The sequence below is a fragment of the Streptomyces sp. NPDC048612 genome (genome assembly GCF_043199295.1).
In the GTDB taxonomy this organism is placed as follows: Bacteria; Actinomycetota; Actinomycetes; order Streptomycetales; family Streptomycetaceae; genus Streptomyces.
In genome coordinates this window covers 1-55070 of record NZ_JBICVV010000034.1, presented here as the reverse complement: position 1 = coordinate 55070, position 55070 = coordinate 1, and the positions used below count along the sequence as shown (strand labels likewise).

General features: G+C 71.8%; 58 protein-coding genes and 1 riboswitch (1 of these 59 running past the window's edge). Of the genes, 37 read left to right on the top strand and 21 right to left on the bottom strand.

What is annotated here, in order from left to right; genetic code table 11:
- A protein-coding gene (locus tag ACGFN2_RS33480) for an ABC transporter ATP-binding protein (protein ID WP_393366544.1) crosses the window boundary here: on the bottom strand, positions 1–1315 show its 5' portion. Its footprint begins 692 nt before the window's first position; only the first 1315 of its 2007 coding nucleotides appear in the window; it begins with the start codon at positions 1313–1315; its stop codon lies beyond the left edge, outside the window.
- Entirely contained in the window at positions 1312–3045 is a 1734-nt protein-coding gene (locus ACGFN2_RS33475) for an ABC transporter ATP-binding protein (protein ID WP_393366542.1), read from the bottom strand. Before ACGFN2_RS33475 ends, ACGFN2_RS33480 begins: the two co-directional genes overlap by 4 nt.
- Positions 3046–3251: 206 nt before the next feature.
- Here ACGFN2_RS33475 and ACGFN2_RS33470 point away from each other — a divergent pair, with 206 nt between their 5' ends.
- The 7 genes from ACGFN2_RS33470 (at position 3252) to ACGFN2_RS33440 (ending at position 7958) form a co-directional block, all read left to right on the top strand.
- A complete protein-coding gene (locus ACGFN2_RS33470) occupies positions 3252–3497 on the top strand; it encodes a MoaD/ThiS family protein (RefSeq protein WP_362613651.1) in 246 nt (81 codons plus the stop codon).
- A 10-nt stretch (positions 3498–3507) separates the two neighbouring features.
- Entirely contained in the window at positions 3508–4851 is a 1344-nt protein-coding gene (locus ACGFN2_RS33465) for a hypothetical protein (protein WP_393366540.1), read from the top strand.
- A 235-nt stretch (positions 4852–5086) separates the two neighbouring features.
- Entirely contained in the window at positions 5087–5788 is a 702-nt protein-coding gene (locus tag ACGFN2_RS33460; protein ID WP_393366538.1) for a DUF2993 domain-containing protein, read from the top strand.
- Positions 5789–6015: 227 nt separating this feature from the next.
- On the top strand, positions 6016–6123 hold the full coding sequence (locus tag ACGFN2_RS33455) for a putative leader peptide (RefSeq protein WP_350252853.1): 108 nt from the start codon (positions 6016–6018) through the stop codon (positions 6121–6123).
- A gap of 191 nt (positions 6124–6314) precedes the next feature.
- Positions 6315–7160: a sulfurtransferase gene (locus ACGFN2_RS33450; protein ID WP_393366536.1), complete on the top strand. Its 846-nt coding sequence runs from the start codon at positions 6315–6317 to the stop codon at positions 7158–7160.
- A gap of 44 nt (positions 7161–7204) precedes the next feature.
- Complete coding sequence (locus tag ACGFN2_RS33445) at positions 7205–7492, top strand: DUF1416 domain-containing protein (RefSeq protein WP_030085405.1); 288 nt, start codon at positions 7205–7207, stop codon at positions 7490–7492.
- Positions 7493–7670: 178 nt separating this feature from the next.
- Positions 7671–7958: a DUF3099 domain-containing protein gene (locus ACGFN2_RS33440; RefSeq protein ID WP_362613638.1), complete on the top strand. Its 288-nt coding sequence runs from the start codon at positions 7671–7673 to the stop codon at positions 7956–7958.
- Positions 7959–7985: 27 nt separating this feature from the next.
- Here the strand turns inward: ACGFN2_RS33440 and ACGFN2_RS33435 are convergent, their stop codons facing one another.
- A complete protein-coding gene (locus ACGFN2_RS33435; protein WP_033266312.1) occupies positions 7986–8351 on the bottom strand; it encodes a DsrE family protein in 366 nt (121 codons plus the stop codon).
- Positions 8352–8633: 282 nt separating this feature from the next.
- On the opposite strand from ACGFN2_RS33435, the gene ACGFN2_RS33430 reads away from it, so the two are divergent.
- The 6 genes from ACGFN2_RS33430 (at position 8634) to ACGFN2_RS33405 (ending at position 13856) form a co-directional block, all read left to right on the top strand.
- On the top strand, positions 8634–9221 hold the full coding sequence (locus tag ACGFN2_RS33430) for an FABP family protein (RefSeq protein WP_362613635.1): 588 nt from the start codon (positions 8634–8636) through the stop codon (positions 9219–9221).
- A gap of 42 nt (positions 9222–9263) precedes the next feature.
- A riboswitch (cobalamin riboswitch) is annotated at positions 9264–9336 on the top strand.
- A gap of 121 nt (positions 9337–9457) precedes the next feature.
- Positions 9458–10552, top strand: a complete 1095-nt coding sequence (locus ACGFN2_RS33425) for a FecCD family ABC transporter permease (protein WP_393366533.1) — start codon at positions 9458–9460, stop codon at positions 10550–10552.
- A complete protein-coding gene (locus ACGFN2_RS33420) occupies positions 10552–11328 on the top strand; it encodes an ABC transporter ATP-binding protein (RefSeq protein ID WP_393366531.1) in 777 nt (258 codons plus the stop codon). Before ACGFN2_RS33425 ends, ACGFN2_RS33420 begins: the two co-directional genes overlap by 1 nt.
- A 10-nt stretch (positions 11329–11338) precedes the next feature.
- Positions 11339–12355, top strand: coding sequence for an ABC transporter substrate-binding protein (locus ACGFN2_RS33415; RefSeq protein WP_393366529.1), 1017 nt, complete (start codon positions 11339–11341; stop codon positions 12353–12355).
- A gap of 51 nt (positions 12356–12406) precedes the next feature.
- Complete coding sequence (locus ACGFN2_RS33410) at positions 12407–12844, top strand: Fur family transcriptional regulator (protein WP_393366527.1); 438 nt, start codon at positions 12407–12409, stop codon at positions 12842–12844.
- Between the two features lie 31 nt (positions 12845–12875).
- A complete protein-coding gene (locus ACGFN2_RS33405) occupies positions 12876–13856 on the top strand; it encodes a folate-binding protein (protein ID WP_362613624.1) in 981 nt (326 codons plus the stop codon).
- Between the two features lie 73 nt (positions 13857–13929).
- Here ACGFN2_RS33405 and dtd read toward each other — a convergent pair whose 3' ends face one another.
- A complete protein-coding gene (gene dtd, locus ACGFN2_RS33400; RefSeq protein WP_362613622.1) occupies positions 13930–14355 on the bottom strand; it encodes a D-aminoacyl-tRNA deacylase in 426 nt (141 codons plus the stop codon).
- Between the two features lie 370 nt (positions 14356–14725).
- On the opposite strand from dtd, the gene ACGFN2_RS33395 reads away from it, so the two are divergent.
- The 4 genes from ACGFN2_RS33395 to ACGFN2_RS33380 all read left to right on the top strand — a co-directional run bounded on the left by ACGFN2_RS33395 (position 14726) and on the right by ACGFN2_RS33380 (position 18275).
- Entirely contained in the window at positions 14726–15271 is a 546-nt protein-coding gene (locus ACGFN2_RS33395) for an ABC transporter substrate-binding protein (protein ID WP_362613620.1), read from the top strand.
- Positions 15272–15319: 48 nt separating this feature from the next.
- A complete protein-coding gene (locus ACGFN2_RS33390; protein WP_393366524.1) occupies positions 15320–16375 on the top strand; it encodes an asparaginase in 1056 nt (351 codons plus the stop codon).
- A gap of 741 nt (positions 16376–17116) precedes the next feature.
- Positions 17117–17548 (top strand): ankyrin repeat domain-containing protein, encoded by a 432-nt coding sequence (locus ACGFN2_RS33385; protein WP_362611241.1) that lies wholly within the window; start codon positions 17117–17119, stop codon positions 17546–17548.
- 160 nt (positions 17549–17708) lie between these two features.
- Complete coding sequence (locus tag ACGFN2_RS33380; RefSeq protein WP_393366522.1) at positions 17709–18275, top strand: NADPH-dependent FMN reductase; 567 nt, start codon at positions 17709–17711, stop codon at positions 18273–18275.
- Between the two features lie 42 nt (positions 18276–18317).
- Here the strand turns inward: ACGFN2_RS33380 and ACGFN2_RS33375 are convergent, their stop codons facing one another.
- The gene (locus tag ACGFN2_RS33375) at positions 18318–18917 is read right to left on the bottom strand and encodes a TetR/AcrR family transcriptional regulator (protein WP_393366520.1); all 600 of its coding nucleotides are present in this window, start codon (positions 18915–18917) and stop codon (positions 18318–18320) included.
- Positions 18918–19089: 172 nt separating this feature from the next.
- Between ACGFN2_RS33375 and ACGFN2_RS33370 the strand changes: the two genes are divergently transcribed.
- Entirely contained in the window at positions 19090–19503 is a 414-nt protein-coding gene (locus ACGFN2_RS33370; protein ID WP_393366518.1) for a VOC family protein, read from the top strand.
- Between the two features lie 252 nt (positions 19504–19755).
- Here ACGFN2_RS33370 and ACGFN2_RS33365 read toward each other — a convergent pair whose 3' ends face one another.
- The 3 genes from ACGFN2_RS33365 to ACGFN2_RS33355 form a co-directional block, all read right to left on the bottom strand.
- On the bottom strand, positions 19756–20058 hold the full coding sequence (locus ACGFN2_RS33365) for a hypothetical protein (protein ID WP_393366516.1): 303 nt from the start codon (positions 20056–20058) through the stop codon (positions 19756–19758).
- A gap of 145 nt (positions 20059–20203) precedes the next feature.
- The gene (locus tag ACGFN2_RS33360) at positions 20204–21034 is read right to left on the bottom strand and encodes a class I SAM-dependent methyltransferase (RefSeq protein ID WP_393366514.1); all 831 of its coding nucleotides are present in this window, start codon (positions 21032–21034) and stop codon (positions 20204–20206) included.
- Positions 21035–21246: 212 nt separating this feature from the next.
- The gene (locus tag ACGFN2_RS33355) at positions 21247–21657 is read right to left on the bottom strand and encodes a VOC family protein (RefSeq protein ID WP_362611254.1); all 411 of its coding nucleotides are present in this window, start codon (positions 21655–21657) and stop codon (positions 21247–21249) included.
- A 224-nt stretch (positions 21658–21881) separates the two neighbouring features.
- Between ACGFN2_RS33355 and ACGFN2_RS33350 the strand changes: the two genes are divergently transcribed.
- Entirely contained in the window at positions 21882–22484 is a 603-nt protein-coding gene (locus ACGFN2_RS33350) for a TetR/AcrR family transcriptional regulator (protein WP_393366550.1), read from the top strand.
- A 118-nt stretch (positions 22485–22602) separates the two neighbouring features.
- Here the strand turns inward: ACGFN2_RS33350 and ACGFN2_RS33345 are convergent, their stop codons facing one another.
- From ACGFN2_RS33345 to ACGFN2_RS33335, 3 genes are all read right to left on the bottom strand, one after another.
- Positions 22603–23631, bottom strand: a complete 1029-nt coding sequence (locus ACGFN2_RS33345) for an aldo/keto reductase (RefSeq protein ID WP_393366512.1) — start codon at positions 23629–23631, stop codon at positions 22603–22605.
- 295 nt (positions 23632–23926) lie between these two features.
- Positions 23927–24253 (bottom strand): winged helix-turn-helix domain-containing protein, encoded by a 327-nt coding sequence (locus ACGFN2_RS33340; protein ID WP_393366510.1) that lies wholly within the window; start codon positions 24251–24253, stop codon positions 23927–23929.
- A complete protein-coding gene (locus ACGFN2_RS33335) occupies positions 24250–24669 on the bottom strand; it encodes a hypothetical protein (protein ID WP_393366508.1) in 420 nt (139 codons plus the stop codon). The genes ACGFN2_RS33340 and ACGFN2_RS33335 overlap by 4 nt, the downstream gene beginning before the upstream one ends.
- Positions 24670–25114: 445 nt before the next feature.
- On the opposite strand from ACGFN2_RS33335, the gene ACGFN2_RS33330 reads away from it, so the two are divergent.
- Positions 25115–25972, top strand: a complete 858-nt coding sequence (locus ACGFN2_RS33330; protein WP_393366506.1) for a putative protein N(5)-glutamine methyltransferase — start codon at positions 25115–25117, stop codon at positions 25970–25972.
- Between the two features lie 136 nt (positions 25973–26108).
- Positions 26109–27086, top strand: a complete 978-nt coding sequence (locus ACGFN2_RS33325) for a maleylpyruvate isomerase N-terminal domain-containing protein (RefSeq protein WP_393366504.1) — start codon at positions 26109–26111, stop codon at positions 27084–27086.
- A 98-nt stretch (positions 27087–27184) separates the two neighbouring features.
- On the opposite strand, the gene rox is transcribed toward ACGFN2_RS33325, so the two are convergent.
- Together rox and ACGFN2_RS33315 are read right to left on the bottom strand one after the other, a co-directional pair.
- Positions 27185–28609 (bottom strand): rifampin monooxygenase, encoded by a 1425-nt coding sequence (gene rox / locus ACGFN2_RS33320; RefSeq protein WP_393366548.1) that lies wholly within the window; start codon positions 28607–28609, stop codon positions 27185–27187.
- A 226-nt stretch (positions 28610–28835) separates the two neighbouring features.
- Positions 28836–29690: a GNAT family N-acetyltransferase gene (locus tag ACGFN2_RS33315; protein ID WP_393366502.1), complete on the bottom strand. Its 855-nt coding sequence runs from the start codon at positions 29688–29690 to the stop codon at positions 28836–28838.
- A 132-nt stretch (positions 29691–29822) separates the two neighbouring features.
- Here ACGFN2_RS33315 and ACGFN2_RS33310 point away from each other — a divergent pair, with 132 nt between their 5' ends.
- The 3 genes from ACGFN2_RS33310 (at position 29823) to ACGFN2_RS33300 (ending at position 31482) form a co-directional block, all read left to right on the top strand.
- Positions 29823–30269 carry a helix-turn-helix transcriptional regulator gene (locus ACGFN2_RS33310; RefSeq protein WP_362611269.1) on the top strand — a complete coding sequence of 149 codons (447 nt, stop codon included), beginning with the start codon at positions 29823–29825 and terminating at the stop codon, positions 30267–30269.
- Between the two features lie 33 nt (positions 30270–30302).
- Positions 30303–30950, top strand: coding sequence for a hypothetical protein (locus tag ACGFN2_RS33305; RefSeq protein ID WP_362611272.1), 648 nt, complete (start codon positions 30303–30305; stop codon positions 30948–30950).
- Positions 30951–31137: 187 nt separating this feature from the next.
- A complete protein-coding gene (locus ACGFN2_RS33300; RefSeq protein ID WP_362611274.1) occupies positions 31138–31482 on the top strand; it encodes a DUF2516 family protein in 345 nt (114 codons plus the stop codon).
- 43 nt (positions 31483–31525) lie between these two features.
- Here the strand turns inward: ACGFN2_RS33300 and ACGFN2_RS33295 are convergent, their stop codons facing one another.
- Positions 31526–32896 (bottom strand): SpoIIE family protein phosphatase, encoded by a 1371-nt coding sequence (locus tag ACGFN2_RS33295; protein WP_362611277.1) that lies wholly within the window; start codon positions 32894–32896, stop codon positions 31526–31528.
- Positions 32897–33220: 324 nt separating this feature from the next.
- Complete coding sequence (locus ACGFN2_RS33290; RefSeq protein WP_362611279.1) at positions 33221–34306, bottom strand: NlpC/P60 family protein; 1086 nt, start codon at positions 34304–34306, stop codon at positions 33221–33223.
- Between the two features lie 411 nt (positions 34307–34717).
- Here ACGFN2_RS33290 and pstS point away from each other — a divergent pair, with 411 nt between their 5' ends.
- From pstS to pstB, 4 genes are all read left to right on the top strand, one after another.
- Positions 34718–35830: a phosphate ABC transporter substrate-binding protein PstS gene (pstS, locus tag ACGFN2_RS33285; protein ID WP_362611282.1), complete on the top strand. Its 1113-nt coding sequence runs from the start codon at positions 34718–34720 to the stop codon at positions 35828–35830.
- Between the two features lie 138 nt (positions 35831–35968).
- The gene (pstC, locus tag ACGFN2_RS33280; protein ID WP_362611284.1) at positions 35969–36964 is read left to right on the top strand and encodes a phosphate ABC transporter permease subunit PstC; all 996 of its coding nucleotides are present in this window, start codon (positions 35969–35971) and stop codon (positions 36962–36964) included.
- Positions 36961–38040 (top strand): phosphate ABC transporter permease PstA, encoded by a 1080-nt coding sequence (gene pstA, locus ACGFN2_RS33275; RefSeq protein WP_393366498.1) that lies wholly within the window; start codon positions 36961–36963, stop codon positions 38038–38040. Before pstC ends, pstA begins: the two co-directional genes overlap by 4 nt.
- 35 nt (positions 38041–38075) lie before the next feature.
- Positions 38076–38852, top strand: a complete 777-nt coding sequence (gene pstB, locus ACGFN2_RS33270) for a phosphate ABC transporter ATP-binding protein PstB (protein WP_093484528.1) — start codon at positions 38076–38078, stop codon at positions 38850–38852.
- Positions 38853–39012: 160 nt separating this feature from the next.
- Here pstB and ACGFN2_RS33265 read toward each other — a convergent pair whose 3' ends face one another.
- On the bottom strand, positions 39013–40011 hold the full coding sequence (locus ACGFN2_RS33265) for an inorganic phosphate transporter (RefSeq protein ID WP_362611288.1): 999 nt from the start codon (positions 40009–40011) through the stop codon (positions 39013–39015).
- A gap of 9 nt (positions 40012–40020) precedes the next feature.
- Positions 40021–40641 (bottom strand): DUF47 domain-containing protein, encoded by a 621-nt coding sequence (locus tag ACGFN2_RS33260; RefSeq protein ID WP_026170326.1) that lies wholly within the window; start codon positions 40639–40641, stop codon positions 40021–40023.
- Between the two features lie 194 nt (positions 40642–40835).
- Here ACGFN2_RS33260 and ACGFN2_RS33255 point away from each other — a divergent pair, with 194 nt between their 5' ends.
- Positions 40836–41252 (top strand): metal-sensitive transcriptional regulator, encoded by a 417-nt coding sequence (locus ACGFN2_RS33255; protein WP_362611291.1) that lies wholly within the window; start codon positions 40836–40838, stop codon positions 41250–41252.
- Positions 41253–41286: 34 nt separating this feature from the next.
- Here the strand turns inward: ACGFN2_RS33255 and ACGFN2_RS33250 are convergent, their stop codons facing one another.
- Together ACGFN2_RS33250 and ACGFN2_RS33245 are read right to left on the bottom strand one after the other, a co-directional pair.
- Positions 41287–41505 carry a hypothetical protein gene (locus ACGFN2_RS33250; RefSeq protein ID WP_362611292.1) on the bottom strand — a complete coding sequence of 73 codons (219 nt, stop codon included), beginning with the start codon at positions 41503–41505 and terminating at the stop codon, positions 41287–41289.
- Between the two features lie 145 nt (positions 41506–41650).
- Entirely contained in the window at positions 41651–42514 is an 864-nt protein-coding gene (locus tag ACGFN2_RS33245) for a hypothetical protein (RefSeq protein WP_362611294.1), read from the bottom strand.
- 172 nt (positions 42515–42686) lie between these two features.
- Here ACGFN2_RS33245 and ACGFN2_RS33240 point away from each other — a divergent pair, with 172 nt between their 5' ends.
- Together ACGFN2_RS33240 and ACGFN2_RS33235 are read left to right on the top strand one after the other, a co-directional pair.
- Complete coding sequence (locus ACGFN2_RS33240; RefSeq protein ID WP_362611297.1) at positions 42687–42881, top strand: hypothetical protein; 195 nt, start codon at positions 42687–42689, stop codon at positions 42879–42881.
- Between the two features lie 250 nt (positions 42882–43131).
- Positions 43132–44730 carry an FAD-binding oxidoreductase gene (locus ACGFN2_RS33235; RefSeq protein WP_393366494.1) on the top strand — a complete coding sequence of 533 codons (1599 nt, stop codon included), beginning with the start codon at positions 43132–43134 and terminating at the stop codon, positions 44728–44730.
- Positions 44731–44852: 122 nt separating this feature from the next.
- Here ACGFN2_RS33235 and ACGFN2_RS33230 read toward each other — a convergent pair whose 3' ends face one another.
- Together ACGFN2_RS33230 and ACGFN2_RS33225 are read right to left on the bottom strand one after the other, a co-directional pair.
- The gene (locus ACGFN2_RS33230) at positions 44853–45566 is read right to left on the bottom strand and encodes a phosphatase PAP2 family protein (RefSeq protein ID WP_362611300.1); all 714 of its coding nucleotides are present in this window, start codon (positions 45564–45566) and stop codon (positions 44853–44855) included.
- A 206-nt stretch (positions 45567–45772) separates the two neighbouring features.
- On the bottom strand, positions 45773–46777 hold the full coding sequence (locus tag ACGFN2_RS33225; protein ID WP_362611303.1) for a bifunctional lytic transglycosylase/C40 family peptidase: 1005 nt from the start codon (positions 46775–46777) through the stop codon (positions 45773–45775).
- Between the two features lie 427 nt (positions 46778–47204).
- Here ACGFN2_RS33225 and ACGFN2_RS33220 point away from each other — a divergent pair, with 427 nt between their 5' ends.
- The 6 genes from ACGFN2_RS33220 to ACGFN2_RS33195 all read left to right on the top strand — a co-directional run bounded on the left by ACGFN2_RS33220 (position 47205) and on the right by ACGFN2_RS33195 (position 54779).
- Complete coding sequence (locus ACGFN2_RS33220; RefSeq protein ID WP_362611306.1) at positions 47205–47513, top strand: hypothetical protein; 309 nt, start codon at positions 47205–47207, stop codon at positions 47511–47513.
- A 479-nt stretch (positions 47514–47992) separates the two neighbouring features.
- Positions 47993–48847, top strand: coding sequence for a hypothetical protein (locus ACGFN2_RS33215; RefSeq protein WP_393366491.1), 855 nt, complete (start codon positions 47993–47995; stop codon positions 48845–48847).
- Positions 48837–50147 carry a hypothetical protein gene (locus ACGFN2_RS33210; RefSeq protein WP_393366490.1) on the top strand — a complete coding sequence of 437 codons (1311 nt, stop codon included), beginning with the start codon at positions 48837–48839 and terminating at the stop codon, positions 50145–50147. The genes ACGFN2_RS33215 and ACGFN2_RS33210 overlap by 11 nt, the downstream gene beginning before the upstream one ends.
- A complete protein-coding gene (locus ACGFN2_RS33205) occupies positions 50144–51706 on the top strand; it encodes an SCO6880 family protein (RefSeq protein WP_362611311.1) in 1563 nt (520 codons plus the stop codon). The genes ACGFN2_RS33210 and ACGFN2_RS33205 overlap by 4 nt, the downstream gene beginning before the upstream one ends.
- Before the next feature lie 29 nt (positions 51707–51735).
- Entirely contained in the window at positions 51736–53178 is a 1443-nt protein-coding gene (locus ACGFN2_RS33200; protein ID WP_362611320.1) for an ATP-binding protein, read from the top strand.
- Between the two features lie 110 nt (positions 53179–53288).
- Complete coding sequence (locus ACGFN2_RS33195) at positions 53289–54779, top strand: type VI secretion protein (RefSeq protein ID WP_393366546.1); 1491 nt, start codon at positions 53289–53291, stop codon at positions 54777–54779.
- Positions 54780–55070 lie beyond the last annotated feature (291 nt).

Here is a 55070-nt window from a genome sequence, read left to right as displayed (position 1 = left end):
CCGGTGCGTAGCGGAAGGAGACGTCCTCGAACGCGACCCGGCCCTCGACGCGTGCGGGGCGGGCCGGCCGTACGGGGTCGGGGTCCTGGTCGGTGGCGTCGAGGAGTTCGAAGACCCGCTCGGCGGAGGCGACACCGGACTGGACGAGGTTGGCCATCGAGGCGACCTGGGTCAGCGGCTGGCTGAACTGGCGGGAGTACTGGACGAAGGCCTGGACGTCGCCGATGGAGAGGGCGCCGGAGGCGACGCGGAGGCCGCCGACCACCGCGACCAGGACGTAGTTGAGGTTGCCGACGAACATCATCGCGGGCTGGATGATGCCGGAGATGAACTGGGCCCTGAAGCCGGCGGTGTAGAGGGCCTCGTTCTGTTCGCGGAAGAGCGCGGCGGACTCCCGCTGGCGGCCGAAGACCTTCACCAGGCTGTGGCCGGTGTACATCTCCTCGATGTGCGCGTTGAGCTTGCCGGTGGTCTTCCACTGCTGGACGAACTGCGGCTGGGCGCGCTTGCCGACCCTGGTGGCGACGACGACCGAGACCGGGACCGTGACCAGGGCGACCAGCGCCAGCAGCCACGAGGTCCAGAACATCATGGCGAGCACGCCGAGGATGGTCAGCAGGGAGGTGACGATCTGGCTGAGGGTCTGCTGGAGCGTCTGCTGGATGTTGTCGATGTCGTTGGTGGCCCGGGAGAGCACCTCGCCGCGCTGCTGCCTGTCGAAGTAGCTCAGCGGCAGCCGGGCCAGCTTCTCCTCGACCTGTTCGCGCAGGCGGAAGACCATCCGCTGGACGACGCGGGTGGCGATCCGGGCCTGGACGAAGCCGAACAGCGAGGCGCCCGCGTAGATCAGGGTGACCCAGAGCAGGACCTGGCCGACGGCGCCGAAGTCGATGCCGTGGCCGGGGACGACCGGCATCGTGCCGATCATGTCGGCGAGCCCGTCCTGGCCGTGGGCACGGAGTTGGCCGGCGGCCTGGGCCCTGGTGAGGCCGTCGGGCAGCTCCCGGCCGATGACGCCGGACATGATCAGGTCGGTGGCGTGGCCGAGGACCTTGGGGCCCACGACGCTCAGTGTCACGCTCAGCGCGCCCAGGGCCAGCGCGACGGTCAGGATGCCGCGCTCCGGCCGCATCTGGGCCAGCAGCCGGGCGCCGGAGCCCTTGAAGTCCATCGACTTCTCGGTGGGCTGGCCGCCCATCATCCGGGCGGGGCCGACCGCCGGGGCCGGGCCCCGCCGGGTGGCGGCCGGCGGCGCCGCGCCGGTGGCCGGCGGGGTCCCGGCCCCGGGGGCCGCGCCCTTGTCCGCGGTGGTCATGCCGCCTCCTGCTCGGTGAGCTGGGAGAGCACGATCTCCCGGTAGGTCTCGTTGCCGGCCATCAGCTCGGTGTGGGTGCCGGTGCCGACGACCCGGCCCTCGTCCAGGACGACGATGCGGTCGGCGCCGCGGATCGTGGCGACCCGCTGGGCGACGATCACGACGGCGGCCCGGCCGGTCTCGCGGGCGAGGGCGGCGCGCAGCGCGGCGTCCGTCGCGTAGTCCAGGGCGGAGAAGGAGTCGTCGAAGAGGTAGATCCCGGGGCGGCGGACCAGGGCGCGGGCGATGGCCAGCCGCTGGCGCTGGCCGCCGGAGACGTTGCCGCCGCCCTGCGCGACGGGCGCGTCCAGGCCGCCTTCCATCCGCTCGACGAACTCCCGCGCCTGGGCGGTCTCCAGGGCGTGCCACAGCTCGTCGTCGGTGGCGTCCGGGTTGCCGTAGCGGAGGTTGCTCGCGACGGTGCCGGAGAAGAGGTAGGGCTGCTGCGGGACCAGGCCGATGGCCTCGGCGAGCGTCTCCTGGTCGAGGGTGCGGACGTCCTCGCCGCCGACCAGGACCGTGCCGCCGGTCGCGTCGAAGAGGCGGGGGACGAGCCCGAGGAGGGTGGACTTGCCGCTGCCGGTCGAACCGATGACGGCGGTGGTCTCGCCGGGGCGGGCGACCAGCGAGATGTCCCTGAGGACCGGCTGCTCGGCGCCGGGGAAGCGGAACTCGACGCCGCGCAGCTCCAGTTCGCCGTGGCGGCGGAGTCCGGTGACGGGGTGCTCGGGCGGGGTGACGCCGGGCTCGGTCGCCAGCACCTCCTGGATGCGCTCGGCACAGACCTCGGCGCGCGGCAGCATCATCACCATGAACGTCGCCATCATGATCGACATCAGGATGTACATGAGGTAGCTGAGGAACGCGGTCAGTGCGCCGATCTGCATGGAGCCGCTGTCGATGCGCAGTCCGCCGAACCAGACGACGGCCACGCCGGAGAGGTTCACGACCAGCATGACCAGCGGGAACATCATCGACATCAGCCGGCCGACGCGCAGCGACATCTCGTACAGACCGGTATTGGCCCCGGCGAACCGCTCGCGCTCGTGCCGGTCGCGGACGAAGGCGCGGATGACGCGGATACCGGTGATCTGCTCGCGCAGCACGCGGTTGACGGTGTCGATGCGCTCCTGCACCCCGCGGAACAGCGGGCGCATCCGGCGCACGATCAGTGAGACGAGTGTCCCGAGGACCGGGACGATGACCAGCAGCAGGCCCGACAGCGGCACGTCCTGGTTCAGCGCCATGAGCACACCGCCGATGCACATGATCGGCGCCGAGACCATCATCGTGAACGTCATCAGCACCAGCATCTGGACCTGCTGGACGTCGTTGGTGGTCCGGGTGATCAGCGACGGCGCGCCGAAGGCGGCCATCTCACGGGCGGAGAAGGACTGCACCCGGTCGAAGACGGCGGCGCGGATGTCCCGGCCGAGCGCCATGGCCGTCCGGGCGCCGAAGTAGACGGCGCCGACGGCGCAGACGATCTGCAGCAGGGTGACGACGGCCATGAAGCCGCCGATGCGCAGGATGTAGCCCGTGTCCCCCTTCACGACGCCGTTGTCGATGATGTCGGCGTTGAGGGTGGGCAGGTAGAGGGTGGCCAGGGTCTGGATCAGCTGGAGCAGCACGATCAGGGATATCGAGCGTCTGTGGGGCCGCAGATGCACCCGGGCGATTCGGACCAACACATCGAGAGCCTAGGCGAACACTTGCTTCCGGCAATCGAATTTCCGTGTTCGCCGCCGTCCGGTGCCCGAGCCTTTACCGGAACGTGCCCGGCACCGGGCGGGCCGCCGCGTACGCCATCATGGAGGCGGCAACGACGGGGCGACCGCCACCACGGAAGCCCCCCGACCGACACGACGAAGAGGCCGCCGTGACAACAACTGGCACCGTGCGCTACTGGGCCGCGGCCAAGGCCGCCGCCGGCACGGCAGAGGAGCCCTATACGGCGGCGACGCTCGCCGAGGCGCTCGACGCGGCGCGTGCGGCGCATGCCGCGAACCCCGAGTTCGCGCGCGTGCTGCTGCGCTGCTCATTCCTGGTGGACGGCGATCCGGTCGGCACCCGTGACCACGGGGCGGTGTCGTTGGCGAACGGCGGCACCGTCGAGGTCCTGCCGCCGTTCGCGGGAGGATGAGCCGACGACCATGAGCGACCACCAGCCGCAGCACCGCCCTTCCCACGACCCGCACGACCCGTACACGCCGCAGGAGCCCTACGGTCCGAACGCGCCGCAGGACCCGTACGCCCGGCACGACCCGTACGGGCAGCACAACCCGTACGGGCAGCACGACCCGTACGGGCAGCAGGACCAGTACGGCCGTCCGGCCCCGTACCCGCAGCAGGCACCCCCGGCCGCGGCGCACCCGCCGTACGACCGGCAGGCGCCGTACGGCGGGCAGCCGCCCCACGACCCCTACCGGCAGCAGCAGCCCGCGCCGCAGCCGGGCCCCGGCCCGTACGGCCGGCCCGCGCAGGACCCGTACGGGTACGAGGCGTACGGCCGGCAGCCCCGGCACGGGCAGCCGCAGCACGCCCGGCCGTCCCAGCAGCCGCAGCAGCCGCCGCACGGCCAGGACGGCCACCGCGGTCCGCACGCCGAGCCCGCGCCGCTGCCCACCCAGCACCAGACCGCGGCACCGGCCGACGAGCCGCCCGCCCGCCGGCACCCGCAGCAGTCCCGCCCGGCGCCCGCCGCGCCCGCACCGGCCGCCACGGTGGTCTCCAGCGCCCCGCTCGCGGCCAACCAGCGCGCCCGCGCCGAGGGCCGCTCGCCGATCATCCCGCCCGGCATCCAGCCGGCCGCGCTGACCGCCGGACTGGCCCTGCTGCTCGCACTGACCGCGCCGCTGGCCCGGCCGGTGCTCGCGGTGCCGGTGGCGCTGCTGCAGGCCGTCACCGCCGCCGGCTGGTTCCGGCTCAACGGCATGTGGCCGGCCCGCCAGGGCATCGCGCTGGCCTTCCTGGGCGGCCTGACCACCGATGTCGCGCTGCTGGCCACCGACCGCGCGAGCGCGCCGCTGGTCGGCATCGGCACCCTCGGGGTGTGGTGTCTGCTGGTCCTCGTCCTCCAGCTGCGCAACCGCAGCAGCGCCGACGAGCGGATGTACGCGCTGACCGCGGGCCTGACCTCGTCCGCGCTCGCGGTACTGGCCGCCGGGCAGCTCGCGGCGAGCCCGCACGCGGTGGTGGTCGGCGCCGCAGCGGTCGCGGTGGCCACCCTGGCCCGTGCGCTGCCGCTGCCGTCCGTCGCCTCGGTCGGCATCGCGCTGGTGGCCGCGGCGGGCGCGGGCATCGCGGCCGGACAGCTGACCGGCCTGGGCGCCGCCGGAGCCCTGCTGGGGCTGGCGGCCGGCGGCTGCGCGCTGATCGGCCTGCGGGTGGCCAGCTACGACTACCCGTCCCGCTTCGTGCACATGACGGCCGGGGTGGCCCTGCCGCTGGCCCTAGCCGCGCCCGCGGTGTACGTCCTGGGGCGGACTCTGGGGTAGCGCCCGCCGGGGGCCGTACGACGGCCGGACGGAGCGGCGGGGGGGGGGGGGGGGCGCCGGGGGGGGGGGGGGCCCCCCCCCCCCGGGGGGGGGGGGCGGGCGCGGGGGGGCCCCCCCCCCCCCCCCCCCGCTCCCGTGTGTGCGAGGCCGTCGTCTAGGCTCCCCCGGAACGCAGGCAGGGGGCCTGCAGCGACGAGTCGGCCGTAATCCGGCCCAGTGTGGGGGAAGTGGTTCGATGCGTGCACTACGTGTGCTGGTGGTCCTCGTGGTCATACTCGGGGGACTGTTCGTGGCGGCCGACCGGGTGGCCGTGGGGCTGGCCGAGGACAAGGCCGCGGAGAAGATCCGGGCCGGCCAGGGGCTGGACAAGACCCCGACCGTCGCCATCAAGGGCTTTCCGTTCCTGACCCAGGTCGCGGGCCGCAGCCTCCAGGAGGTGGACGCCGACCTCGGGGGCATCGAGGCCCGGGCCCAGGGGCGTGCGCTGCGCATCGACCAGCTGTCGGCGCACTTCTACGACGTCGGGCTGACCAGCGACTACACCTCCATCGAGAGCGCCGCCTCGGCCACCGGCAACGCCCGGATCACCTATGCCGACCTGACGAAGGCGGCGGGCGGCGGCGTCAAGATCAGCTACGGCGGGGAGAAGAACGGCCGCAGCCAGGTCAAGATCTCGCCGAAGGTCCCGCTCCTCAGCTCGCTGGAGGTGACCGGCTCCATCAGCATCGTGGGCGGCACCACCGTCCGGCTGCGGGCCGACGGGCTGCCCACGATGTGCAAGGTCCTGCCGGGCTGTGAGAGCAAGGTGCGGGCCCAGACCGACCACGACTGGAAGCTGGACCAGCTGCCCGGCAACCTGAAGCTGGACAAGGTCGTGCTGATGAACGAGGGCCTCTCGATCTCCGCCTCCGGCAAGGACGTCAAGCTCCCCGGCTGACCGGGACACGCACGGCGGACCGCCCCACCGGTCCGCCGCCGCATCCACCCGCCGTCCATTTCCTGAGACGGCCCGGTCCGTACGCCAGACCCCCCACGGGCGTACGGGCGCCCGGAGCCCGTGCGGCAGCGCGCCGCGCGCCCTCCCATCCCACTTTACGGACAAACGCGTCTCACCATTCGACACGCCGGTGACACGCCCCGCTCCGCGTCCCTACGATCGGAGCCATGCAGAGCTCATTGAGCGGTCTCCGTCCGCGGGGACGGGCGGTCCTGACGAAGCGGCGGGCAGTAGACCTGTGCCGCGTCGCCGCCATGCTCTGTCGCCCTGTCTGACGGGCCTCCCGCACCCCAGCCCCTGAGGGTGTCGTGCCCGGCCGGCCCCCTGGCCGTTCCGTATGTCCCCACAGCGCCATGCCGGCCCCGTACCCACGACACGGGCCGCCCGGAACTCCACGGCGCGCACCCGGCATACCCGCGTGCAACTCTGCCACTGCCCCCCGTAACTGCCCCGGAGGAGAAGAATCATGAGCCGTAGCGACGTCCTCGTAGACGCCGACTGGGTCGAGGCCCACCTGGAGGACCCGAAGGTGGTTCTCGTCGAGGTCGACGAGGACACCTCGGCCTACGACAAGAACCACATCAAGAACGCCGTCCGGATCGACTGGAAGCAGGACCTCCAGGACCCGGTCCGCCGTGACTTCGTCGACCAGGCCGGCTTCGAGAAGCTGCTCTCGGCCAAGGGCATCGCCAACGACGACACCGTGGTCCTCTACGGCGGCAACAACAACTGGTTCGCTTCCTACGCCTACTGGTACTTCAAGCTCTACGGCCACGGCAGCGTCAAGCTCCTCGACGGCGGCCGCAAGAAGTGGGAGCTGGACTCCCGCGACCTGGTCGACGGCTCCGAGGTTCCCCAGCGCCCGGCCACCCAGTACCAGGCCAAGGCCCAGAACACCGCGATCCGCGCCTTCCGGGACGACGTCGTCGCCGCGATCGACAACCTCAACCTGGTCGACGTGCGCTCCCCCGACGAGTTCAGCGGCAAGCTGCTCGCCCCGGCGCACCTCCCGCAGGAGCAGTCGCAGCGCCCCGGCCACGTGCCCAGCGCCCGCAACATCCCGTGGTCGAAGAACGCCAACGACGACGGCACCTTCAAGTCGGACGACGAGCTCAAGGCCCTCTACGAGGGTGAGTCCGTCGACCTGGCCAAGGACACCATCGCCTACTGCCGCATCGGCGAGCGCTCCGCGCTCACCTGGTTCGTGCTGCACGAGCTGCTCGGCCAGACCAACGTCAAGAACTACGACGGCTCCTGGACCGAGTACGGCTCGCTCGTCGGTGTCCCGATCGAGCTCGGCGCCGCCAAGTAAGCAAGCACGCTTCTCTCCCCCGACCCCCTCAAGGAAGTACCCCCATGTGTGGAGCACAGGCAGGCGGCCCGGACGCCTCGACCATCAAGCCCGGTGAGACCACGATCCAGGGCAGCGTGACCCGCGACGGCGAGCCCGTCACCGGTTACGTCCGACTCCTGGACAGCACCGGTGAGTTCACCGCCGAGGTTCCCACCTCCGCGACCGGACAGTTCCGCTTCTACGCGGCCGAGGGCACCTGGACGCTGCGCGCCCTCGTCCCGGGCGGCACCGCGGACCGCACCGTCGTCGCCCAGCAGGGCGGCCTGGCGGAGGTCGCCATCGCCGTCTGACGGCGGCAGGAGCGGCGGCGCTCCCGGGGACACCCGGACCGCCGCCGCCCCTCCTACGGCCGGAGGGCCGCACCCCAGGGGTTTGGACGCCTTGGCTGGGGTGCGGCCCTCCGTGCCGTGCGCGGCCGGGGCCGCTCCCCCGCTTCTGTCCCGCCCCGCGCGGACTTACCGTGGAGACATGGACGCGCACCGCCGTTCGCCCGCACAGCGCCGTCATCGCCGGTACTTCGTGCTGATGGGCGTGTGCCTGCTGCTGTTCGTCCTGGCCTGGGGTGTGGTGCGGCTGTGGTCGGTCCCGGTCGCGGTGGGCATGTGCGTCGTCGCCATGGTCATCCCGCCGGTCGCGGCCGTCATCGGCAACCGCCGCGAGCCCGGTGAGCGCTGGTGGGACGAGTCCGGCGACCCGGAGTCCGACCGCTGGTGGCGGGAGCTGGACGACCGGGGCGACGACAGACACCCGCAGTAGGCCCGGGCGGGCCCCCGCCGGGAGCGCTCAGTACACCAGCGCCTGGACGTCGTCCGGCATGATCTCGCTGACGAACACCTGGGCACCGGCGATCCCGGCCCCCTCGATCAGGTCCTTCTGCTCGATGTCCCGCCGCGCCGCGCACTGGGTGCAGACCGTGATCGCCCCACCGCCCGCGCGGATTCCGTCGATGAGTTCCGGCAGCGGCGCAGCGTGCGGCAGCTCGAACTCCGCTGCCCGTCCCGGCAGCGCGAACCACACGGACTCCCCGGTCAGCCACAGGGACACCTCGACGCCGCTGGCCACCGCCACCGCCGCCACCGTGAACGCCTGCGAGCACCGCTCGGGCGCGTCCGCGCCCGCCGTCACCTTGATCACGAGCTTCTTCGCCATGAGGCCAGAGTAGGCGCGGCGGACCTCACAGCGCCGCAGTCACCGCCGCCGACTAGACTCGCAGGCGGTCCGTTACACCCTCATCCGTACAAGGGGCGCGCTCGTGCTTGAGGCATTCTTCACCACCCTGCTCGTTCTGGTCGGCATCGGCGTCATCGCGTTCGCCGGTCTGACCTGGAAGAAGCTGTACCAGGGCCAGCGCTGAGCCCCTCGCCCACCACCCGTGGCAGGAGCGCCGCCCGCGCCCTGTCGGTCCCCTCTCTATAGATCGTCTGAGCTCTCATGATCGAGATCCCGTCCGACCTGAACCCGGCCCTGGTGCCGCTCGCCTTCCTCCTCGGCAACTGGGAGGGCGCCGGCGTCGCCGACTTCCCCGGCACCGAGAAGTGCAACTTCGGGCAGGAGGTCAGCTTCACCCACGACGGCCGTGACTTCCTGGAGTACACCTCGCACAGCTGGGTGCTCGACGCCGAAGGCAAGAAGGTCCGCCCGCTGGAGACCGAGACCGGCTTCTGGCGCATCGACGCGGACCGCAAGGTCGAGATCGTGATGTGCCGCGACCAGGGCGTGGTGGAGGTCTGGTACGGCGAGCTGGCCGACCAGAAGCCGCAGATCGACCTGGCCACCGACGCCATCGCGCGCACCGGCGCCTCCGGCCCGTACAGCGGCGGCAAGCGGCTCTACGGCTACGTCAACAGCGACCTGATGTGGGTCGGCGAGAAGTCCACCCCGGACGTCCCGCTGCGGCCGTACATGTCCGCGCACCTGAAGAAGGTCGCCGACCTCAAGGAGTGGGCGGAGAGCCTGCCCGAGGACATGCCCGACGGCGTCTCCTTCTTCCGTCCGGACGGCACGCCCTACAACCCGTGACCACCCCGGGGAGAGTCCCGCTCTCCCCGCCAGCGCCCCGCGGGGGAAGCCGGTCGAAGTCCGGCGCTGACCCGCAACGGTAGGCGGAAGATCCCTTCCGCGAGCCCGATCGCCCGCGGCGCGCGCAGCTTCCCGCTCAACTCGCCGTGGACTGCGAGGGGACGCGGCCCGGCCCTCGCGGACCCGGGCCGCCCCTTGGTACGTACGGACGCGGCCCGACCCCGAGGCGGCCGACCGTGGCGACCACCCGCGCGCATCCGACGACCGACCGGGCCGGCGCGCCGCCGGGCCGCGGGCGGCTGCCCGTACCACCCCTGCTCGCCGTGCTCACGGCCGTCCTGCTCGGCTCGCTGCTGTGCGGGACCGGGCTCGGCGCCGCCGGACTGAGCTGGGCCGAGGTGCTGCGCTCTCTGGCTGCCGGACTGACCGGCGGCACCCTCTCGCCCGACGAGGTCGCCGCCTACACCATCGTGTGGGAGCTGCGTTTCCCGCGGGCCCTGCTGGCGGCGGTGGTCGGCGCCGGGCTCGCCGGCCTCGGCGTGGCCGTCCAGGCCCTGGTCCGCAACGCCCTCGCCGACCCGTTCGTGCTCGGCATCTCCTCCGGGGCCGCCGTCGGCGCCAACGCCGTCCTCCTCTTCGGGGCGCTCGGCGCGCTCGGCGTCTGGGCCCTGTCGGCGGCGGCGTTCGTCTCCGCGCTGCTCGCCATGGCCCTGGTGTACGCCGCCGCGCGCACCGCCCACGGGCTCACCCCGCTGCGTCTGGTGCTGACCGGCAGCGCGATGTACTACGGCTTCTCCGCCCTCACCACCCTGATGGTGTTCACCGCCGACCGCGGCGAGGCGGCCCGCTCGGCGATGATGTGGCTGCTCGGGAGCCTGAGCGGGGCGGGCTGGGGCTCGGTGCCGATCGCCGCGGCCGCGGTGGCCGCCGGGCTGGCCCATCTGCTGCTCTCCGCGGGCCGGCTCAACGCGCTGGCCATGGGCGACGAGACCGCCGCCGCCCTCGGGGTGGACGTCCGCCGGCTGCGCCACGAGCTGTTCGTCGTCGCGGCCGCCGGCACCGGCGCGGTGGTCGCGGTCAGCGGGGCGATCGGCTTCGTCGGGCTGATGGTGCCGCATGTGACCCGGATGCTGGTCGGCGCCGACCACCGCCGGGTGCTGGCCGTCGCCCCGCTGCTCGGCGCGGTGCTGCTGGTGTGGGTGGACCTGCTCTCCCGGGTGCTGCTGGCGCCCGTCGAACTGCCGGTCGGCGTGCTCACCGCCGTCCTCGGCGTGCCCTGCTTCGTCCTGCTGATGCGGCGGCGCGGCTACACCTTCGGAGGCGGCGCCTGATGCGGCTGGACGTCACGGACCTGTCCGTGGAGGTGGCCGGGCAGCGGCTGGTCCACGACATCACGCTGCGGGCCGGCAGCGGCCGGGTGGCCGGCCTGGTCGGCCCCAACGGCAGCGGCAAGTCGACCCTGCTGCGCTGCGTCTACCGCGCGCTGCGCCCGGCCGCCGGGACCGTACGGCTGGACGGCGCGGAGCTGCACGCCATGGACGCGCGCACCGGCGCCCGGCTGCTGGCCGCGCTGCCCCAGGAGGCGAGCACCGAGTTCGACTTCACCGTCGCCGAGGTCGTCGCGATGGGGCGGCTGCCGCACCAGCGCGGCTCGGGCCGGGCGAGCGCGGCGGACGACGGGCACTGCGCACGGGCGCTGGCCCGGGTCGGCGCGGACCACCTGGCCGGGCGCGGCTTCCTCAGCCTGTCCGGCGGCGAGAAGCAGCGGGTGCTGATCGCCCGCGCGCTGGCCCAGGACCCGCGGGTGCTGGTGCTCGACGAACCGACCAACCACCTGGACATCGCCCAGCAGTTGGCGGTGCTGACGCTGGTGCGGGAGTGCGGGCTGACGGTGCTGACCGCGCTGCACGACCTCAATCTGGCCGCCCTGCACTGCGACGAGCTGTACGTCCTCGCCCACGGCCGGATCGTCGCCGCGGGCCCGCCGCACGACGTGCTCACCCCGGAGCTGCTCGCCGAGGTCTTCGGCGTCCGCGCCCACCGCGTACGGCATCCCGAAACGGGCGCCGTCCAGCTGCTGTTCGACCGCCTCCCCGCCGACTCCTGAGGACCCGCCCGTGCGCCGCACCGCCGCCCCGCTCACCGCCCTCGCCCTCGCGCTCGCCCTGACCGGCTGCGGCGCGACCGTGTCCGACGACGGCCAAAAGCCCGCCAAGGGCTCCGGCCGCCACCCCGTCACCGTCGAGAACTGCGGGGTCCGCACCACCTACGACAAGCCGCCCGCCCGCGTGGTCACCAACGACGTCGGCATCACCGAGATCATGTTCGCGCTCGGCCTGGAGGACCGGATGGCCGGCTATGTCATGCCCGACGACAAGGGCGACCTCGACGGCGTCCCCTGGAAGGCCGCCTACGGCAAGGTCCCCTGGCTCGCCAAGAAGACGCTGACCAGGGAGATCGCCCTCGACGCCCGCGCCGACCTGGTCTTCGCCGGATGGAACTACGGCTTCGGCGAGGACACCGGTCTCACCCCCGCCTCCCTCAAGAAGCTCGGCATCGGCAGCTATGTGCTGACCGAGTCCTGCCACAACGGCCGGGACGGCGCCCGCGGGGTGATGCCGCCCCTGGACGCGCTCTACACCGACCTGACGACGCTCGGGAAGATCTTCGGCGTCGAGGACCGCGCCGCCGCCCTGGTGAAGAAGTACCGGAAGCAGGTGGCCGACGCCGCCGCCAAGGCCCCCGCACCGGCCGACCGCCCCTCCGTCTTCCTCTACGACGACGGCCGCGACAAGCCGTTCACCTCCGGCAGGTACGCCGGACCGCACGACATCATCACCAAGGCCGGCGGCGACCACGTGATGAAGGACCTCAAGGACTCCTGGACGACCGTCGGCTGGGAGACCGTCGTCGCCCGCGACCCCGACGTCATCGTCATCAACGACTACGGCGACACCTCCGCCGCGCAGAAGAAGAAGTTCCTGATGTCGTACGCCCCGCTCGCCCACGTCTCGGCAGTCAGGCACCACCGGATCTACGTCATGGACTACGCCGAACTCGTCGAGAGCCCCCGCAACCCCGGCGCCGTCAGTGACCTGGCCCGCTATCTGCGCGGGGTACGGGCGGGCGGCTGATACGGCACCGTACGGGCACCACCCGGGCGGCCGCCCTTCTACACTGGCGGTGTGGTGACCACCGACTGGCAGAGCGACCTCCGCAGGCGCGGATACCGCCTGACCCCGCAGCGTCAGCTCGTGCTGGAGGCTGTGGACAGCCTTGAGCACGCCACCCCGGACGACATCCTCACCGAGGTGCGCAAGACGGCGGGCGGGGTGAACATCTCCACGGTCTACCGGACCCTGGAGCTCCTGGAGGAACTGGGCCTGGTCAGCCATGCCCACCTCGGGCACGGCGCCCCGACCTACCACCTCGCCGACCGCCACCACCACATGCACCTGGTCTGCCGGGACTGCACGGACGTCATCGAGGCGGATCTGTCGGTGGCCGAGCCGTTCACGGCGATGCTGCGCGAACAGTTCGGCTTCGAGACCGACATGAAGCACTTCGCGATCTTCGGGCGCTGTGCGGCCTGCCGTACCAAGGCAGCCGAGGGTGAGGGCTGAGGCGGTCGCCCCCGGGTCGTAGGCTGGGTCCATGCCGCGACCTTCATCCGCCAGCCCCCTGCTGTCGCTGCCCGGCGCCGTCCCCGCCGAGGCCCCCGACGAAGGCGTCGCCGCGCACTACGGCGACCTCTTCCGCGAGCAACGTGCCCTCGCCGACGGCACCGGCTTCGTCGACCTCTCGCACCGTGGCGTGGTCACCGTCACCGGCGCCGAGCGGCTGAGCTGGCTGCATCTGCTGCTCACCCAGCACGTCAGCGACCTGCCGCCCGGTCAGGCCACCGAGGCGCTGATCCTGTCCGCGCACGGCCACATCGAGCACGCGGTCTCCCTCGTCGACGACGGCGAGACGACCTGGATGCACACCGAGCCCGGTAACCAGGAGGCGCTGATCGCCTACCTGGAGAGCATGAAGTTCTTCTACCGGGTCGAGGTCGCCGACCGCACCGACGAGTTCGCCGTGGTCCATCTGCCGGCCGGGTCCATCGCCGAGGTGCCCGACAAGGCCGTGGTGCGCGAGACCGCGCACGGCCGCGAACTGTTCCTGCCGCGCGCCGGTCTGGAGTCCTTCGCCGCCTCCCACGGGCCGGCGATCGGTGTGCTGGCCCTGGAGGCGCTGCGCGTCGAGGCCCACCGTCCCCGGCTGGGCCTGGAGACCGACCACCGCACCATCCCGCACGAGCTGGGCTGGATCGGCACCGCCGTCCACCTCCAGAAGGGCTGCTACCGCGGCCAGGAGACCGTCGCCCGGGTCCACAACCTGGGCAAGCCGCCGCGCCGGCTGGTCTTCCTGCACCTGGACGGCAGCGAGGTCCAGCTGCCGCCCCACGGCACCCCGATCCGGCTCGCCGCGGACGGCGAGGAGGGCCGGCAGCTCGGCTTCCTCACCACCTCGGCCCGCCACCACGAGCTCGGCCCGATCGCGCTCGCCCTGGTCAAGCGGAACGTGCCGGTGGACGCGCCGCTGCTGGCGGGCGGCACGGCCGCCGCGCAGGAGGTCGTGGTCGAGCCGTAGGGGCCCGCGGCTCCGGCGCGACCCCCTGGCGCGCGGGGCAGGGCCTTCTCCGGCCCCGGCCGCCGGGCCGGTCTCAGACCTCGACCAGCACCGTGAACGGCCCGTCGTTCGTCAGCGACACCCTCATGGACGCACCGAAGCGGCCGGTCTCCACCTGGGCGCCCAGCGCCCGCAGCTGCGCGACGACCTCGTCGACCAGCGGCTCGGCGACCGGCCCCGGTGCGGCGGCGTTCCAGGTGGGGCGGCGGCCCTTGCGGGCGTCACCGTAGAGAGTGAACTGGCTGATCACGAGCAGTGGCGCCGCGGTGTCCGAGCAGGACTTCTCCCCCTCCAGAATCCGCACCGACCACAGCTTGCGGGCGAGCTGCGCGGCCTTCTCCGGGGTGTCCTCGTGCGTGACCCCCACCAGCACGCACAGTCCCTCACCGACGATCTCCCCGACCGTCTCGCCCGCCACCTCGACGCGGGCACCGTCCACCCTTTGCACCACAGCTCGCATACCCGCCATCATGCCGGGCGGCCCGCCGCCTTCGGACAGCCGTACCCCCACGGGGGCCGTTCGGGTGCCATGGCCCTGCAGAAGGACCGCCCAGAGTGGCACGATGCGTGCACGTGGTGCGTTTCATGGACAACATGCCCAGGACGCGGCACCGGACGAGGGGACGGAACGCTTCATGAACACTCTCGGCGCCGGACAGACACCCGGTCCCGTACCAACCGCCCGTACGACACCGACCGGTCGGACGACATCGACCACCCCCGCGCCCGGCTCCGCAGCTCCGGCGCCCGCCGGCCCACCACCGCCCAGCGCCCTGACGACCACCACAGTGACGGCTCGCGTCGAGCCCCCCGGCACCGAGGACGGCCCCATGCTCCAGGCAGGCCAGGCGCAGCACCCCCGCCCCCCGCAGCAGCGCGACCGCTGCCTGCCGGCCACCATCCCCGACCTGTCCGGGCTGGGGCTGCCCGAGCTGCGGGTGCTCCGGCGTGACTCCCAGCAGGAAGAGGCCGATCTCAGCTATCTGCGGCGGCTGTTGCAGGGCCGGATCGACATCCTGCGGGCCGAGATCGGCCGCCGGTCCGCCGAGCAGTCACCGCTGCTGGACCGGCTCCCGGAGATCCTCACGGACCTGCCGTCCCGCCACCGCTCCTCCGCCCGGCACGTGACGCTCGGTACGCCGCACAGCGAGGAGTACCGCCGGCTCGCCGACGAGATGCTCGGCGAGGTGGAGCTGTCCGACCTCACCGCGCGCACGGACCAGGAGCTGCACGACGGGATGGGCCGGCTGGTCCGCTACGAGCAGCAGGTCTCCCGGCGCCGTCAGTCGCTGCAGCGCACCACCGACGAGTGCAGCGCCGAAATCACCCGCAGGTACCGTGAAGGCGAAGCGCAAGTAGACGACCTGCTGTCCTGACCGGGCCACAAGCCTCCGGGGCACGGGCCACTCCCCGGAAGGCCGACGATGACCTCGCCCACCCCGATATCCGAGCCGACCCCGGAATCCGCGCCGTCCCCGGATTCCCCGGCGGCTGCGCTTTCCCCCGCGTCTCCCGCGTCTCCCGCGTCTCCCGCTTCCGCGGTCTCCCCCGTCCTCGCCGAGGTCGTCCGCTCCGGCTTCGTCGAGGGCCGGCACCGCGGCTCCCTCGTGGTGCTCGCCGCCGACGGCAGCGTGGACTGGACGCTCGGCGAGGTCACCGCCCCCGTCTTCCCCCGCTCCACGAACAAGCCGATGCAGGCCGCGGCGGTGCTGCGGGCGGGCCTGGACCTCTCCGGCGAGCGGCTGGCGCTGGCCGCCGCGAGCCACTCCGGCGAGCCGTTCCACCTCGACCTCGTACGGACCATGCTGGCCGAGCACGGCCTGACCGCCGACCAGCTGCAGACGCCCGCCGACCTGCCGCTGGACCCCGAGGAGGCGGAGACCTACCTCGCCTCGGGCCACGTCCGCGACCGCCTCACCATGAACTGCTCGGGCAAGCACACCGCGATGCTGGCCGCCTCGGCGCGGAACGGCTGGCCGCTCGACACGTACCTCGACGAGGCCCATCCGCTCCAGCAGCTGGTGGCCGACGGCGTCCGCTCCGCGAGCGGCGAGGACGTCGCCCATGTCGGCACGGACGGCTGCGGGGCGCCCCTGCTGTCGCTGTCGCTGACCGGTCTGGCCCGCGCCTTCCGGCACTTCGTCCTGGCCGAGTCCGGCAGCCCCGAGCGACGGGTCGCCGATGCGATGCGGACCCACCCGGAGTACGTCGCCGGTACCCGCCGCCCCGACACCTGGCTGATGCGGGCCCTCCCCGGCACCCTCTCCAAGATGGGCGCCGAGGCCGTCCAGGCCGTGGCCCTCCCCGACGGCCGTGCCCTCGCGTTCAAGATCGACGACGGCGCCACCCGCACCCTCGGTCCCGTCCTCGCCCGCACCCTCCGCCTCATGGGCCTCGACGACCCCATCCTCACCCGCCTCGCGGACGCACCGCTCCTCGGCGGCGCGGTGCGGGTGGGGGAGATTCGGGCGGCGTTCTGAGCGGTTGGGGTTGTGGGCGTTTCGTTCGGCTGCGGGGTGCGGTGGGGGCTGGGCGCGCAGTTCCCCGCGCCCCTTTGGGGCGTGAGCTGGTTGCCGCGTGGGGCGTGTGTGCGGGCCCGGCGGGGGCTGGGGTGTTGCGGGGCTTGTGGTTGCCGCGGGGGTCGGAGGGGACGCACCGGGGCCCGTCCTCGGCGCGGGCGACGCGGGTCCATGGGATTGAGTGCCCCGGTGTTCGCTCCGGTCCTGCGGGCGGTCCCCGGTACATCCCCTCCGACCGTCCCCCGTTGCCGACCGCCGGACGGTGACACCGCGCCTCACGGCCACGACTCAGCCGCGCCCAAGCTGCAGGTGGGCGAACCAGCTGCCTGCCAAGGGAATGCCGTACGGGTCTGCCGTAGACCGGAATCGGTACGGCGGGTCAGCCGCGTACGAACGGCGGTCGGAGGGGATGTCCGGTGAGCCGCCCGCAGGACCCGGAGCGAACAACGGGGTGAAGAACCTCAGGGACCAGCATCGCCCGCGCCGAGGACGGCTTACCGGGCGTCCCCTCCGACCCACCACCCACAGGCCGTAGGCAAACGGCGCCCAGCAACCCGCACCGCACACCGGGCAAACCCCCATCCACCCCGACGCCCCGCCCACGGCAACGGTCGCGCCCGCTGCCGCAACCGCCATGGCCTGCATAAAGTGGCGATGACAGGGCACGCACGCATCACCCACGACAGCAGGAGGCCGGCGACCATGAGCGACGCGAATTCCGAGCCGCAGGGGCCCGAGGCGATCGAGCACGCACACGACCCCGAGGTGTTGCAGCTCGCGGCCAAGGTGTTCGACCTCGCGCGGCACGGCGACACCGACACCGTCGCCGCCTATGTGGACGCGGGCGTCCCGGCCAACCTGACGAACGACAAGGGCGACTCGCTCGTGATGCTGGCGGCGTACCACGGCCACCCCGCCACCGTGGAGGCCCTGTTGCAGCGCGGCGCCGACGCCGACCGCCCCAACGACCGCGGCCAGACGCCGCTCGCCGGCGCGGTGTTCAAGGCCGAGGACGAGGTCGTGAAGGTCCTGGTGGCCCACGGAGCGGACCCGGCGGCCGGTACCCCGTCGGCGATCGACACGGCCCGGATGTTCGAGAAGGCGGAGCTGCTGAAGCTGTTCGGGGCGGAGTGACCCGGCAGGCGGCCCGGTAGACGAGGCCCAGACCCACGGCCCATGGGGCGAGGCACCGGCACACGGCCCACCACGCTTGACCTCAAGCAACCTTGAGGCCCTAGCGTCGGCCCCCGAACGGCACCCCGCCGTTCACCGCCTCGCTCCATGAAGGGCCCGCATGTCCGAGCACCCGTACCGCCTCGCCGTGATCGTCAGCAGCACCCGGGAGGGCCGGTTCGCGCCCGTCATCGCGAACTGGTTCACCCGGCAGACCGAGGGCCACCCGCACATCGACGTCGACGTCATCGACCTGGACGCCGTCCGCCCCTACGAACTCCGTTACGGCAGCGAGGAGTTCGAGACCTACGCCAAGCGCGTCGACGAGGCGGACGCGTTCGTCGTGATCACCCCGGAGTACAACCACTCCTTCCCGGCCCCGCTCAAGCACGCCATCGACCTGCTGCACCGCCAGTGGCAGGCCAAGCCGGTCGGCTTCGTGTCGTACGGCGGGATCTCCGGCGGCCTCCGCGCCGTCGAGCAACTGCGGCTGGTCTTCGCCGAGTTGCACGCCACCACGGTGCGCGAAACGGTGAGCTTCCCGCTCGCCGGCAACCTCTTCGACGACACGGGCCACCTGCACGACCCGGCCCCCGCCGCACAGGCCGCCGACGCCCTGCTCCACCAGCTCACCTGGTGGGCGGTAACCCTCCGCGAGGCCCGCACGACCCGCCCGTACGGCGTCTAGGACCGCAGGACGCCCGCCCCTTCTCATCCTCCGGCCCGGACTCTAGGACGCCCGTTCCTTCTCGCCCTCCGGCCCGATCGCACGGTCGACGAGTGCCGAGATCAACCCCTCGGCCTCCTCGTCCGGCACCACCACCCCGGGCAGCGTCAGCTGCTCCAGCGTCAGCCCCGTCATGGCGAGGTAGATCAGCATCACGCCAGTACGGTCACCCGGCAGCCCGCCCTCCAGGTGGCAGCGGATGTCGTCATGGAGCGTCGCCCGGATGACCCGGGCCAGCTCCGCCCGCAGTTCGGGCCGCCGGGTCGCCTCCAGGCGCAGCTCCAGCATCGCCAGATAGCCGGTGCGGTTCTCGGCCACCCGGCGGTTGATCCACCGCATCAGCTCGGCGACCAGTTCCCGGCTCGGCGGCGCGGCCATCACCGCGGTGACCTCGCCCGGGTCCGGCGCGATGCGCTCGTGTATCCGCGCGGTGGCCTGGCCCAGCAGATCGTCCCGGTCGGCGAAGCAACGGGAGGCGGTGCCCTCCGGCACACCCGCGGCCGCCTCGACGGCCCGGAACGTCAGCCCGCGCGCACCGTCCCGCGCCAGCACCTCGATCGCAGCATCCACCAGCACGGCCCGCCGCTCGGGGTCACGCACCATGTCGCCCACCTCGCTCCATCTCGCAGATCCCCTCTCTCCTGCTCCGGATTCCCGGACTTGCTCCGGCGCCCTCGAAAAACTCCTCCCGAAATTCCCAGCAACCACTACACGTGGAGTACTACAGTTGGAGTTGTTGCGCGCGGGCCGTCCGCCGCCAACGGAGAGGATCACCATGCGCATCGCCAAACTCGGCACCGCCCTGCTCACCGACGACGTCGCCGCCAGCACCCGCTTCTACACCGACCACTTCGGCTTCCGCCCCCTGGCGGAACTGGACTGGTACGCCTCCCTCCACCACCCCCAACACCCGGACTACACCCTGGACTTCGTACAGCGGGGCCACGAGGCCATGCCCGCGGGCTTCCGCACCCAGGAGACCGGCGGCGCCCTGCTCGGCTTCCTCGTGACGGACGCCGCAGCCGAGGAGGCCGCCCTGCGCGCCAAGGGCGTCCCCCTCGCGGAACCCTTGCGGGACGAGCCGTGGGGCCAACGCCGCTTCAACGTCTGGGCCCCCGAGGGCACCCTGATCGAGGTGCTCCAGAACATCGCCCCCGACCCGGAGTGGATGGCCGCCCAGGGCCTATGAACACCAGCGCGCCACACGCATTGTCGGACTCGGCCGCTGCCCCCAGTTGTCGGCTTCCGTGGCCGCACTCAGTTGCCGGCTTCGGTGGTTCGACGAGCGAGGCTTGGCGGCCGGGACGCCCCCTTGGCGACCGGGGGCCGCGGCCACGTGGCCGACCGGGCAAGGGCACGTGCCACTCACCCCCGGCGCCATCCGGCAACGCCTCGGACCCGGCACCCCAACACCAACGGCGGCGCCGCGCGACACAAGGGCTCAGGCCGTTCCCGCGCCCACCCCATCCGCGGCGCCTTCGGCGATCCCGGCCGCTCCAGCATCCCCGGAGGCCCGAGCATCCCCGGCCACCCCGGCGGCCTCCGCCGCACGCTCCGCGCGGGCGGCGGTCAGTGCCCGCTCGAAGCCGTGCTGCGTGGCGTCGCACCACTGCATGAGGTCCCTCAGCACCTCCTGCAGATTCCCGCCCGGGCTCCGCCGCCAGCCCGCTTCGGACAGCCCGTACACCCGCAGCACCTCCTCCGCCCGCGCCACCCGCGCCTCGTCGCTCGCCATCGACGCCATACCGTCCACCTCACCGCTCGTCAGCTCATCACCGGTTGCCGGCCCCGCCCGTTGAACCAGGCCCGGCCCAGGCCCCGTTCGCGCGTCGCGGGTCCGTTCCAATGCAAGCGCATCGGAACGGGCCCGGGCAACCCGAATTCGCCCCTCAGGAGCCCTGCCGCGCCGCCGTCACGACATGCACGTTCATCCCGCACGGAATGCTCCCGTCCGGCAGCGCCATCCCCGCCAGCTCCGCTTCGAAGCGGGCCCGCAGATCCGCCCTGACCGCGACGTCGAGCGGCCCGACGTCGTAGTACGAGCCCACCGTCTGCCAGACCCGTTCCGGCGGACAGGTCAGGTCGATCCGTACGGTCTCCCACTCCGCCGGGCCGAATCCGGCCGGGCCGAAGACCGCGTCGAAGCCCTCGCGGGTCCGCAGTCGGCGGTCCCCGAGCGGCGGAATCCGTTGCGCTGCGGGGGCCGCCTCGAACAGCGGGCGGGCCAGTTGCAGAAACCGCTCGACCGCCCCGCCACCCGCCGCACCGGCCCCCAGCACGGCGGCCAGCGTGCCGCCCGGCTCCAGCACCCGCGCCAACTCCGCCGCGACCCGTTCCGCCTCGCTCATCAGCATCAGCGCCATATGGGACACGCAGCCGTCGAACCGGCCGTTGGGGAAGGGAAGTTGCTGTGCCCGGCCGACGAGGAGCACCGCTCGGCCCACGCCCGGACGGCGACGGGCCAGCGCCAACTCCTCGGCGGAAAGGTCGAGTCCGGCGAGCGCCGGGGGCGCGCCCAATGCCCGCCCGGCGAGAAGTTCCAGCAACAGCCCGTCGCCGCAGCCGAGGTCCAGCACCCGGTCGCACGCCGACACCCGGTCCCGCAGCAGCTCGTAACTGGAACGGCCGTCGGCGGCCCGCCCGTGAGCCATCGCCCGTGCGGTCACTGATGGGTGGGCGGCATGAAAGGTCCGCAGAAAGTCTTCCTGAACCGTCGTCATGCGCCGATCGTAGGAGCCGCGGACAAGGAGGAGCCGGCAGATCGCGTGAGCCCACCCACCCCCGCCGACTCGGCCCGGTCCGCCGAGTCAGCCGGGTCCACCGGTCGCCGCCAGTCGCCGGGGCGGTCGGCACGTGGGGCGCGGGGCATCGTGGCCCGTGGCAGCGACCCCGCCCGCCGCGCGATCGGACTCGCCGAGCGCCGCCCATCGCCTCAGCCCGCCGAAGGTCGCTCCTGGAGTGCCCAGCCGTTGCCGTCGGGGTCGGTGAAGTAGACGAACGAGTTCCATGCCCCGCCGGGGCCGTCGGCCATCGTGCCGTCCTCGACATGCTGCACGGGGCCGGCCGGAACGCCCCGCTCGACCAGTTGCGCACGGGCCGCCTCGATGTCGGAGACCACCAGTTGGAGCCCCTGCAGCGAACCGGGCCGTACCTCCGTGACGCCGCTGCCCGCGCCGATCACGATCGAGCAGCCCGACCCCGGCGGCGTCAGCTGCACGATGCGCGCCTCGTCGCCGATGCGCATGTCGTGATCGACGGCGAAGCCCACCTGCTCGCTGTAGAAGCGCTTCGCCCGTTCCACATCGGTGACCGGAACCGGCACCAGTTCGAGCTTCCAGTCCATGGCGCGCCGTCCTTCCGTACGGGCGACGGCCCGGGAACAGCGGCCGTCGGGACCGGCCTTGTCGTACTGCAAGAAGCCTGTCGCGCTGCAAGAAGTCTAAGGAGTGGCGCGGGAAGGCGCGTCTCCATGGTGCGGAGTGAGTACTCACTCCGCACCATGGAGGCATGACGCCACCCACCTCCCGCAAGCGCGCCCCCGGCATGAGCGTCGAGGAGCGGCGGGCCATGATCGTGGCCGCCGCGCTGCCGCTCGTGGCGGAGTACGGCGCGGCCGTCACCACCAGCCGGATCGCCCGCGCCGCCGGTATCGGGGAAGCCACGATCTTCCGGGCCTTCAAGGACAAGGACGAGGTGCTGGACGCCTGCGTCGCCGAGGCGGTCGACACCGACCATGTGCGGCGCGAACTCGCCTCGGTCTCGCTGGACGAACCGCTCGCCGACCGGCTGGCCCAGGCCGCCGAGGCACTGCGCGCCCATGTGGAGCGCATGGGCACGGTCGTCCGCGCCCTCCACGCCTCGGGGCACCGCCGCCGGGCACGCGGCCCTGGTGCCGGTGTCGGGCCGGACGCCCCCGGGGACGGTGAGGCGCCTCCGCCGGCGGACAGCCGGGCGCAGTCCGTGGCCGCCCTGCGCAACGCCGTCGTCGAGCTGATCGAACCCGACCGGGCTGCCTTCCGCCTGAGCCCCGAGAAGGTCGCCGCCGCCTTTCTGAGCCTGCTCTTCACCCGGCTCCAGACCCCGGTGCCGGACGCCGATGCGCCGCTCACACCCGACGAACTCATCGCCGTACTGCTGCACGGCACCCTCAACGCCCCCGGGAGCGCTTGATGGCCGTGACCCTGAACCACACCATCGCACGGCTCCGGCTTCCGGCTCCGGGGCCGGGCCCCTGGCCCTCCTCCCCCTCGTCACCCGTTACCCGGCACCCGGCGACGCCCGGGCCCCGTCACCCCTCGATGAACGTCATGTTGGCCGCGTCGTAGCGCGTTCCGGCTATTCGGGCCGCGGGGGCGGCGGCGTCGATCGCGGTGAGTTCCTCGGGAGTCAGCTCGATGGCGAGGGCGCCGAGGTTCTCCTCCAGATACTTCTGGCGCCGGGTGCCGGGGATCGGTACGACATCGGCGCCGCGGTGCTGCACCGAGGCCAGGGCGAGCTGTCCGGCGCTGACGCCCTTCTCGGCGGCGAGTTCGTCGAGCTTCTCCACGATGGCGAGGTTCTGCTCCAGGTTGCCGTCGGCGAAGCGTGGCTGGCTGCGGCGTACGTCGGACTCCGGCAGGCCCTCCACCGAGGTGTAGCGCCCGGTCAGGAATCCGCGCCCGAGCGGGCTGAACGGCACCAGGCCGATGCCGAGTTCACGGCACACCGGCGCGATCTTGTCCTCCAGACCGCGGGTCCACAGCGACCACTCGCTCTGCAGCGCGGCGATCGGATGCACCGCGTGGGCCCGGCGGAGGGTCGCCGCACTCGCCTCGGACAGGCCGAGGTGGCGCACCTTGCCGGCCGTGACAAGCTCGGCCATCGCACCGACGGTCTCCTCGATCGGCACCTCGGGGTCGACGCGGTGCTGGTAGTAGAGGTCGATGTGGTCGACCCCGAGGCGGCGCAGCGAGGCCTCGCAGGCCTCGCGTACATAGGCGGCGTCGCCCCGGATCGCGGTCGGCTCACCGAGTCGGTTGGCGAATCCGAACTTCGTCGCCAGCACCACCTCGTCCCGCCGGCCGGCGATGGCCCGGCCGATCAGCTCCTCGTTGTGTCCCGCTCCGTAGAAGTCGGAGGTGTCCAGGAGGCTGACGCCGAGGTCGAGCGCGTGATTGATGGTCGCGGCCGACTGCGCGTCGTCGGACTCGCCGTAGCCGTGGCTCATGCCCATGCAGCCGAGGCCCTGCGCGGAAACCTCCAGGTCACCGAGGTGACGCGTCGGGATCTCGGCCGGGACCCGCGCCCGGGTGTTCGTCGGGTTGCTCGTCGTGGTCATGGCTGCTGCCACCTCTCGGACGTACGGCGGATGGATCGGGGCCCCGGAAGCTGAGCCCAGCGCTCTGGTCCCGGCCGCGAACCACTGAGCCCTGAGCTGCCCCGAGTCGGGTATCCGCAGGACGGCCGGTCGCGGAACCCCGTCCCGGACGGTATGAGTTGGAGCGCTCTCCAAGTCAACAAGCCATCAGTGGGGATTCATCGGGGCGGTGGGCCGACAGGTTCCTCGCGGCGCGCTCGCCCCGATGCGCCCGCCCTCAGTAGCCGCACCCTCCGTCCGCTGCCGTCGACTGCCGTCAGACACCGTCAGCGGCCTCTCCCGCTATGGCCCGTAGCGCCTGGCAGTGTGCGGTGAAGGCGGCGCGGCCGCCGGGCGTCAGGGCGAGCCAGGTTCGTGGGCGCTTGCCGACGTATCCCTTGGTGACGGCGACATAGCCGGCCTTCTCCAGGGTGGTGACCTGCCGGGACAGGACCGAGTCGCTCACCTCGACGGTATCGCGGACGAAGGCGAACTCGGCCTTGTCGGCGGCTGCCAGGGTCGCCACGATGGAGAAGCGGACCGGGGCGTGGATCACCTCGTCCAGCTCATGACGCGGATGTGCCCCGTGACGCGATTCGGTCACCGTCGCGCCTCCACATATCCGCCTATCAGCCCGGGAAGGGCCACCACCACTGCGCCGGGCACCCACCACGACACGGCACCCTCGAACCAGAAGACGCCGGGCAGCAGCACCGCGAGGTAGAGCACCGCCCATGCCGTGATCAGACCGGCGTGCCACCGCCCGAATCCGCGGCGGGACACGCGCTGCCGGGATGCGTAGACCGACAGTGCCACGACGACGGCGACCCAGGAGCCGGTGCCGATCGCCACCCCGTGAGGCCGGCCCAGCAGGCCGATGCACAGCACCATGACCGCGGCCGCGCAGCCGAAGATCACCTGATACCAGACGTACCACTTCGTGCCGTTCCGCACTGTCGAGCCCAGCTCCTTCACCCGGGCCAGTGCGGCCGCCGCGTCCCGTGAGGCGCACTCCGTCATGCCAGTCCCCCCTGACTGATGCTCCGTCGCCGCCGGTTCGTCCGGCGCCGCCGTTCCCCTTCGGGAGTCGTGGAGTCACGCCCCGCGCCGCCCGGCTCGCGTACCGGTCCGTGCGTCGCACTCGGGCGTTCCGAGCCGCCCCCCGACGTCCTTCATTCAGCGTGCCAAGTACTTTCCAATCTGACAAGTACTTTCCAGCCATTGAGGGTTGATGGGGAGTCGCCTGCCGTCCGCACCACGTCCGCCTGCGCGTCGAGGGCCAGGTCAGGTAGTGTGGCGCCCCCAGAAGTGGACGGACCGAGGAGGTGAGACCGATTCCCCGCCAGACCAGGCAGGTGCTCCCGGCTCACGCCCGTGCGGTCCGCCCGATGCAGGTGACCGTCCGGCACACGTGACCCGGGAAGCGCGCTCGGCGCCCCGAAAGGCTCACATGTCGTCATCTCCGATGCGGTCCCACCCATCGCCCCTCTCCCCACCCCTCGCGGCGCCGCTCGCCGCCCCGCACTCCCGCTCCACCGTCATCTCCGCGCTGCGCGCCGCCGGCTGTGTCTTCGCCGAGGACGAGGCGGAGCTGCTCCTCTCCACCGCACGCACGGCGGACGAACTCGCCGCCATGGTGGAGCGGCGCGTCATCGGCCTGCCCCTGGAACAGGTCGTCGGCTGGGCCGAGTTCTGCGGCCTGCGGGTCACCGTCGATCCCGGCGTCTTCGTGCCGCGCCGCCGTACCGAGTTCCTCGTCGGCCAGGCCGTCGGCCTCGGACGCCGGGCCGCCGACCGCACCGGGCGGCCCCCGGTCGCCGTCGACCTGTGCTGCGGATCGGGCGCGGTGGGCGCCGTGCTGGCCGCCGCCCTGGACCCGGTCGAGCTGTACGCGGCGGACATCGAGCCCGCCGCGGTGCGCTGCGCCCGCCGCAATGTCACTCCCGCCGGGGGTGAGGTCCACGAGGGCGACCTGTTCGACGCGCTGCCTACTGGGCTCCGGGGCCGTATCGACGTCCTGGTGGCCAACGTTCCCTATGTACCGAGCGAAGAGGTCGGGCTGCTGCCGCCCGAGGCACGTGAGTACGAACCGCTGGTGGCGCTGGACGGCGGTGCGGACGGGCTCGACGTGCTGCGACGGGTGACCGCGGCGGCGCCGCGATGGCTGGCGCCAGGAGGACATCTGCTGGTCGAGACGAGCGAACGGCAGGCGCAGCGGGCGGTCGAGGCCTTCGCCCGCGAGGGGCTGCTCCCCAGGGTGGCCGAGTCCGAGGAGCTGTACGCCACGGTCATCATCGGGGCCCGGCCGGCAGACGGGCGGTGAGCAGGGCAGCAGCGCGGTAGGTGCCGAGCCCCCGCCGGGCCGGGAAGCCGAGCCGCCGCCGGGCCGGGAGAATGCGCTGGGTCCGGGCCGGGAAAATGCGCTGGGTCCCGGCCCGGCGGCGCTCTACCGTGGCGGCATGCCTTCGCTGAGCTATGCCCGTCACTGTGCCGAAATCGCCGCTCAGACCGAGCTGTTGAGAGCATGCGTCGTGGGCGCCGACCTGGCGGCGCCGGTGCCCACCTGCCCCGGCTGGAACCTCGGCCAGCTGCTGTGGCATCTGGGCGGGGCGCATCGCTGGGCGGAGACGATCGTACGGACCCGGGCGGCGGGGCCGGTCTCCGAGGAACTCGTCAACGAGGTCTCCGGCGCCGCGGGCCAGGACCTCGCCGCGCTCGACGCCTGGCTCGCCGAAGGCGCCGGGCAACTGGCGGACACACTGCGGGCAGCGGGCCCCGACGCGCGGGTGTGGACCGTGGCTCCCGGTGGGACGCCGGCGTTCTGGGCCCGCCGTATGGTGCACGAGACGGTCATCCACCGCGCCGACGCGCTGTTCACGGTGGCCGCGGCCGGGTCGCGCGGTGCGTGCACCGTCTCCGGTGCGGCCGGCGCCCCTGGCCCGGCCACCGCCACCGGTGCTCCCGCCGTGAGCGGCGGCCGCGCTCCGGGCTTCGGCGTCGACCGGGACGTCGCCGTCGACGCCCTCGACGAGTGGATGGACTTCGCCTGCCTGCCGCAGGTCTTCGCGACCACGCCGGGGCTGCGCGGGGTGATGTCCGGCGGTCGCACCCTCCACTTCCACGCCACCGACGCCGCCCCGGAGACCGCCCCGGACTGGCTGATCGGCCTCGGCGGCGACACCCTCACCTGGAGCCGCACGCCCGCCCCGGCCACGGTCGCGGTACGCGCCCCGCTGGCCGAACTCCTGCTGCTCCTCTACGGCCGCCGCTCCACACACGACGCCGGGACGGGCGACGGGAACGGCCGGGACGGCGACAGCCACAACGGCAGCGGCAGCGGCGGCAGCAGCAGCAGGCGCAACGCCATCGAGATCACCGGTGAGGTGCCGCTGCTCGACGCCTGGCTCGACGGCGTCAGCTTCTGGCTCAAGGAGTAGGCCCCAATAGCGAGCGCCTTGGTGAGCGCCCCACCCCGGCGGCCATACCGCCTCCCCGGCGCGCCCCTCTCGCCCTCGTCGGCCCCGCCCGCCCCTACTCAGCCGGCCGCCGCCCCGAACCACCTCCGCAGCGGGCCGAGCAGATCCTCCTGCGCCTCACCGGCCCACGCCACATGACCGTCCGGGCGCAACAGGACCGCGGGCACGTCCAGTTCCCCGCTCCCGTCGACGATGTGGTCGATCCGGTCCTCCCAGCCCGCCACCGAGAGCAGCCCGGTGCGGTCGAGCAGCAGGCCGCGGCCGCCGTGCAGCAGCTCGTAGAGGCGCCCCCGCTTCAGCTGCACGTCCCGCAGCCGGCGACCGAGCAGGTCATGGCCCTCGCCGAGGTCGTAGCGGACCCCGACCGCGGTGATCATCTCGGTGACGTACCGGTTCACCTCCTCGAAGTCCATCAGCTTCGTGAGCAGCCCCCGCAGTGCCGTCGGCCCCGGTTCGGAGCCCAGCAGTGTGATCTGCGCCCGGGTGTTCTCCAGTACGCGGGCGCCCACCGGGTGCCGTTCGGTCTGGTAGCTGTCCAGCAGCCCGTCCGGTGCCCAGCCGTTGACCTCTGCGGCCAGCTTCCAGCCGAGGTTGAACGCGTCCTGGATACCGAGGTTGAGCCCCTGCCCGCCCGTAGGCGGGTGGATGTGCGCCGCGTCGCCGGCCAGCAGGACCCGGCCGACCCGGTAGCGCTCGGCCTGCCGGGTGGCGTCACCGAACCGGGAGAGCCAGCGCGGCGAGTGCACACCGAAGTCGGTGCCCGCGTAGGCCCGCAGCTGCTGCCTGAACTCGTCGAGGGTCGGGGCCGCACGGTCCTCGGACACCCCCGCGGCGGGCACGATGACGCGGCTCACGCCGTTTTTCACGGGGGCGACACCGAACCGCAGTTGGGTCTTGCGGACCTCCTCGACGACGGCGGCGACGGTCTCCGGGTCCTCGGCCACCTCCATCTCGCCCAGCAGCGTCTCGACCGTGGCGGGTTCACCGGGGAAGGCGACGCCGAGCCGCTTGCGCACCGTGCTGCGGCCGCCGTCGCAGCCGACCAGGTAGCGCGCACGCATGCGCGTGCCGTCCGTGGTCTCGACGGTCACCCCGTCCTCGTCCTGGCTCAGTCCGGCCACCTCGCAGCCGCGCCGGATCTCGGCACCGAGTTCGAGGGCGCGCTCGTTGAGCAGCCGCTCCGTGACCGGCTGCGGGGTGGCGAGACCGTACGGGTGCGCCGTGTCCAGCCGCTCCGGCCACGGCTTCATGATGCCGCCGAAGAGACCGCCGACCCGGAACTTCTCACTGACCGCGAGGAACCGGTCCAGCAGGCCGCGCTGGTCCATCATCTCGACGCTGCGTGCGTGCAGGCCCTGCCCGCGGGACTCCCCGGTCGGCTCGGTGAGCTTCTCCAGGACGACCACCTGGACTCCGGCCAGCCGCAGCTCGGCGGCGAGCATCAAGCCGGTCGGTCCCCCGCCGACGACGATCACATCGATCATCACAACCCCCATTTCCGCAGGTCCTTGCTTCGGCGGGCGATTCTGCGGCATGCAGGGGGCCTTGCCGCAAGGCCCCCTGTGAGCTATACCTTGAGAGTGGCAAGGAGTCGTTGACCTCCTTGCCTTTGTTTTTTGCCGTCCGCTGTGGACGGACGGCCCTCTCCTCCCGAAGCGGCGGCGCGCGGTGGGCCTTGCGGTGCCACGGAAGCGGGCTACGCCCCTGCCCTCAGAAGTCGTACACGGCGAAGTCGGTGACGGGGACGTAACCGAGGCGCTGGTAGAGGGCGTTGCTGGTGGCGTTGGCGGGGTCGGCGAACAGCACGACGTCCGTCGCACCCGCGGCCAGCGCGGCCCGGCTCACCTCGACCGTCACGGCGCCCGCGTAGCCGCGCCCCCGGAGGCGCGCCGGGGTGTAGACGGGGTCCACCCGGACCATGCCGGCGATCATCGAGGTCACGGCCGCCATGGAGACGGGAGTGCCGTCCGGGGTCTCCCAGAACGTGAAGTGCTTGTCGGCGAAGCGGGAGCCGGCCCAGGAGCCGGCGTCCACGGCGGGGATCTCTCCGACGGTGTCGGTGAACTCGCCGCACCAGCGCACGATGTGCTCGTGGTCCGGCCCGCCCGCGACGCGGCCCCGGCCCTCCGGGGCCGGCTCCTGCGGGGTGAGCGTGCCGAGACGGTACAGACGAATCCGCTTGCTGAGCACCGGCTCCGCCCCGGTGTGGCGCTGCCAGGCCTCGGCGAAGGCCGTGGCGGTGTCGTGGTCCGCGCTGACGTAGGGGAGGACGTGTCCGAGGGCGGCCAGGTGGGCGGCGAGGGTGTCGGCGTGCTCGGGGGTGAGCGCGGTGACGCTCAGGCCGCGGGACGGAAGGTGGTGGAAGGCGGCGTGGACCGTGCCCGCCCGCTCCAGCCGGCCGAGGACGGTGGCTCCGGCGCCGTACGCGTCCGCCCCGTCGGTGCGCAGTTTCTCCAGCACCGTCAGCGGCATGGTGTGCAGGTCGGGGCGCGAGCGCAGGAAGTCTCCGGCGCGGGCGAGGAAGTCGTCGGGGTCTTCGGTGAGGTACCAGTCGTCCGGGCGCATGCTTCAGGGTTGCCCGCGCCGGGGGTGTGCCCGGTGCTTTTCCGCCAGGGTGAGCGGCCTCGCCCCACCCGGCCGGCGCACTATTGCTAGCGCTTGCTTGCAATAGTTAGCACTCCGAGGCACCATCGAGGCATGGCATCACTCAACGTCGGCAATCTCGGCGAGTTCCTGCGGGAGCAGCGGCGCACCGCGCAGCTGAGCCTCCGGCAGCTCGCGGATGCCGCCGGGGTGTCCAACCCGTACCTCAGCCAGATCGAGCGCGGCTTGCGCAAGCCGAGCGCGGAGATCCTGCAGCAGCTCGCCAAGGCGCTGCGGATATCCGCGGAGACGCTGTATGTCCAGGCCGGGATTCTGGACGAGCGGCAGGGTCTGGACGGGGTCGAGGTGCAGACCGCGATACTCACCGACCCGGCGCTGAACGAGCGGCAGAAGCAGGTCCTGCTGCAGATCTACGAGTCCTTCCGCAAGGAGAACGGGCTCGGGAACGGCGGCAAGGACGCCGCTGCGAGCGGACACGAGGACGGGCGCGGCACGGACTCCCTCGAGACAGAGGCCGACGGCGGCCCGCACGCCACCTGAGCAACCGATTTCGTTTCCAGGAGGAACAACGTCATGGCCATCAACACCGATGACCTCCGCAAGGCCCTGACCGACGCGACCCCGCTGTACGCCCTGGCCGGCACCGTCGACCTGGCTGCCGAGAAGCTCGGCGAGGTCCCGCAGTTCGTCGAGAAGATCCGGAGCGAGGCGCCCAAGCGCTTCGACTCCGTCCGCAGCACCGACCCCAAGGACGTCCAGGCCCTGGTCAGCAAGCAGGCCAAGGACGCGCAGGAGAAGCTCTCCGAGCTGCTGGGGTCGCTGGACGGCGACATCAAGAAGGTCCGTGACCAGGCCCAGGAGCTGGCGCTGCAGGGCGTGGGCCGGGCCGCCGAGGCCGTCGTCCGGGCCCGTGAGGGCTACGAGGAGCTGGCCGAGCGCGGCCGGGGCGCCGTGGCGACCTGGCGTGGCGAGGCCGCCGACCAGGTCGAGGACCTCGCGGTGGCGATCGAGCCGGAGCCGGTGCGCAAGCCCGCCCAGAAGCCGGCGCAGAAGCCGGCCGCCAAGAGCGGCGCGAAGCCCCAGGCCACCAACGGGACCAAGGCGGAGACCAAGGCCACCCCGTCGACGCAGCCCAAGCCGGCCGCGCCGAAGAAGCCGGTGGCGCAGCGCAAGCCGGCGCCGGCCCCGGCGAAGAAGAGCACCCCGCCGTCCGCCAAGTGACCGCGGAACGCCGGAGGTAGGCGGGCTGTGAGCTCGCTCATAGGGCGCCAGGGGCGCCGATTGACCGCACGGGCCGGGCACACTTCAGGTGCCCGGCCCGTTGTCCGGGTACGGTGGGGCCGCACGGGCGGCTGACGGCCGCGGCAGGGACCGAGACGACACAACGGGCGAACGGGCGGTGCAAGGCGTGCTGATTTACGGGTTCCAGAGCGTTCTGAGCTGGGTGCAGCTCGCCCTGGGCGTCTATGCCGCGGTGATGCTGATCGATGCGGCGGTGCGGCGTGAGGACGCCTACCGTGCCGCGAGCAAGCAGACCAAGGGCATGTGGCTGATCTTCCTCGCCCTGGCCACGGCGCTGCTGTTCATTCTGCCGATCATGTCGTTCCTGCCGGTCATCGGCATGATCGCGGTGATCGTCTACACCGTTGACGTCCGGCCCGCGCTCCGCGGGGTCACCGGTGGCGGCCGCGGCCCGCGCCGCGGCGGCTCCAGCTCGGACGGGCCGTACGGGCCCTACAACGGCGGGCGCTGACCCGCACGGGGCTCCCCCGCCCCCCCCGAGGCCCGCGGCTCCGTTACCGCCGGTCCAGCAGCAGCACGGCGACGTCGTCCGTCAGCTCGCCGCCGTTCAGATCGCGGGCCTCCCGGACCGACGCCTCCAGCAGCTCCTCCCCGCTGAGACCCGCCGCCATCTGCCGGCTGACCAGCTCGGTCATGCCTTCCTGGCCGAGGCGCTGGTTGCCCTGGCCGATGCGGCCCTCGATCAGGCCGTCGGTGTACATCATCAGGCTCCAGGAGCCGCCCAGCTCGACCTGCCGGCGCGGCCAGCGGGCGTGCGGGAGCAGGCCCAGCGCCGGGCCGCCGAACTCGTACGGCAGCAGCGCGGGGCGCTCGCCGGCCCGGGCCAGCAGCGGTGCGGGGTGGCCGGCCAGGCACAGCCCGGCGCGGCGGCCGTCCGCGGAGATGTCGACGGTGCACAGCGTCGCGAAGATCTCGTCGTCGGCGCGCTCGTGCTCCAGCACCTTCTGGAGGGTGGCGAGCAGCTCGTCGCCGCAGAGCCCGGCGAAGGTCAGCGCGCGCCAGGCGATCCGCAGCTCGACGCCGAGGGCGGCCTCGTCGGGGCCGTGGCCGCAGACGTCGCCGATCATCGCGTGCACGGTGCCGTCCGGGGTGCGGACGGTGTCGTAGAAGTCGCCGCCGAGCAGCGCGCGGCTGCGGCCGGGGCGGTAGCAGGCGGCGAAGCGGAGGTCGGAGCCGTCGAGCAGCGGCGTGGGCAGCAGGCCGCGCTCCAGGCGGGCGTTCTCCTGGGCGAGCATCCGCGACTCGGTCAGCTGGCGCTGGGCGAGGTCGGCGCGTTTGCGCTCCACGGCGTAGCGGACCGCGCGGCTGAGGACCGCGCCGTCCAGCTCGTCGCGGAAGAGGTAGTCCTGGGCGCCGACGCGCACGGCGTCGGCGGCGCGCTCGGCGTCCGTCTCGGAGGTGAGCACGAGGACGGCGTGCGAGGTCGCCATGCGCAGCACGTCACGCAGCATGCCCAGCTCGTCGCCGGGCGCGCCGGTCCCGTCGGTGTCACGGTCGGCGGTGCGCTGCGCCGGGGGCAGGTCGAGCAGGATGCAGTGCACGTCGTCGGTGAGCAGCCGCTCGGCCTCGGTGAGGTTGCGGGCGGTCCGCAGGCGCACCTTGCGGCCGGCCCAGTCCCACATCTCGGGGACATGGCTGTTGGGGTTCTCGCCGATGAGGAGCAGGGTCAGGCCCTGGTGCAGGGGGCCACGGTCGGCCGGAACTCGCTCCTCGGCCGGCTCCTGGCCGGCACCGGTGCTCCGGGCCGCCGCGTCTCCCGCGCCCGGCGCGTCGGCGACCCGCGCGGTGTCCGCGCAGGCGTCGTCCGCCGGTCCTGCCTGGTGCGGCAGCACGACCGTCCGCTGGTGCGGTACGGGTACGGGCATCGATCTGCTTCCTTCCCTCCCCCCGAGGGGCGCAATGGGCACCGACCGGCGCACCACCGTGCCCGGCTCCCTCTTGGCTCGTCGGTCAAATGAGTGAGGCGTACACCGGGCACTGACAGGCGACCATAGCGTCAGTACGGAGAGGTATGGAATGCCCGGCGGCAATCGGCCATCGTCATATGCCGGGGCCGATAAGCCATTTGACCTGGGGAGGGCGGAATGCGGAATGACGAACATCACCCCGCTTGAGTGCATTCAGCTACGCCACGACAACCCTCAGACAGCAAGCAATCCGGTCGTTATCCGTCCGTGTGATGCGCGCCATCACCGTCCGCCCGCGCGATCGGGGCGTACGACACCGAGGATCGGCATCGATCCGGCGCCGGTGATCGTCACCTGCCGGCCGGGGCGCGGTGCGTGCACAAGTGCGCCATTACCGAGGTACATCCCGACATGGCTGGCGTCCGAGAAATAAATGATCAGATCGCCCGGCCGCATATCCTTCAGGGCGACCCGGGGCAGCTGCCGCCACTGCTCCTGCGAGGTGCGCGGAATCGTGTGGCCACCGGCCTGCCAGGCCCGCAGCGTCAGCCCGGAGCAGTCGAAGGTGTCCGGCCCCTCGGCGCCCCACACGTAATCCTTGCCGAGCTGGGCGGTGGCGAAGGAAATCGCCTTCTTGCCGGCCGCCGACGCTTTGTTGCTGATGTCATTCAGCACGCCGGAGTCGAGCCACTTCTGCTGCCGCTTGAAGGCCTGCTCGTCCTCCAGCTTCTTCAGCCGGTCCTTTTCCTTGACGGCCAGCCGGGATTCCAGCTGCTTTGCCTCGTCGATCTTTTTCTTGATGTCCCGACGGGCGCTTTCCTTCTTCTTGCGGTGCGCCTCCAGCTGCTCCCAGCGGTCCGTCGCGGAGTCCGAATACCGCTCCAAGTCACCCTTCAGGAGCGCGAGTTGGTGTATCACGCGCTTGGCGGCCAGCTGCCCCTTGCGGGCCAGGGTGGCATTGTCGAGAAAGCCCTCCGGGTCGGCGTCGAGCATGAGCTTCGCCTCGGAGGGCAGCCCGCCGCCGCGGTACTGGGCACTGGCCAGTGAACCCGCCTGCCGCTTGAGGGCGGTCAGCTTGCGCTGGGTGCTGTCGATGCTGCGCGCCAGCCGGACGATCTCCTTCTGCTGGAGTTCGACCTGCTCCTCGGCTGCATTGTAGGCGTCGGTGGCCTGCTCGGCCTTGCGGTAGAGGCCCTCGATCTTCTTGCGGATGTCGTCGAGACGGCGGGCGTCGGCGTCCGCGGCGGCCGCCGCCTCCCCGGCCCGCCGTGCGTCGGCCGCGGGGTTCTTCGGGTCATCGGCGTAGGCGGCCGTCGCCGTGCCGCCGAGCAGCCCCGTGACGCACAGCACGACGGCGGTGCACGCCACCAGCCGGCCGCCCCTCACCCCGCGTGACCCCCGCATGCCCCGTACGTCCCGAACGCCCTGCTGTGCCCCCTGGCTCCCCACCAGCCACCTCCGGTCGTTCCGCGCCGATTCGCCTTCTCTCAGGCGCGGATGCTGCCATACCGACTGGTAATTCAACAGGGTGACGGGCCGTTTCGCACCAGTCGGTGAGCAGTTATCCCCCCGCACCCAGCCGATGGCCGAGGTTCACCCTGCGTTCACTCCGCTCCATCGGCCGCTTCACCTGATCTACCTAATTTCAGCCGTACCGAGTGCGCGTCCTGCCCTCAGCGCAAGCGCGACACGGATAGCTGGCCTCGCACGACCGCGACCGCCAATGCCCTCATCCCGCACGCCGACGAAGCGGCGCGCCCCAGGAAGGAACTCTCGACAGTGAAGCTTCAGCGCAAGAACCGGGTTCGCGCCCTCGCCGTTGGCGCTCTCGCCGTCTCCGGTGCCCTGGCCCTGTCCGCGTGCGGCTCCGACGACACCAGCGCCGGTGGCGGTGCCGCCGCCAAGCCGTCCAACATCAAGTGCGACGGCAAGGGCAAGCTGCTTGCCTCCGGCTCGTCCGCGCAGAAGAACGCCATGGACGTCTGGGTGCAGAACTACTCGGGCGCCTGCAAGGGCACCGAGATCAACTACCAGCCCACGGGCTCCGGCGCCGGTGTCACCACCTTCCTCCAGGGCCAGACCGCCTTCGCCGGCTCCGACTCCGCCCTCAAGCCCGACGAGGTCACCAAGTCGAAGCAGGTCTGCAAGGGCGGCAAGGCCATCGACCTGCCGATGGTCGGCGGCCCGGTCGCGGTCGGCTACAACGTCCCCGGCGTCGAGGACCTGGTGCTGGACGCCAAGACGCTGTCGAAGATCTTCAACTCGGAGATCAAGAAGTGGAACGACCCGGCGATCAAGAAGCTGAACCCGGGCGCGAAGCTCCCGGACCTCAAGATCCAGCCGTTCCACCGCTCCGACGACTCGGGCACCACCGACAACTTCACCAAGTACCTCAAGGCCGCCGGCGACTGGAAGCACGAGCCGGCGAAGAAGTGGGAGGGCGAGGGCGGCCAGGCGGCCTCCGGCTCGGCCGGTGTCTCCTCGCAGGTCAAGCAGACCAGCGGCGCGATCTCCTACTTCGAGCTGTCGTACGCCACGGCCGGCAAGATCGCGACGGCGAAGCTGGACACCGGCGCCAAGGAGCCGGTCGAGGCCACCGTCGACAACGCCTCCAAGGCCATCTCCGAGGCCAAGCAGGTCGGCAAGGGCGATGACCTGGCCCTGGACCTCAACTACACCACCAAGGCCGAGGGTGCCTACCCGATCACCCTGGTGACGTACGAGATCGCCTGCGACAAGGGCAACAAGGCCGAGACGCTGCCCGCCACCAAGTCCTTCCTGACTTACATCGCCAGCAAGGACGGCCAGAGCGCCCTCAAGCAGCTCGGCTACGCCCCGCTGCCCACCGAGATCGCCGACAAGGTCCGCGCGACCGTCGCCAAGATCTCCTGACCTACCGGGCGGCGGCCCATGAACCGCCGTACGGTCCACACAAAGGGGGCCCCTTCACCAGGGCCCCCTTCGGGCCGCCGCCCGTCCGGTGCACCGCCGCGCCAGGAGCCCCACCCGGCTCCGCAGACCGGAGAACCCATGAACACAGCCTCCTCGACACTCGACACCCCACCGCCACCCCACGACGGCCCCTCGGCCATATCGGGCAAGGCGGTCCGCCCCGGTGACCGGATCTTCCTCGGGCTCTCCCGGGGCTCCGGTATCGCCCTCCTGGTGATCATGGCCGCCATCGCGGTCTTCCTCACCTACCGGTCCGTGCTCGCCCTCTCCGGCGACAAGGCCAACTTCTTCACCACGATGGACTGGAACGCGAGCGGAGCGGAGCCGAAGTTCGGCATCGCGGTGCTCGCCTTCGGCACCGTCGTCAGCTCCGTGGTCGCGATGGCCATCGCGGTCCCGGTCGCGGTCGGCATCGCGCTGTTCATCTCGCACTACGCCCCGCGCAAGCTGTCCTCCGTGCTCGGCTACGTCATCGACCTGCTCGCCGCGGTGCCCAGCATCATCTACGGCCTGTGGGGCGCGCTCTTCCTCGTGCCACATCTGTCCGGCCTCTACACCTGGCTGGACGACTACCTCGGCTGGACCGGCGTCTTCGAGTACGGCGGCGGGGCGGCCCGTTCGCTGTTCACCGTCGGCATCCTGCTCGCGATCATGATCCTGCCGATCGTGACCAGCGTCAGCCGCGAGGTGTTCCTCCAGGTCCCGAAGATGCACGAGGAAGCCGCGCTGGCCCTCGGCGCCACCCGATGGGAAGTCATCCGGACGTCGGTGCTCCCCTTCGGCCGCTCCGGGATCATCAGCGCCTCCATGCTGGGCCTGGGCCGCGCCCTGGGCGAGACGATGGCCGTCGCCACGGTCCTCTCGCCCAGCTTCCTCATCAACGCCAGCCTGCTGGACCCGGGCGGCGGCACCTTCGCCCAGAACATCGCCAGCAAGTTCAGCGAGGCCGACCAGTTCGGCCAGGACGCCCTGATCGCCTCCGGTCTCGTCCTCTTCGTGATCACGCTGCTCGTCAACGGCGCGGCCCGCCTGATCATCGCCCGTCGCAAGGAGTACTCGGGAGCCGCCGCATGAGTATCACGACCGACCGCCCCGCGGTCTCCAACGGCGGCAGCCCGCTTCCGGTCTCCCTCAAGCAGGCCCGGCTGCCGCGCTGGACCCCGCCGGTCCTCGCGCTGGTCGCGGCCGGCGCCGGCTGCGGCATCGGACTGGGCGCCGGCCTGGACAGCACGGTCCAGTGGGGCCTGATCGCCGCTGTGCTCTTCGTCCTCGGCGGCTTCGTGCTGTCCGCGGCCGTCGAGGGCGCCCGGCAGGCCAAGGACCGGCTGGCCACCAGCCTGGTCTGGTTCGCCTTCCTGACCGCCGTCATCCCGCTGGCCTCCCTCCTGTGGGAGACCGTCAGCCGCGGCACCAGGGTCCTGGACGTCTACTTCCTGCAGCACTCGATGGGCACCACCCCGGACGCGCTGCCCGGCGGCGGTATCTACCACGCGATCATCGGCACCCTGGAGCAGGTCGGCCTGGCCACCCTGATCGCCGCGCCGATCGGTCTGCTCACCGCGATCTACCTCGTCGAGTACGGCCGCGGCCGGCTTGCCAAGGCCGTCACCTTCTTCGTCGACGTGATGACCGGCATCCCGTCGATCGTGGCCGGCCTGTTCATCCTCTCCGTGTGGATTCTGATCCTCGGCTTCGGCCCGTCCGGCTTCGCCGGCGCGATGGCGCTGGCGATCCTGATGATGCCGGTCGTGGTCCGCTCCACCGAGGAGATGCTCAAGCTCGTCCCGAACGAGCTGCGCGAGGCCTCGCTGGCCCTCGGCGTCCCCAAGTGGCGCACCATCCTCAAGGTCGTGCTGCCCACCTCGATCGGCGGCATCACCACCGGCGTGATGCTCGCCATCGCCCGGATCACCGGGGAGACGGCGCCCGTGCTGCTCCTGGTGTGGGGCGCCAAGACCATCAACAACAACCCCTTCGAGGACGCCCAGCAGTCGCTGCCGCTCTACGTTTTCCAGCAGTGGCAGCAGGGTTCCGAGGCCTCGTACGACCGCGCCTGGGCCGCGGCACTGGTCCTCATCGCCTTCGTCATGATCCTCAACCTGGTGGCCCGCGGCATCGCCCGCTGGAAGGCCCCCAAAACCGGCCGCTGACCCGAGCCGACACCACGAAAGAAGCAGTGATTTCCATGGCCAAGCGAATCGACGTCAGCGGCCTCTCCGCGTACTACGGCAGCCACAAGGCGATCGACGACATCTCGATGACCGTCGAGCCGCGCTCCGTGACGGCCTTCATCGGCCCGTCCGGCTGCGGCAAGTCGACGTTCCTGCGCACCCTGAACCGGATGCACGAGGTCACCCCCGGGGGCCGCGTCGAGGGCAAGGTGATGCTGGACGACGAGAACCTCTACGGCTCCGGGGTCGACCCGGTCGCCGTGCGCCGCACCGTCGGCATGGTCTTCCAGCGCCCCAACCCGTTCCCCACGATGTCGATCTTCGACAATGTCGCGGCCGGTCTGCGGCTGAACGGCTCGTACAAGAAGAGCGAGCTCAAGGACATCGTCGAGCGGTCCCTCAAGGGCGCCAACCTCTGGAACGAGGTCAAGGACCGGCTGAACAAGCCCGGCTCCGGCCTCTCCGGCGGCCAGCAGCAGCGACTGTGCATCGCCCGCGCCATCGCCGTCGAGCCGCAGGTGCTGCTGATGGACGAGCCCTGCTCGGCGCTCGACCCGATCTCCACCCTCGCCATCGAGGACCTGATCGGCGAGCTGAAGGAGCGCTTCACGATCGTCATCGTGACGCACAACATGCAGCAGGCCGCGCGCGTCTCGGACCGTACGGCGTTCTTCAACCTCGCCGCCGTCGGGCAGCCCGGCAAGCTGGTCGAGATCGACGAGACCGAGCGGATCTTCTCCAACCCCTCGGTCCAGGCCACGGAGGACTACATCTCCGGCCGCTTCGGCTGAGCGGCACGCGCGGCCCGGCCCACGGCGGCCGGGCCGCCCCACCGGCGTCCTGCGGTGCTGCATGGCGGTGCCACCGCACGACGAAGGGCCCGCCCCCACTTCCCGGGGGGCGGGCCCATTTGCCGTGCTCGCCGGCTGCCGTACGCGCGGCGCGGCGGGGTCAGCCGAAGGCCAGCTCCACGATCCAGTACGCGCCCGCCGCGACCAGCGCGGCGGCCGGCATGGTGATGAACCAGCCCATCACGATGTTCTTGGCGACGCCCCAGCGCACCGCGCGGGTGCCCTTGGTCGAGCCGACACCCATGATCGCGGAGGTGATGACATGGGTGGTGGAGATGGGCGCGTGGAACATGAACGAGGCGGTGTACATGACCGAGGCGGCCGTGGTCTCCGCGGCGAAGCCCTGCGGCGGGTCCAGCTCGATGATCCGGCGGCCCAGGGTGCGCATGATGCGCCAGCCGCCCGCGTACGTACCCAGCGAGAGGGTGATGGCACAGGCCAGCTTCACCCACAGCGGGATGGCCGCGTTCTGGTCCTCGACATCGGCGATGACCAGGGCCATCACCACGATGCCCATGGTCTTCTGGGCGTCCTGCAGGCCGTGGCCGAGCGCCATGCCGGCCGCGGACACCGTCTGGGCTATCCGGAAGCCGCGCTTGGCCTTGTGCGGGTTGGCCTTCCGGAATATCCAGAGGATGACGACCATCACCAGGAAGCCGAGCACCAGGCCGATGACGGGCGAGATGAACATCGGCAGGACGACCTTCTCAACCACCCCGGACCAGATCACGGTGGTGCCGCCGGCGAGGGCCGCACCGACCATGCCGCCGAAGAGGGCGTGCGAGGACGACGACGGCAGGCCGAAGTACCAGGTGACGAGGTTCCAGACCACCGCGCCGAGCAGCGCGGCGAAGAGAATGCCCATCCCCTTGCTGCCGTGGGGAGTGGAGATCAGCCCCTCACTGACGGTCTTGGCGACCCCGCTGCCCAGGAAGGCACCGGCGAGGTTCATCACCGCGGCCATCGCCAGCGCCGCCCGCGGGGTCAGCGCCCGCGTCGAGACCGAGGTCGCGATGGCGTTGGCGGAGTCGTGGAAGCCGTTGGTGTAGGTGAATCCGAGCGCGACCGCAATGGTCACGACGAGCGCGAAGGTGTCCATGGGCGGCGCTCAGGACTCCTTGACCGCGATGGTCTCGACCGTGTTGGCGACGTGCTCGAAGGCATCCGCCGCCTCTTCCAGGATGTCCACGATCTGCTTGAGCTTGAGGACCTCGATGGCGTCGTACTTGCCGTTGAAGAGGTGCGCCAGCAGCTTGCGGTGGATCTGGTCGGCCTGGTTCTCCAGGCGGTTGACCTCGATCCAGTACTCGGTGAGGTTGGTCATCGTCCGCAGGTGCGGCATCGCCTCGGCGGTCAGCTCGGCCGCCCGCGCCAGCACCTCGATCTGCTGGTCGACGCCCTTGGGCAGTTCCTCGACCTTGTAGAGGACGACCAGATCGACGGCCTCCTCCATGAAGTCCATGATGTCGTCGAGCGACGAGGCGAGGTTGTAGATGTCCTCGCGGTCGAACGGCGTGATGAACGAGGAGTTCAGCTGGTGGAAGATCGCGTGGGTCGCGTCATCACCCGCGTGCTCCGCCGCCCGCATACGCTCGGCGATCTCTGCCCGGGCTGAGGCGTCCGCCCCGAGCAGTTCCATCAGGAGCTTGGAGCCCGTGACGATGTTGTCCGCAGAGGCGGCGAACATGTCGTAGAAGCTCGTCTCCCTGGGGGTCAGACGAAAGCGCACGTGAAATCCTCGGGGTGCATCGGATTCGGTCGGGATGATGCTAGGCGCATCATCCAGCCACTGCTAACCGGCATTCCTTCAGTGTCGCCCATCGCACAGCATGCTCTGCACGGGGTACCACAGGTGCCCGAGAAGTTCGGTACCATATACCCACCGGGGGTATACGAACCCCCGAGATATCACGGGAGAAGGCCATGACGAGCACGGACGCCGATGCCAACGGCAGCACCGCGGCCGCCGCGGCCTGCCACCCCCGGAAGCCGGACGCCGACCCCCCGAGCGGCGTTCAAACCGTGACCGATCACGCAGAGACTTCTCCGGCGGCCGGCGTGCACGGCTACGCACAGCAGAAGGACGCACACATCAAGCGACTGCGGCGGATCGAGGGCCAGATCCGCGGACTGCAGCGGATGCTCGAAGAGGATGTCTACTGCATCGACATACTCACCCAGGTCTCGGCGAGCACGAAGGGCCTGCAGTCCTTCGGTCTTCAGCTCCTGGAGGAGCATCTGCGGCACTGCGTCGCCGACGCGGCCGTCAAGGGCCCCGAGGCCATCGACGCCAAGGTCCAGGAGGCCACCAAGGCGATCGAGCGGATGCTGCGCACCTGAGCCGGCGGGCTCGCGCCGGGCGGCCCGAGGCGCACTAACCGGGGCAGCGTCCGGCGGGTCCGGTCCGGGGCGGCACCCGGTCCGCGCCGTCGCCGTCCTCCCCGTCGACCTCCAGCACCTCGTCGATACGGTCCGGGCTGAGCCGATCCTCGCTCGCGGCAGCGGCCGCGATCATCAGCTCACCGGTCAGGTCGATCTCGACGAGGGCTACGAGGTCCTGGACCGTCGTAGGGCGGTGTCCGGCCACGTACAACACCTCCTCCTTCGAGCGCCTTCCCACGCCTGGGGTGGTTACCGCAAGCCTAGGGACGGGCGCGCGCCGCGCGCATGGCACGGATGGACCATTTCCGCCATCCGGCAAGCACCCCTGTCACATGCCCTGCCCGCGGTACCCGGCCTCATGCCGTGGGCGACGCGATCTTCCCTGCGTAGATGTCCCGTTCGTCCGGCAGCCGCACCGCGACCTTCGTCCCGAAACCGGACAGTTCCGTCGTGGAGGTCACCGAAGCCCCCTTCGGCGCGCCGTTGGCGAAACGGAACCACTGGCGCACCTTGCGCAGCAGCCCGGCCTCGTCCAGATACGCGTCGAACGGCACCTCGTCGGTGGTGAATCCGTCCCCCGCGGCGAGCAGCGCCGGGCCGGTGTGCGGCGACGCCGCGGCGGCGGCCACCCGGATGTCCGTCGTCCCGCGGTAGTGCCGCACCCGCACCCCGTCCAGCCACTCCTCGCCCTGATAGGTCACCTCCCGTGCGCCGCGCAGCAGTTCGGCGGCGGCCAGCGGATCGGTGGCGCCGCCGGTGACCAGATTCCCGTCGGACAGCGAGGCGGTGGCCACCCGTACCCATTTGTCGGCGGGCACCCCGGCCCCGCGGTTCTTCATGAACAGCGCACCGGGCGCGAGGATCTCCGTGATCGGCTGACGGCCGCCGCTGGGCCGGCCCGCCGGATCGGGGAGCACCACCCGCAGCCGCCCGGTGCTGGTGGCGAAGTCGTAGCCGCCGGTGCCGCGGATGGCGACGAGGGTGCCGCCGCTGACGGTCTCCATGGAGGTGCGGATGGCGGCGGAGCCGGCCCGCACCAGGGCGTCGGCGCTGTCCCGGACCTCCGCGGCGGCGGGGGCGGCCCGGCCGGCCGGCTCCTGGTCGTCGGCCGCGGCCCCGTCAGGAGAACAGCCCGATGTCAGCAGCCCGACCGCCAGACCCGTCCCGCACGCCATGGCCACGGCGACCGTGCCGCCGCCTCGCCTGTCCTGCACCACCATCGCGTACGAGCCCCCTCGGCCGCTGTCTTCGGGAACGGCCTGGGGCGGCCGGTCCGCTCGGGAGGGTCGGACGTTCCGCCGCGCCGCCTCTGACGTTCCGTCGACCGTTCCGTTCAACGACCGTCCAGGGGGCTCGTCACGCCCGGGCACCTGGGGCGCGTAGCGTGACGGGGTGCCCGACCGAGCCCCTCACGCGACCTCCACCACCGAACGCGGCGCCTTCTGCACGGCCCGCTGCGACTGCGGCTGGCGGGGACCGGCCCGCCGCGCCCGCTCTCAGGCTCGTACGGACGCGGAGCGCCATCTGGCCGATGCCGAGGCCGCTTCCGGCACCGACGACGACGGAACCGGGCGCCCGCTGGAATGAGGCCGTCCGTTCCGGGAACCCCTCACGCCCCTGCCGCATCTGCCTAACCAGGGAAGCAACGGCACCGCGCCGCCAACGGACTTCGAGGACAGCACCGGACAGCGCGGGGCACAACCGGACACAGCGGTACGCGAGGGGCAGCGCGGCGCCGCACCCGTCCGGTGCGGTTCCCGGCACGCGCCCCGCGATCACCGGCCGGGCCATCGGCAGGCGGGGCAGGACCGTACGACATCGAGGGGGATTCATCCCAGTGAAGCGGCGCACACTCCTGCAGGCCGGCGGCGGACTGGCGGCGACGTCGGTCGCCTGGGCCACCGGCTGCGACCAGAAGACCGGCGCGGCGGCCGCCACCACCGAGGCGGCCGCCGGTAACGTGGCACAGACCAACGCGGCCGCCGCCGGGGGCGCCGCCAAGGGCCGGGCCTCCGGGTCCGCCTGGAGCGCGCTGGGCAAGAGCCTGGACGGCAAGCTGGTGCGGGCCTCCGACGCCGCCTACGAGAGCGCCCGGCGCCTCTACAACACCCGCTTCGACACGCTGAAGCCGTCGGCCATCGCCTACGTCAAGCACCCGGCGGACATCGCCGAGTGCCTCGCCTTCGCCCGGCGGTACGACACCCCGCTCGCCATCCGCAGCGGCGGCCACTCCTACGCGGGCTGGTCCAGCGGCAACGGCAAGCTCGTCGTCGACGTCTCCGCCCTCTCCAAGGTGGGCGCGCCGTCCGGCGGCATCACCCGCATCGGGGCCGGCGCCAAGCTCATCGACGTCTACGAGGGCCTCGGGGCGCACGGCGTGACGATACCCGGGGGCTCCTGCCCCACCGTCGGGATATCCGGCCTCACCCTCGGCGGCGGCCACGGGGTGGCCTCCCGCGCCTACGGCCTGACCTGCGACAGCCTCGTCGGCGCCACGCTGGTCACGGCGGACGGCAAGACCGTCGACTGCGACCGGAAGCAGCACGCCGACCTCTTCTGGGCGCTGCGCGGCGCCGGCAACGGCAACTTCGGCGTGGTCACCGAGCTCCGCTTCCGTACACATCCGGCGCCGCGCGCGGTGAAGGCGTACCTGAGCTGGCCGTGGTCCAAGGCGGCGAAGGTGGTGGCCTCCTGGCAGAAGTGGGGGCCGGTGCAGGACGACGAGATATGGTCCGCGTGCCATCTCCAGGCGCGCCCCGGCAACACCCCGGCCGTCTACGTCGTGGCCTTCTCCCTGGGCGGCTACGGCGACCTGAAGAACGCCCTCGACAAGCTCGCCGACCAGCCGGGCGGCCCCGGCCCCGCCAAGAGCGTCAGCCTGACGCCGACCGGCTATCTGGACGCGATGGAGTCCTACGCGGGCTGTTCGAGCAAGTCCACCGCGCAGTGCCACACGCCGGGTTCGCTGCCCGGCCAGAACAAGGCCGGCCAGCTGGGCCGCGAGACCTACGCCGCCCGCTCGCACTTCTTCGACCGCTCGCTGTCCGCGGCCGGTATCCGCACGCTGATGGACCAGATCGAGGCGGGCGGCCGCAAGGGCGTCGGCGGGGACGTGGCGCTGACGGCGCTGGGCGGCGCGATCAACCGCGTCGGCAGCACCGACACCGCCTTCGTCCACCGCGGCTCGCGGTTCCTCGCCCAGTACTTGACGTCCTGGTCGGCGGGCGGCTCGTCCGGCACCCGCACAGCGTGGCTGAATTCCTTCCATGACGCGATGCGCCGCTACTCCTCCGGCGCCGCGTACCAGAACTACACCGACCCCGGCCTCACCGACTGGAAGTCCGCCTACTACGGCGCCGCCGCCGGCCGTCTCGCCGAGGTCAAGCGGACCTACGACCCGCAACGGCTGTTCAGCACCTTCCCGCAGGCGCTCTGAGGCCTCCCCGCGCCCGGAAACACGGACGGCCCGGTCCCCGCGAGGGGCCGGGCCGTCCGCATCCGCCAGGCCGTGTGTCCCGGGCGCGGGCCGGGCGGTTCGGCGAACCGCCCGGCCCGCCCTCAGGCCGCCAGATCCTTGTCCCGCTCCTTGTGGCCGCCGGGCACCGCCGATCCCGTGGCCACCACCCGGCTGCCCTCGCCGTCCGCGTCCGCCTCGTTGCCAGGCGCGCACACCAGCCACGCCAGCTTGGAGCGGCTGATCGCCGTCGTCAGCGGCACCAGCAGCGCCTGCGCGAGCGGGGCGAGCAGCAGCGCGACGGCGGTGCCCAGCGCGAAGCCGCCGACCACGTCGGTCGGGTAGTGCACGCCCATGTAGACGCGGCAGAAGCCCTCGGCGAGCGCCAGCGCGATCCCGATCAGGCCGAACTTCCGGTGGGCGACGAACAGTCCGACACCGACCGCCATGGTGAGCGTCGCGTGGTCGCTCACGAAGGAGAAGTCGCTCTTGCCGGGGATCAGCACTTCGAGCCCGGCGTGGTCCTTGAACGGCCGCGGCCGCTCCACGAAGGACCGGATGGGGATGTTCGCCAGCAGGGCGATGCCCGCGGCCAGCGGCGCCCAGACCAGACCGGCGACGGCGGCCGGCGCGCCCGGCCTGCGGCGCGCGGACCACCAGGCGATCAGACACAGCACGGCGAGACCGGCGATGAGGCCGTACTCACCGATGTACTCCATGGCCTTGTTGACCCAGTGGGGGGCGTCCTTCGCGAGGCCGTTGACGCCGTCGAGCACGTCGACGTCGGGGTTCGACCCCTCGAATGCGAGTCCAGCCATCTGCAGCGGCCCCTTAATCTTTCGCGCGCGCGAGCGCCTTCGTGTGCTGCCTGCCCCCGTGGTCGTCGAGCGTGTGCTGTGCCAAGCGCTGCTACGTCACCACGCCAAGGAAACGCGATGCCCGCCCCTGGCGTTCCACTCTCCACCGGATGATCACCAGGACGTTATCGAAGCTTGACTCATCACCGCAGTTCAGGGCCCTATGTTCACGCAGCGTTCGTGCCGGGCAGCGCTTTTGCGCCATCCGACGTGACGCGGGTCGCACCGATGTAGTCCGGCGTGTCGATTTTGTCGAACCGGATCTTGGCCCCGGTGTACGGCGCGTTGATCATGTACCCGCCTCCCACGTAGATCCCCACGTGATGGATCGACCGCGGGTCCTTGAGGTCGTAAGCGAAGAACACCAGATCCCCCGGGAGCAGCTCGTCCCGCTTCGGATGCGGCCCGGCGTTCCACTGGTCGTTCGCCACCCGGGGCAGCTCGATGCCCACGGAGCGGTACGCGGCCTGGGACAGCCCGGAACAGTCGAACCGGCCGCCCTGCGCCGCGGTTCCCGTGCCGCCCCACAGATAGGGCGTGCCGAGCTTCTGCTGGGCGAAGTAGATGGCGGCCGCGGCCTGCCGCGAGGGCTCCACCCGACCCGACGGAGCCTCAAAACTCTTGGCCAGCGTCGTGATCGTCTTCACGTAGTTCCGTGTCTCGCGGTACGGCGGCACCCCGTTGTACTGGATGACGCGATAGGCCCCGGCGTTATAGGCGGCGAGCATGTTGTGGGTGGCGTTGCCCGGCGCGCGCTTCACATAACCGGCCAGCTCGCAGTCGTACGAGGCCGCCGACGGAATCGCGTCCTCCGGGTCCCACACGTCCTTCTTGCCGTCGCCGTTGCCGTCGACGCCATGGGTCTGCCAGGTCCCCGGGATGAACTGCGCCATGCCCTGCGCGGCCGCCGGGCTCTGTGCCCTGGGGTTCCAGCCGCTCTCCTGGTAGAGCTGCGCCGCCAGCAGCGCGGGGCTTATCGCCGGGCAGAGCGTCCCCCACTTCTGCACCAGCTGCTGGTACTCGGCCGGCACCGAACCCTTGGCCAGCCCGAGCGCCCGCCCGCCGGCCCCGGCCAGCCCGGCCGCGGCCATATACGTACCGACCACAAGCAGCCCGAGCAGGCAGAGCACCAGCCCTGCCCCGAGCCCACCGGCCACCCAGAATTTCCGCACCCCCCAACCCTCCCCCATTCAGCCCCGGTTCACTGCCCTTTTCCGGCCGCTCCCGCGCGCGCCGCTGCGCCGGGTGCCGCACGGCGGCGCATACGACGGCGCAGGGGGCGCTCCGTCCGGGGTGCGGTGCCGCGCCGGATGCCGCCCCGTACACCGCCGGACGGGCTACGGGCCATCCGGCGCGCCGGACCGGCCACCAGTGCTCCCGATGATCATTGCCCAGGGTTATCCCCCGTGATACACACGGTGAGACCAGTCGGTTCAATGGAGGACGTGCGTCCGCGGCCACACCCCACCCGCACGGGAGATCCTTCAAAGAAAGCCGCCAAGTCGACAGCTGACGGTCCATTCGTCAGCGAAGATAGAGACCGACCTGTGCCGCGTCGGCACGGACACAACTACCCATCAAGGGGCGGTGAGTTCACACATGTTCATTGCGGCCGAAAAAGGCGACATCACCACCATCATCGGCGGAATCGCCCCGGACTGGGGGCCGTTCGGGAGCCTGGGCAACGAGGCACGCGTGATGATCGAGGTCATCATGGCGGTGGCGATCCTGCTGTGCCTCGGCATCGCGATCTGGGGCGCCGCCAAGCAGCGCATCGGCGCCACCGCGCTGCGCGACACCTTCAGCGCCGAACAGGGCAAGGGCCTGATCGTGGCCGGCCTGACCGGCGTCTTCATCATCGGCTCCCTGGGGACGCTGTTCACCATCGTCTACGGCATGGCGGTCTAGGGCACCCCTGACCGCCCGACCCGCCGCCGCCCGGATGGCGCACCCCCGGCACCCGCCCGTCCCCGCGTCGCCCCCCCGTGCGCCCCCGCCCACCCTCTCTCCGCCGTCCCGTGCCCCCACTCGCTCCCACCGGCCCCACCTCCCCTGCCGAGGCCCCATGCTGACGCCCGCTCACGCCGGCCCGACGGAACCGCGGCACACCCTCATCACCCCCGCCACCAGCGGCCCGATTGGGCCGGGCACCGCGCGGGGACAGGTGAACCCGGGGGCAAGAAGGCGACCGGCGACCGCGGAGCAGGCGATGCGCACAAATAACCCAGAGTCCCCCATTCGCCTCTGTCGTACCGCATCTGAGGACCCGTCACGGTGAGATGTACTCGTACCGCTGCACCCGAGCCGCCGCCCGCGCGGCTACGGTCATATGAGGGCGGCACAACCAACGGCACGCACGCGACGGCGGCAGAGGGGGCACAGGCGCGATGAGTCTCAGTGACGACGGCGGCTACGGAGGCGACGGCCACCGTGGTCCCGGGACGGGCCAGACCCGGACCAGACTTCCCGACAACGAGGGCGACCTCTACGGCCAGGGACGGCGCCCCCGGGGCGGCATGTCCAGCCGCAACCTCGTCACCATCGTCGGCGTGATCGTCCTGCTGCTCGCGGCCATCGCCTTCGCCAACCGCGGCGGAAGCGGCAACAGCGAAACCACCGCGACCGACTCCCCCAAGGACCCCGGCCGCGCCCAGCCCACCGCCCCCACCGGCACCAAGGCCGTCAACGGGAAGAACGGGGGGATCGCGTCGGGCTTCGCCAAGACGGAGCAGGGGGCGCAGTCGGCGGCGGCGAATTATGCGGTGGCGCTCTCCAGCGACGGCATGTACCAGGGCACCAGACGGCACAAGATCGCCAAGGCCGTCTATGCGCCATCCGTGGCAACAGCGCGCAAGAGTGACCTCGACAAGGTGTACTCCGACCCCGCCTTCCTCGGCCGGATCGGACTCAAGGCCGACGGCACTGCCCCCAAGGGAATGACCTTCGTGTCGCGCGCCAACCCTGTCGGCACGAAGACCGAGTCGTTCAAGGGCGACACTGCCAAGGTCTCGGTCTGGTACTCCGCTCTCTTCGGCCTCGCGGGATTGCAGTCCAAGAACCCCGTCACCGAGAGCTGGTACACGAACACTTTTGACCTGCACTGGACGGACGGGGACTGGAAGGTCACGAACTTCACGCAGAAGGACGGGCCCGCTCCGATCGGGAAGGACCAAGCTGCCTCGTCCGCAGAGGACATGACCAATGCTGTGCAAGGGTTCGGAGGGTTCACCTATGCCCGCTAACAGTCGTCGCGCCCTCTCTCTGGCCGCATTGGTGACGGTTGTCCAGACAACCGCTGTTCTCCTGGCCTCGCGTGCCTTCGCCGCACCGAGCCCCACGCCGAGCAGTGACCCTTGTGACCTGGTCCGCGGCCCCGCCAAGGACTACTGCCAATCCGGCGACAAAGGCGGTTCCGGGGCGCCCAAGGCGCCCGGCGGCCTCACCGACAACAACCCCCTAGACCCCCTCGAATCCCTAGCCAAAGGCTGTGCCAAAGCCGCCGCCTGGATCGTCACCAAGCTCTCCGACGCGGTGAAGGCGACCTCACAGGTGGACTTCACCAACGCCGCCTTCCTGCGGCAGTACGCCGTCGTCTTCGCGGCCTCGACCATCCTCACCCTCGTGCTGTGGCTGCTGGCCGTCGCCAAACGTGCGGTGCGCGGGGTGCGGCTGACGGAGGCGATCAGTGAGGCGGTCGGGTTCCTCTGGCTGACCGTGCTCGCCTCCGCCTTCACCCCGCTGATCCTCTACACCGTCGTCTCGGCCACCGACGGGGTCACCGAGATCATCGCCAAGGGGACCGGCGCGCAGACCGACACCTTCTTCGGGGCCTTCTCCCAGGCGCTCACGAAGGGCACGGACATCGGCGGCGGCCCGATCATGCTGATCGTGGTGTCGCTGGTCTCCGTGCTCGCCGCCGGTGTGCTGTGGCTGGAGCTGGTGATCCGGGCCGCGCTGCTGTACGTCGGGGCGCTGCTCGGCACGGTCGTCTACGCCGGGCTGGTCGACAAGAACATGTGGGGGCATGTGCGCCGCTGGGCGGGCATCATGATCGCGGTGATCCTGGTGAAGCCGGTCATCGTGATCGTGCTGGGCGTCGCCGGCGCGCTCTCCCACGACAAGGGCCCGAACGCCTTCTCCGCCGTCGTCTCCGGCCTCTCGATCATCGTCCTGGCCATCTTCGCCAGCGCGGTGATCTACCGCTTCGTCCCCGGCTTCGGCGACGAGATGATCTCCGCCCGTACGAACAAGGGCCGGGCCACCGACGGCAGCCAGGCCGCCGCGATGATCTCCTCGCCCGCCGCGCTGGTGTCCCAGGGCATCAAGACCCACAGCTCCCGCCGGTCCGGCGGGGACGGCGGGCAGGCGCAGGGCGCGCAGGGCGGCCAGTCCCGGCCGGCCGACGCGGTGGCCGGCGGCGTCGCCGCGCACAGCTCCCGCGGCGGCCGCTCCTCGGCGCCCGCCACCCCCGCTCCCCGTACGAACCCCCACCCGGGCAGCGGTTCCCGCTCCGGCAAGACCTCAGGAGGTGAGGGGCGTTGAGTACGCAGTCCCACCCGATCGCCCCGCGCCGCACCTACCTCATCGGCCGCGCCCGGCCCAACGCCATCGTCGGCAAGAACCGCGAGACCGGTGAGATCGCGCTGATCATCGCGGGCGCGTTCCTCGGCATGATGTGCGGGCTGCTGGTTCCCATGCTGCCGCTGCGGATCGCCTCCCTCACCGGCTTCCCGATGCTGGGCCTCGCCCTCGTCTACGTGCCGTACAAGGGCCGCACGTTCTACAAGTGGTTCGAGATCCGGCGCAGCTTCCGCCGGACGGTCCGCCGCGGCGCCACCTACCGCTCCGGCGCCGCCGAGGCGGGCGTCCGGCTGGACGGCCGCGAGGTCGAGATCGGCCCGCCGCCCGGCATCGGCCGGATCAACTGGCTGTCCGCGCCCTTCGGCCCGGACGAGATCGCGGTGCTGCTGCACGCCGACCGCAAGACGGTGACGGCCGCCATCGAGATCGAGGGGCCGGGCGTCGGCCTGCGGGACAGCGAGGACCAGGAGGCGCTGGTCGACCGTTTCGGGACGCTGCTCAAGCACGTCGCCAACGGGGACGGCTTCGTGACCCGGCTGCAGATGCTGGCCCGTACGCTGCCCGCCGACCCGGACGCGCACGCCAAGGACGTCGCCCAGCGCGGCGACAAAAGCTCCCCCGACTGGCTGCGGGAGTCCTACGACCAGCTCCAGTCGATGGTCTCCACCTCCTCCGAGCAGCACCGCGCCTACCTCGTCGCCTGTATGCACTACACCCGCGAGCTGGCCGCCGAGGCGCAGACCATGGCCCGCGCCGCACGGATGCACCAGGGCGGGCTGCTGCGCAAGAAGCTGGACCGGGACGCCGGCCTCGCGGTCGTCATGGCGCGTGAGCTCACCGACATCTGCGCCCGGCTCGCCGAGGCCGACATCCGGGTCCGCCAGCCGCTCGGCCAGGCCCGGCTCGCCTCCCTCGTGCACTCCATGTACGACCCGGACCACCCCATCGACCACATCCAGGCGATGAGCAAGCGCAACGCCTGGCCCGCCGAACTGGACGCGATGGAGCCGACGTACCTCCAGGCCAAGACGCGGGAGTCGACGACCCGCGCGCCCTGGTGCCACGCCACCGCCTGGGTCAAGGAGTGGCCGCTGACCCCGGTGGGCGTCAACTTCCTCGCGCCCCTCCTGGTGCACACCCCCGACGTGATCCGTACGGTCGCGGTCTGCATGGACCTGGAGCCCACCGAGATCGCCATCGAGCGGATGCTGACGGAGAAGACCAACGACGACGCCGAGGCCAGCCGGGCGGCGAAGATGAACCGGGTCGTCGACCCGCGGGACGTCGCCCACCACGGCCGCGTCGACCAGCGGGGCGAGGACCTGGCCTCCGGCGCCGCCGGCGTCAACCTCGTCGGCTACCTCACGGTGTCCTCCCGCTCGCCCGAGGCCCTCGCCCGCGACAAGCGCACCATCCGCGCCTCGGCCGGCAAGTCCTATCTGAAGCTGGAGTGGTGCGACCGCGAGCACCACCGGGCGTTCGTCAACACCCTGCCGTTCGCGACCGGAATCCGCCGCTAAAGCCGCTGGGAGGCGCGTACGTCATGGCCATGCTCGACCCGATCGGAGCGCTCACCGAGGCGTTCACCAGCTTCCTGTTCGGGAAGGTGGAGACCACCCGGCTGCCCGTACGCACCTCCACCGGCCAGGCCCAGGCGGTCTATCTGCCCACCGCGGCCCCCGGTCTCGGCGACTCCGGCGTGATCATCGGCCGTGAGGTCTACAGCGGCAAGGGCTACATCTACGACCCCTTCCAGCTGTACGGACAGCAGCTGCCGGCCCCGCACTGGCTGGTCCTCGGCGAGTCCGGCAACGGCAAGTCGGCACTGGAGAAGACCTACGTCCTGCGGCAGTTGAGGTTCCGGGACCGCCAGGTCGTGGTGCTGGACGCGCAGGGCGAGGACGGCGTCGGCGAGTGGAACCTCATCGCGCAGGAGCTGGGGATAACTCCCATCCGCCTGGACCCGACCGCCGCCCTCAACGGGGGTATCCGCCTCAATCCCCTCGACCCGTCGATCACCACCACCGGCCAGCTGGCCCTGCTGCGCACGATCATCGAGGTCGCGATGGGCCACGGCCTGGACGAACGCTCCGGCTTCGCCCTCAAGGTCGCGCACGCCTACGTCACCGAGACCATCACCCACCGGCAGCCCGTCCTGACCGACATCGTCGAGCAGCTGCGGCACCCGGAGGAGGAGTCGGCGGAGGCGATGAACGTCGACATAGACGACGTCCGGGCCTGGGGTCTGGACGTGGCGCTGGTGCTCGACCGCCTCGTCGACGGTGACCTGCGCGGCATGTTCGACGGGCCGACCACCGCGGGCATCGACCTCGACGCCCCGCTGATCGTCTTCGACCTGTCGCACATCGATCGCAACTCCATCGCGATGCCGATCCTGATGGCGATCGTCGGCGTCTGGCTGGAGCACACCTGGATTCGGCCCGACCGCAAGAAGCGCATCTTCCTGGTGGAAGAGGCCTGGCACATCATCAACTCCCCGTTCGTGGCCCAGCTCTTCCAGCGGCTGCTGAAGTTCGGCCGGCGGCTCGGCCTGTCGTTCGTGGCCGTCGTCCACCACCTCAGCGACGTGGTCGACGGCGCCGCCGCACGGGAGGCCGCGGCGATCCTCAAGATGGCCTCGACCCGCACCATCTACGCCCAGAAAGCCGACGAGGCACGCGCCACCGGCCGGGTACTGGGCCTGCCACGGTGGGCCGTCGAGATCATCCCGACCCTCACCCCCGGCATCGCCGTCTGGGACGTCAACGGCAATGTCCAGGTCGTCAAACACCTCATCACCGAGGCCGAACGCCCGCTGGTCTTCACCGACCGGGCGATGACCGAGGCGTCCGCGATCAGCGAGGCCTCCGCGATGCCGACGGACGAGGCGCGCGCCGTCCAGGCGGCGGCGGACGCCGAGGCCGAGGCACGCGCCGAGGCCATGGCGATGGAGCGGCAGTGGAGAGACGAGTCGAGCGAGACGGTGGCGTGACCCGCGGATACGACAACGGCGGATACGACGACGCACGAGGCGCCGGCCGGCCGCGGGGGCGCGGCGTCCCCGACTCCCTGCTGATCGGGCTGCTCGTCTTCCTGCTGGGCATGACCGTGCTGGTGTGGACGGCGACCGGACTGGCCGGCCTGTTCGCCCACGGCGCCTGGCCCACGGGCGTCACCTACTCCGGCACCCCGATGGCACTGCGTCACCTGGTCTCCGCACCCCACGACATCCCCGCCGCCTGGCCCGGCACTCCCAAGGGCCAGCTCTCCGGCTACGGCCTCTTCTGGGGCATCCTCATCGGCGAGCTGATGGTGCTGCTGGTCCTGGTGATCTTCGCGCTGGGGACGGTCACCCGCTACCGCGCCGTACGGGCGGCCCGCCGGACGGAGGCCCGGGAGGCGCGTGCGGCCCGTACCGAGGGCCGGAAGACGCACGAGGCCCTGGCGACGGAACGGGCGGCACAACAGGCCAGAGAGGCCCGCGAAACGCTCCGGAAGCCCGCACCCGCCACCCAGCCGCCCGCGCCCCCCGGCGAGGACGCCCCCGCCACACCGGCCGTCCCCGCCCCGCCGCCCCTCGACCTCGTCGCCGCCGGCCCCGTCCCCGAGCAGCGCACCGCGCCCCCGCTCACCCCGGCCACCGACACCCCCGCCGAACTCACCCTCCCCCGCGTACAGTTCACCACCGACCGCGCCGCCGCCGTCACCTCCTCCGTCGCCACCGCGACCGCCGCCCCGGGCGCACTGATCGTCGCCACGACGGACCCCGCGGTCTGGGCCGAGACCAAGGACGCCCGCGCCAAACTCGGCCCGCTGCTGACCTACGACCCGGCCCACCGCCTCGACACCCCCGCCCGGCTGCGCTGGTCGCCGACCTCCGGCTGTACGGACCTCGCCACCGCCGCCGACCGCGCCACCGCCCTACTGGCCCCGGTACGCCCGGCCGCCGCCCTGGACTCGGCGGTCGCGGACGCCGCCCAGACCCTGCTGCGCTGCTGGCTGCACGCCGCCGCCGTGGACGGCCGCCCCTTCCGCCAGCTGCACCGCTGGGCCCACGCCACCGGAGCCGCCCAGGAGCCCGTCCGCATCCTCCGTACCAGCCCCAAGGCCTCGGCCGGCCAGGCCGGCGAACTGGAATCGGTGCTCACGGCCCACCCCGAACGCCGGGAAGCCGCCCAGGCGTTGATCGGCCGCGCGCTGACCGCCCTCTCCTCGATCCACATCCGGGATGCCTGCACCCCTCTTCGCGCGGATTCGGTCCTTCTCGAATCATTCCTCGCTGAAGGGGGAACGCTCTACGTGGTAGGCGAGCCCATCGAGGACCCGCGTACCGACCCGGGTGCGATGCCACTGCTCACCGCACTCCTCTCGCACGTGGTCGAGCACGGCCGCCGCATGGCCGAACGGTCATCTGACGGTCGGCTCGACCCACCACTCACCCTGGTCCTGGACGACATCGCGGCCCTCGCCCCGCTGCCCGCCCTCCCCGGCCTCCTCGAAACGGGCCACGCCCACGGCCTGCTGACCCTCGCCACCCTGCGCTCCCAGGAACAGGCCCGCGCCCGCTGGCCCCACCACACCCTCCAGGCCTGACGAGACGGCCCCTCAGGGCCTCCGCGCCCGTCGCAGCATCAACTTCCCCACCGTGTGCCCCTCGTCGCCTATTGCCGCCCACCCGCTGCCGTCCAGAAACTCACCGGGCCGACCCACGGCGTCCTCGCGGAGCTCGTTGAACGCCACACACGCCACGAGATCGGCCGACGCCAGAACTCCCCGGGAACGCGAAAATGCCCCGCACCATAAGGTGCGGGGCTTTCCCACAAAGATTGTTCGGCGGCGTCCTACTCTCCCACAGGGTCCCCCCTGCAGTACCATCGGCGCTGA

Coding starts and splice junctions, on each gene's coding strand:
- ACGFN2_RS33295 (WP_362611277.1), bottom strand. CDS start 32,896: ATGCCCGTACCCGTACCGCACCAGCGGACGGTCGTGCTGCCGCACCAG.
- ACGFN2_RS33435 (WP_033266312.1), bottom strand. CDS start 8,351: ATGGCGAAGAAGCTCGTGATCAAGGTGACGGCGGGCGCGGACGCGCCC.
- ACGFN2_RS33215 (WP_393366491.1), top strand. CDS start 47,993: ATGAGTCTCAGTGACGACGGCGGCTACGGAGGCGACGGCCACCGTGGT.
- ACGFN2_RS33305 (WP_362611272.1), top strand. CDS start 30,303: ATGGCCATCAACACCGATGACCTCCGCAAGGCCCTGACCGACGCGACC.
- ACGFN2_RS33365 (WP_393366516.1), bottom strand. CDS start 20,058: ATGGCGTCGATGGCGAGCGACGAGGCGCGGGTGGCGCGGGCGGAGGAG.
- ACGFN2_RS33350 (WP_393366550.1), top strand. CDS start 21,882: ATGATCGTGGCCGCCGCGCTGCCGCTCGTGGCGGAGTACGGCGCGGCC.
- ACGFN2_RS33360 (WP_393366514.1), bottom strand. CDS start 21,034: ATGACGACGGTTCAGGAAGACTTTCTGCGGACCTTTCATGCCGCCCAC.
- ACGFN2_RS33455 (WP_350252853.1), top strand. CDS start 6,016: ATGCAGAGCTCATTGAGCGGTCTCCGTCCGCGGGGACGGGCGGTCCTG.
- ACGFN2_RS33420 (WP_393366531.1), top strand. CDS start 10,552: ATGCGGCTGGACGTCACGGACCTGTCCGTGGAGGTGGCCGGGCAGCGG.
- ACGFN2_RS33310 (WP_362611269.1), top strand. CDS start 29,823: ATGGCATCACTCAACGTCGGCAATCTCGGCGAGTTCCTGCGGGAGCAG.
- ACGFN2_RS33460 (WP_393366538.1), top strand. CDS start 5,087: ATGCGTGCACTACGTGTGCTGGTGGTCCTCGTGGTCATACTCGGGGGA.
- pstA (WP_393366498.1), top strand. CDS start 36,961: ATGAGTATCACGACCGACCGCCCCGCGGTCTCCAACGGCGGCAGCCCG.
- ACGFN2_RS33210 (WP_393366490.1), top strand. CDS start 48,837: ATGCCCGCTAACAGTCGTCGCGCCCTCTCTCTGGCCGCATTGGTGACG.
- ACGFN2_RS33195 (WP_393366546.1), top strand. CDS start 53,289: ATGACCGTGCTGGTGTGGACGGCGACCGGACTGGCCGGCCTGTTCGCC.
- pstC (WP_362611284.1), top strand. CDS start 35,969: ATGAACACAGCCTCCTCGACACTCGACACCCCACCGCCACCCCACGAC.
- ACGFN2_RS33465 (WP_393366540.1), top strand. CDS start 3,508: ATGAGCGACCACCAGCCGCAGCACCGCCCTTCCCACGACCCGCACGAC.
- ACGFN2_RS33395 (WP_362613620.1), top strand. CDS start 14,726: ATGCTCCAGGCAGGCCAGGCGCAGCACCCCCGCCCCCCGCAGCAGCGC.
- ACGFN2_RS33445 (WP_030085405.1), top strand. CDS start 7,205: ATGTGTGGAGCACAGGCAGGCGGCCCGGACGCCTCGACCATCAAGCCC.
- ACGFN2_RS33390 (WP_393366524.1), top strand. CDS start 15,320: ATGACCTCGCCCACCCCGATATCCGAGCCGACCCCGGAATCCGCGCCG.
- ACGFN2_RS33430 (WP_362613635.1), top strand. CDS start 8,634: ATGATCGAGATCCCGTCCGACCTGAACCCGGCCCTGGTGCCGCTCGCC.
- pstB (WP_093484528.1), top strand. CDS start 38,076: ATGGCCAAGCGAATCGACGTCAGCGGCCTCTCCGCGTACTACGGCAGC.
- ACGFN2_RS33200 (WP_362611320.1), top strand. CDS start 51,736: ATGCTCGACCCGATCGGAGCGCTCACCGAGGCGTTCACCAGCTTCCTG.
- ACGFN2_RS33450 (WP_393366536.1), top strand. CDS start 6,315: ATGAGCCGTAGCGACGTCCTCGTAGACGCCGACTGGGTCGAGGCCCAC.
- ACGFN2_RS33355 (WP_362611254.1), bottom strand. CDS start 21,657: ATGGACTGGAAGCTCGAACTGGTGCCGGTTCCGGTCACCGATGTGGAA.
- ACGFN2_RS33255 (WP_362611291.1), top strand. CDS start 40,836: ATGACGAGCACGGACGCCGATGCCAACGGCAGCACCGCGGCCGCCGCG.
- ACGFN2_RS33405 (WP_362613624.1), top strand. CDS start 12,876: ATGCCGCGACCTTCATCCGCCAGCCCCCTGCTGTCGCTGCCCGGCGCC.
- ACGFN2_RS33230 (WP_362611300.1), bottom strand. CDS start 45,566: ATGGCTGGACTCGCATTCGAGGGGTCGAACCCCGACGTCGACGTGCTC.
- ACGFN2_RS33220 (WP_362611306.1), top strand. CDS start 47,205: ATGTTCATTGCGGCCGAAAAAGGCGACATCACCACCATCATCGGCGGA.
- ACGFN2_RS33385 (WP_362611241.1), top strand. CDS start 17,117: ATGAGCGACGCGAATTCCGAGCCGCAGGGGCCCGAGGCGATCGAGCAC.
- ACGFN2_RS33370 (WP_393366518.1), top strand. CDS start 19,090: ATGCGCATCGCCAAACTCGGCACCGCCCTGCTCACCGACGACGTCGCC.
- ACGFN2_RS33380 (WP_393366522.1), top strand. CDS start 17,709: ATGTCCGAGCACCCGTACCGCCTCGCCGTGATCGTCAGCAGCACCCGG.
- ACGFN2_RS33330 (WP_393366506.1), top strand. CDS start 25,115: ATGCGGTCCCACCCATCGCCCCTCTCCCCACCCCTCGCGGCGCCGCTC.
- ACGFN2_RS33315 (WP_393366502.1), bottom strand. CDS start 29,690: ATGCGCCCGGACGACTGGTACCTCACCGAAGACCCCGACGACTTCCTC.
- ACGFN2_RS33345 (WP_393366512.1), bottom strand. CDS start 23,631: ATGACCACGACGAGCAACCCGACGAACACCCGGGCGCGGGTCCCGGCC.
- ACGFN2_RS33265 (WP_362611288.1), bottom strand. CDS start 40,011: ATGGACACCTTCGCGCTCGTCGTGACCATTGCGGTCGCGCTCGGATTC.
- ACGFN2_RS33325 (WP_393366504.1), top strand. CDS start 26,109: ATGCCTTCGCTGAGCTATGCCCGTCACTGTGCCGAAATCGCCGCTCAG.
- ACGFN2_RS33375 (WP_393366520.1), bottom strand. CDS start 18,917: ATGGTGCGTGACCCCGAGCGGCGGGCCGTGCTGGTGGATGCTGCGATC.
- ACGFN2_RS33440 (WP_362613638.1), top strand. CDS start 7,671: ATGGACGCGCACCGCCGTTCGCCCGCACAGCGCCGTCATCGCCGGTAC.
- ACGFN2_RS33245 (WP_362611294.1), bottom strand. CDS start 42,514: ATGGTGGTGCAGGACAGGCGAGGCGGCGGCACGGTCGCCGTGGCCATG.
- rox (WP_393366548.1), bottom strand. CDS start 28,609: ATGATCGATGTGATCGTCGTCGGCGGGGGACCGACCGGCTTGATGCTC.
- ACGFN2_RS33335 (WP_393366508.1), bottom strand. CDS start 24,669: ATGACGGAGTGCGCCTCACGGGACGCGGCGGCCGCACTGGCCCGGGTG.
- dtd (WP_362613622.1), bottom strand. CDS start 14,355: ATGCGAGCTGTGGTGCAAAGGGTGGACGGTGCCCGCGTCGAGGTGGCG.